Genomic DNA, 51,842 nt, shown 5'->3' on the forward strand with positions numbered 1-51,842 from the left:
GCAGATTTCGCAATCCACACCGAACCCAGAAGGCCCTCACCTGTTCAAGCACCCAGCACGCGTGTCACCAACGTCCCGGGACAGCACACCTAGGCGGTCTGCCCGGGCTGCGGTGGCCGCGCGCTCGTCGCGGCACCGAGGACCCCTTCTTCCGCGGGGCGCCGCGTCCGGCGACGGCGGCGTCCGCCCGGCCGCCCCGGTGGAGTCCGGCCACCGCGCGCCGAGGTGCCGGCCGGCCTGGACCGGCTGCGGGACCTGGCCCGGCGCTCCGCGCCCGCCGACCGCTCCGACGCCGCCCGTGAACGCGTAAACCGTCCCCGGCACTTCGGGACCCTGTACTTCCGGGGCGGCCCGTACGAGGACGGCGTCCGGGACAGGCGGCGGCCACCTCACACCAGGTGCCGTGGCAGCACCGCCCGTACCAGCTCCGCCATCCCGCCCTCCCCCGGCGGCGCCGCCACGCAGGACAGGGCGAGGCGTACGACCAGCTCACAGGAGCGGAGCAGTTCGGCGCTGTCGGCCGGGTCGGCGCCGGGACCCGCCAGCGCGGTCGCCGCACGGTCCCGGACGATCCGTACGAAGTCGCGGGGTGCCGGCAGCGGCCCGTCCGCCCGGCGCTGTGCCGGTACCGCGGTGGCGGAGGGTACGGCGGTGAGCGGCGGGCTCGGCAGCCGCTCGGTCCAGCAGCCGGTGAGCATGGCCCGGACCAGCGCGTTGTCCCGGGCCGCGGTGGCCGTCCACTCGGCGGTGGCGGTGAGCCGGTCCCGCGCCTCGGCGGAGCCGGCGAGGGCCCGCTCGACGCCGGCGAGGTATCCGTCGGCCTCCCGCCGCACCAGCGCCCGGGCCAGGCCGTCCTTGCTGCCGAACTCGTTGTACAGGGTCTGCCGGGACACCCCGGCCGACGCGGCCACGTCGACCATCCGCACAGCGGACCACGGCCGGCGCGCGAGCGCCGTGTACGCGGCGTCCAACAGCGATTCGCGGGCAGCAGGCATCCTCGCCTCCCTGGACCACACCGACTCTGCGCCCAGATTTGACGCGCTTGTATGCACTGTCAAGGGTTTGCGAGGGAGCGGGGGGTGCGTTCGGTCGTCCGCCGGCCGCGGGTCCGCCGTGGCGGATCGCGCGGTTCCCCACGCCCCTTCGGGGCACTCCCGCCGCCCCCGGTAGCCCCGTACGGACCCCGCCGGATACCGTTCCTCACATGCCCGACTACCTCGACGACCTCCGCCTCGCCCACGTCCTCGCGGACGCGGCCGACGCCGCCACCACGGCCCGCTTCAAGGCCCTCGACCTCAAGGTGGAGACGAAGCCGGACATGACCCCGGTGAGCGAAGCGGACAAGGCCGCGGAGGAACTCGTCCGCGGCCGGCTCCAGCGTGCCCGCCCGAGGGACGCCGTCCTCGGCGAGGAGTACGGCATCGAGGGCACGGGCCCCCGCCGCTGGGTGATCGACCCGATCGACGGCACGAAGAACTACGTGCGGGGCGTCCCGGTCTGGGCCACCCTGATCTCCCTGATGGAGGCGGGGGAGGGTGGGTACGAGCCCGTCGTCGGCGTCGTCTCCGCCCCCGCGCTCGGCCGCCGCTGGTGGGCCGCGAAGGGCCACGGCGCCTTCACCGGCCGCAGCCTCACCTCCGCGGCCCGCATCCACGTCTCGCGCGTCGGCAAGCTCGCGGACGCCTCCTTCGCGTACTCCTCGCTCTCCGGCTGGGAGGAGCAGAACCGCCTGGACGGCTTCCTGGATCTGTCCCGCCAGGTGTGGCGTACGCGCGCGTACGGCGACTTCTGGCCGTACATGATGGTCGCCGAGGGCTCCGTGGACATCTGCGCCGAGCCGGAGCTGTCCCTGTGGGACATGGCCGCCAACGCGATCATCGTGACGGAGGCGGGCGGCACCTTCACCGGCCTCGACGGCCGCCCGGGCCCGCACAGCGGCAACGCGGCGGCGTCCAACGGCCTCCTCCACGACGAGCTGCTGGGGTACCTCAACCCGCGCCCGTGAGGACCGGGGAGAGGAACGGGAGTACTCCCGCTACGCCCTCAACTGGCGCCGCGCGCCCCCTTGTTGACCCTCCCTTTACCTGGCACTCTGGGGCCACCCCCACTTGTGAACTTGTGAATCCCTGAACTGTTCCCAGGGATTCCTAGGAGGTGGTTCCGTCCATGCTCGTCCGTGACGCCATGAGCACGGTGATACTCACCCTCGGCCCCGCCCACACCCTCCGCCAGGCAGCCGCCCTGATGTCCGCCCGCCGCGTCGGCGCCGCCGTGGTCCTCGACCCGGACGCCGGCGGCATCGGCATCCTGACCGAACGCGACATCCTCAACTCCGTCGGCCTCGGGCAGAACCCGGACGCGGAGCGCACCCACGCCCACACCACCACCGACGTCGTCTTCGCCGCCCCGACCTGGACCCTGGAGGAAGCGGCCCGCGCCATGGCGCACGGCGGCTTCCGGCACCTCGTCGTCCTCGACCGCGGCGACGTGGCCGGGATCGTCTCGGTCCGCGACATCGTCCGCCGCTGGCTACCGGCCCGCGAGCCCACGCCCGCGCTGTGACACGCGAAGCGGGCCGGACCCCGAGCACCGTGGGGTCCGGCCCGCCCAGCCGCGAGGGCGGCCGGCTCAGCCGCGCAGCTCCCGCACCGCCGCTTCCAGCCGCTTGCCGAAGTCGGCGTCGGCGCTGGCGAAGTTGCCGATCGCGCGCTCGACGATGTCCTCGCGGGAGACCTGGGAGATGGCGCCCGCCAGGTTGGCGATCAGCCGCTCCTTCTCGGCCTCCGACATCAGCCGGTAGAGGTTGCCCGCCTGGACGAAGTCGTCGTCCTCGGCGTGCACGGGCGTCGGGTGGTTGCCGGTGCCGCCCGTGAAGCCGTCGAACGGCTGCCAGAGCGGACGGCCGGTCTGCTGCGGTCCGCCGAAGCTGTTCGGCTCGTAGTTCTTCGCACCGCCGTGCCGGCCGTCGTAGAGGAAGCCGTCACGGGAGTTGGTGCGCGCCTCGGTGGCGTGCGGGCGGTTCACCGGCAGGTGGTCGGCGTTGATGCCGACGCGGTAGCGGTGGGCGTCGCCGTACGCGAAGAGGCGGCCCTGGAGCATCTTGTCGGGCGAGGGGCCGATGCCGGGCACGAAGTGCGCCGGGGAGAAGATCGACTGCTCGACCTCGGCGAAGATGTTCCGCGGGTTGCGGTTCAGCTCCAGCTTGCCGATCTCGATGACCGGGTAGTCCGCGTGCGGCCAGACCTTGGTCAGGTCGAACGGGTTGAAGCGGTACGTCGCCGCGTCCGCCGCCGGCATGATCTGCACGCCCACGGTCCAGCTCGGGAACTCGCCGCGCTCGATCGCCTCGCGCAGGTCGCGCTGGTGGGAGTCGGGGTCCTTGCCCGCGAGGACCTCGGCCTCCTCGGCGGTGAGGTTCTTGATCCCCTGGTCGGTCTTGAAGTGGTACTTGACCCAGAAGACCTCGCCGGCGGCGTTGTTCCACTGATAGGTGTGCGAGCCGAAGCCGTCCATGTGACGGTACGACGCCGGGATGCCGCGGTCGCCGAAGAGCCAGGTCACCTGGTGGGTCGACTCGGGCGACAGCGACCAGAAGTCCCACACGTTGTCGGCCTCGGTGCTGCCGGTGTACGGGTCGCGCTTCTGGGTGTGGATGAAGTCCGGGAACTTGATCGCGTCCCGGATGAAGAAGACCGGGGTGTTGTTGCCGACGAGGTCGTAGTTGCCCTCCTCGGTGTAGAACTTCAGCGCGAACCCGCGCGGGTCACGGACGGCGTCCGCCGCGCCGAGGTTGCCGGCCACGGTCGAGAAGCGCAGGAAGACCTCGGTCTGCTTGCCGGCCTCGGAGAGGAAGGCGGCGCGGATGTACGGCGTGACGTCGGCGGTCACGGTGAAGGTGCCGTACGCGCCGGCACCACGGGCGTGCACCACGCGCTCCGGGATGCGCTCGCGGTTGAAGTGCGCCAGCTTCTCCAGCAGCAGCTGGTCCTGGACGAGGACCGGCCCGCCGACGCCCGCCGTCTCGCTGTTCTGGTTGTCGGCGACCGGGGCACCGGCCTCCGTGGTGAGCGGTCCCTGCGTCACGTACGCCTCCTGCGTCATCACTGACTGTCCTGTCCTGTGGCCAAAGCCGGTTCCGATCCTACAATGGACATTGTCTAAGTCAAATGACGATCCAAAGTCACACCTATTCCCGACCTGGGGACTCTTGCTGTTAGGCTGGTGGCCATGAGCGACCTTCTGGAACGGCTCCGTGGACGCGGATGGCGGATGACCGCGCAGCGACGCGTGGTGGCCGAGGTCCTGAACGGCGAGCACGTCCATCTGACGGCCGACGAGGTCCACGCACGGGCTGTCGCGAAGCTGCCCGAGATCTCCCGGGCGACCGTCTACAACACGCTCGGCGAGCTGGTCTCGCTCGGCGAGGTGCTGGAAGTCACCACGGACAAGCGCGCCAAGCGGTACGACCCGAACGCGCACCAGCCGCACCATCACCTGGTCTGCGCCCGGTGCGGCGCGATCCGCGACGTGCACCCGACCGGCAACCCCCTCGCCGACCTCCCCGACACCGAGCGCTTCGGCTTCACGGTGTCGGACGTCGAGGTGACGTACCGGGGGCTGTGCCCGAACTGCGCGGGCGCGTAGTACACCCGCTTCCCTGGAGCCCCGGCATCCGCCGGGGCTCTTCGCGTACGCGCCTCACGCACGAAAACACCGAGGGCCGGAACCCATCTCTGGATTCCGGCCCTCGGCCTTCAGTAGCGGGGACAGGATTTGAACCTGCGACCTCTGGGTTATGAGCCCAGCGAGCTACCGAGCTGCTCCACCCCGCGTCGATGAATACGACACTACGTGAGGGAAGCATCGAGAAGCAAATCAGTGGGGGCCGGGGTGTCCGGCGTCACGCCGAGAGCTCCTCCCGCAGCGCGTCCCGCAGCCGTCCCGCCCGCTCGGACACCTCCGCCGGCCCCAGTGCCACCGCTCTGTCGGCCCACCGCTGCCCCTCCGCCAGCTCGCCACGACGCGCGTAGACGAGGGCCAGCCGCAGCGCCGCCCGCCCGTGCCCGGCGTCGGCGGCCCGGGTCCACCACACCGCCGCCTCCGGTTCGCTCCCCTCGCGGGCGAGCAGCAGCCCCAGGTTGAAGGCGCCGTTGCGCGACCCGGCCTCGGCCGCCGCCCGGTACCACCGCGCCGCCTCCACCACGTCACCCCGGGCCGCCGCGAGCATGCCGACCCGCACCTGCGCCCGCCGGTGCCCCTGCGAGGCGGCACGCTCGTACCACTCCTCGCACTCGGTCTTCTCCTGGACGGTCTCCCCCAGCTCGTGCGCGGGCTCCGGCGGCCGGCGCGCGTCGAGCAGGGTGGCCAGCCGGTATGCGCCCTCCGCGCTGCCGCCGCCCGCCGCACAGCGCAGGTGCCGTTCGGCCTGCTGCTCGTCGCCCTCGCGCAGCCGGGCGATCCCGACCTGGAGCGCGGCCTCGGTGTGCCCGGCGGCCGCCGCCCGCTCGTACCAGCGCAGCGCCATCGCGTCCTCCCCGCGCCCGGCGTAGAGGATGCCGAGGTTGAACGCGGCGTCCACGCTGCCGGCCTCGGCGGCCTTGGAGAACCACGGCTCGGCCCCGGTCGTGTCGCCGTTCTGGAGCAGCAGGATGGCCAGCGCGTTCGCGGCCTCGCGGTGCCCGGCGTACGCGGCCCGCCGGTACCACTGCTCGGCCTGTGCGGTCCGGCCCTGCTCGGCGCAGAGCAGCCCGAGGTTGTAGGCGCCGTTGTCGTCGCCGGCGTCCAGCGCGGCCCGGTACCACCGCTCGGCGGTCTGGGTCTCGCCGCGCTCGGCGTGCAGCGCGCCCAGCGCGTTGGCCGCGTTGCCGTCCCCGTCCTGGGCGGCACGCAGCCACCACACGGCGGCACTCTCGGTGTCGCCGGCGTCGCGCAGCAGGAAGCCGAGCGCGCAGGCGGCCCGCGGCTCGCCGTCCTTGGCGGAGGTCAGGTACCAGCGCCCGGCCTCCTTCAGTTCGCCGCGCTTCTCCAGGATCGCCCCGAGCTGCAGCGCGGCCCGCCGGTGCCCGCGCGCGGCGGCCTGCCGGTACCACTGCTCGGCCTCGGCGACAGCGTTGTCGCCCCCGTTCTCGTCCCCGTGTCCGGCCGCGCGGTCGAGGGCGCGCGCCAGCCGGTAGGCGGCCTCCCGGTGCCCGCGCTCGGCAGCGGCACGCATCCAGTGTTCGGCGCCGACGTCCCCGCGGTGCTCCAGCAGGTCGGCGAGCGCGTAGGCACCGAGGACATGGCCCTGCTCGGCGGACTGGCGCAGCCAGTACTCGGCGGCGGGTTCGTCCCCGCGCTCCCGGTGGTGGCGGCCGAGCGCGTGCGCGGCGGCGGCGGAACCCGCGACGGCGGCGATCCGCCACCAGCCGGCCGCCTCCTCCGGGTAGCCGCGCTGGTGCAGCAGGACGCCCAGGTTGTTGGCCGCGGCCCGGTCACCGGCCGCGGTGGCCGCGCGCAGGTGGGGTTCGGCTCCGTCGAGGTCGCCGCGGCGCAGCAGCATGGCTCCGAGGACGCTGGCCGCCTCGGCGTCACCGCTCTGCGCGGCGAGCGCGAGGCGTGTCTCCTCGGCGGCTTCCCCCATGTCCGCGATCTCGTCGCGGGCCGGCCCCGCGTCGGACGGCTGCACAAATCGCCCTGACTCGAACAGAGTTGCCTTGTCCCCCATAACGTCCATCGTCGCACCACCTGCAACCTGGGTACACCCGGTATACCGCAGCCCGTGAGGTCACTTGAGCGTTTTGTCGACATGCCCACAGAGAGACAAGTCAAACACAAACCGGCCAACTCCCCACGGCGGCGCGGCCGTCCCTCCCCTCAGTACATGAGTTCGCACACCACGAAGGCCCGGATCCGTGTTGGATCCGGGCCTTCGACTTCAGTAGCGGGGACAGGATTTGAACCTGCGACCTCTGGGTTATGAGCCCAGCGAGCTACCGAGCTGCTCCACCCCGCGCCGTTGTGTGTCAACCGTACCACGGCGCGAGGAGGTCTTGATCAACTCCGGTTCTTGTCGCTGTCCTTGTCAGCGCTCTTGTCGCTGCTCTTGTCGTTGCTTTTGCCGCTGCTCCTGTCGCCGTTCTTGCCGGCGCTGCCCGTCTCGGACTGGGCCTCCTCTGCGCGCTTCAGCGCGTCCTGAAGGTCCTTCTGCGCCTTGGCGTACGCGTCCCAGTCCGGCCCGTTCTTCAGGGCCTGCTGCCCGGCGTCGAACGCCTTCTGCGCGTCTTCCAGCGCCTGCTTGACCGTCGGATTGCCGGTGTTGGGCGGGGTGGTGGTGCCGGTCTCCGGCGGTCTGGTCGAACCCTTCACCCCGAACACCTCGTCGAGGGCCTCGTCCAGGGTGTTCTCGAAGGCGGTCTTGCCCTCGTAGGTGACCAGAACCTTCCTCAGCAACGGGTACTTGAGGGAGCCACCGCGGACGTAGACGGGCTCCGCGTACAGCAGGCCCCCGTCCAGCGGCACGGTCAGCAGATTGCCGTACTCGACCTTCGAATGCCCGCGGCTGAGGAGGCTGATGGTCTCGGCGATGGCCGACTCGGAGTTGAACTGGCTCTGGACCTGTTTGGGGCCGTCGACGGTGGTGTTCGTCGGCAGCTTCAGGACTCTGATCCTGCCGTAGTCGCTGGTGCGCGGATCGGAGTCGACGGCCATGAAAGCGCTGAGGTTGTCGCGCCCGTTGGGCGTGAACGTCGTCGTCAGGGAGAACGCCTGCTCGCTCTGGCCCGGCATCTTCATGCTCAGGTAGTACGGCGGCACCGCGCTGCCCGAGTCGTTCGTCGGGTCGTCCGGGACCTGCCACACCTCGCTGCCGGTCAGGAACGTCTGCGCGTCCGTCACGTGGTAGCGGGTGAGCAGCTCGCGCTGCACCTTGAACAGGTCCTGCGGATAGCGCAGATGGTCCATCAGGTCCGCGGAGATGGCGCTGCGCGGCTCCACCGTGTCGGGGAAGGCCTTCATCCAGGTCTTCAGCACCGGGTCCCGGGTGTCCCACTGGTACAGCTTGACCTCGCCCGTGTAGGCGTCGACGGTCGCCTTCACCGAGTTGCGGATGTAGTTGACCTGGTTCTGCTGGGCCACCACCGCGCGCGAGTTGTTCGTCGCGGTCAGCGAGTCGGCCGTCGTGTCACCGAGGGTCGTACGGGAGGAGTACGGGTAGCCGTTCGACGTCGTGTACGCGTCGACGATCCACTGGATGCGGTGGTTCACGACCGCCGGGTACGCGTCGCCGTCGATGGTCAGCCAGGGGGCGACCGCCTCCACACGCTCCTTGGGCGTACGGTTGTACAGGATCCGCGAGCCCTTGCCGATCGCGCCCGAGTAGAGGATCTGCGGCTCGTTGAACGCCACCGCGTACGCGGCGCGGTTGACCGGGTTGTCGAGGTTGACCCCGCTCCTGCCCTGGTAGCTGGTGGTCATCTCACGCTCGTTGTCGGAGTAGTCGACCTCCTTCTGGGGGCCTCCGACGATCGAGTACGTGGTGGTCTTCTCGCCGTAGTAGATCCGCTGTTCGTACGTCCCGAGGTCGCCCTGGGACGGCAGGTTCTTCTCGGTGAAGACCGGCCGGCCCTCGGAGTCGGCCTCGGTGCCCTTGGCGGCCACCACACCGAAGCCGTGCGTGTAGCGGAAGTGGTCGTTGATCCAGTTGTTCTTCGGGATGCCGTCCAGGTTCAGTTCGCGCAGACCGATGACGGTGTCCTGCTCCTTGCCGTCCTTGGCGTACCGGTCGACGTCGAGGTTGGTCGGGAACCCGTAGTAGGCCTTGATCTGCTGGAGCTGCTGGAACGTCGGCGAGACCACGTTCGGGTCCATGATGCGGATGCTGGCCGTGGCGTCGACCTGGTCGCGCAACTCGGTCTTGTCCGAGGTCGTCGACTTGCCCGCGTACTCGGTGACCTTGGCGTCGTCGATGCCGTACGCCTCGCGGGTCGCCTTCAGGTTCTTCTGGACGTACGGCGCCTCCTTGGCCTGCTCGTTCGGCTGGACCTGGAACTTCTGCACGATGGCCGGGTACAGGCCGCCGATCAGGATCGCCGACAGGACCATCAGGCCGAAGCCGATGACCGGAAGCTGCCAGGTGCGCCGCCACAGGGTGGCGAAGAACAGCAGCGCGCAGATGACGGCGATGCAGAACAGGATCGTCTTGGCCGGCAGATAGGCGTTGGCGTCGACGTAGCGCAGGCCGGTCCAGTTGCCCGTCGCCTTGAAGTCGCTGGACTTGACGGCGAGGCCGTACCGGTCGAGCCAGTAGGCGACCGCCTTGAGGGCGACGAAGATCCCGAGCAGCACCGACAGGTGTCCGGTCGCGGCGGCGGTGGCGCGCGCCCCCGGGCTGGTGACACGGAGCCCGCCGTACAGGTAGTGGGTGAGCGCGGCGGCGATCAGGCACAGGATGGCGGCGGCGAAGCCGAAGCCCAGCAGGAAGCGGTACCAGGGCAGGTCGAAGGCGTAGAAGGAGACGTCGAGGTGGAACTGCGGGTCCTTCTGGTGGAAGGGCACGCCGTTCACCCACATCAGCCAGGTCCGCCACTGGCCCGACGCGGAGGCGCCCGCGATCAGCCCGACCAGGGCGGTCACGGCGAGCAGCAGCCACTTCTTGTACGGCGCGATGGCCATGCGGTAGCGGTCGAGGCTCTGCTGCTCCATGGACATGGCACTGAGCGGGGGCCGCAGCCGGTGCGCGAGCCAGATGTTGAGGCCGACCGCCGCCGCCATCAGCAGGCCGAAGACGAAGAAGAGCCCGATCTTGGTCGACAGGGTGGTGGTGAACACGGACGAGTAGTGCACCGACCGGTACCACAGCCAGTCCGTCCAGAAGCCCGCGAACATGGTGAACGCCATGCCGAGCACGGCGAGGACGCCCAGTGTCACGAGGAGGGCTCGGACCCTCCGGGACGGGCGGCCCGCTTTGATCCGTGGCCCCGTCGGGCCTCCGCCGCGGTCCGGCATCTGGAAAGCCAAGGTGCGCACCTCGAAGTTCGCTGTCGATCCGTCAGGCCCTCGGGTTCGCGGGCCCGCCGTGGCCCCCCGTGATCGCGGGCCCACACCTATGCAACTTACTCACGGTTTACTCGGTTCCCGATTCCGGCCGGGAACGAGGCAGGATTGTGACCATGTCCAACACTCCCATGGCAGCGAGCCCGCTCACCCGGGCCGTACTCGAGATCGACGAGTACGTCTCCGGCCTCGGCTGGGACCAGCCCGCTCGCCTCTTCGCCCTCGTAGACACCGCACAGCTGCGGGCTCAGGAACCTTCGCTCGCGGCCCAGCTGGGCCTGGAGGACGAGTCCAAGACCGGTCTCACCCCGATCGAGCAGGACGAGCTCCCGTCCGGCAAGCCTCTCGACGAGTTCCTCGGCACCATCGCCTGGCCCGACGCGGTGACCGGGTGCGCGCTCGCGGTGGAGCGCCTGATGCTGCCGCCGTCCGCAGAGGCCCAGGTCCCCTCCGGTCTCGACGAGGCCGGGCTGGCCAGGTGGGTGGCCGAGCATCCCGAGCGCCAGGAGGTCCGGATGACGGTGGCCGTGCTGCGCGACGGCAGCCGCGAGTCGGCGCTGCGGCTGCGGGAGAAGGACTCCCCGACGGAGGTCCTGACCGGCCCCGACCTGGTCCCGGGCCTGGCGGACGCGCTGGCGGCGACGTTCGCGGACTGATCCCGTTCGCGGACGGACCCCGTCCCGCCCGGGGTACGGCGCTGGGGGCGCCCCTGATGGTCAGGGAGCGCCCCCAGCCGTGTCAGGGCCCGCTCAGCCCTTGGTGGTGCACTTCGGCAGGGCGGCGGTGTCCCCGCTGCGGATGTCCTTCAGCGCGTCGAGCGCGTCGCCGATGGTCTTGACCCTGACCAGGGTGAGCCCGCCCGGGGTGTCCTTGGCGGCCGCCGCGCAGTTGTCGGCGGGGGTCAGGAAGTACCGGGCGCCGCGGTCGCGCGCGCCGACGGTCTTCATCTCGACGCCGCCGATCGGGCCGACCGTGCCGTTGTCGTCGATGGTGCCGGTGCCGGCGACGAACTTGCCGCCGGTGAGGCTGCCCGGGGTGAGCTTGTCGTAGATGCCGAGGGCGAACATCAGACCGGCGCTGGGCCCGCCGACGTCGGCCAGCTTGATGTCGATGGTGAACGGGAAGGTGTGGTCGGTCCCGGCGGAGATGCCGACGATGGCGCGCTTGGCCCCGGTGTCGTGGGAGGTCGTCGTCGTGATCGTGACGTCCTGCGTCCTGGTCGCCGTCCTGTTCGCCTTCTCGGCGGCGGCCTGCTCCTTGGCGGGCACGACGGTGAAGACGACCTTCTGTCCCGGCTTGTGCTTGGTGACCAGCTTGGCGACGTCGGACGGCTGCTTGACCGCCGTGCCGTCGACGGCCTTGATCACGTCACCGGCGTGCAGCTTGCCCTCGGCCGGGGAACCCTTGACGACCGTGGAGACGATCACCCAGGACTTCACCGGGACGCCCAGCTCCTTCAGGGCGGCGACCTTGGCGCTCTCCTGGGACTGGCTGAACTCCTCGGCGTTCTCCTGGCTGGACTGCTCCTCCGTCTTGCCGTCCGGGTACAGCGTGTCGTGCGGGACGATCTTGCTGTCGTGGGCGAGCCAGCCGTAGACGGCCTCCACGAGGTTCATCCGGTAGTCGGCGCCGGTGACCCGGACGGTGGTCATGTTCAGATGGCCGTCCGCCGGATAGCTCTTGTGCCCCGAGATCTGCAGCACCGGCTCGCCGTCGTGCTCCCCGAGCGTGTTCACGGTCGGGCCGGGAGACATCTCCGCGTACGGCACGCGGATGAGGACACCCGCGCACAGGAGCGCGATCAGCATCAGGGTCGAGGCGAGCATCGTCGCGGTGCGGCGTGGCATGTCACGACAGTACGGGACGCCTCTGTCAGCGCACCGTCAGGGCACCCCCGTCAGACGCCGCGCGCACCGGTGTGGGACTTCTCCATGGCCTCGCGGAACCGGGCGTATCCGGCCAGCTCAGGGCCGTCGCTCCGCGCCTTGCGAGTCCGATTGGCCCACGTTCCCCACAGCCCACCGCCGATCGCAGCCACAAGCGGAATCAGCAGCCAGACAAGCACCCCCATGCCGACCTCCCATACGCCATGAGCGTCCGCAAATGACTGATCAGCAGATTAACCATCCGCACGGACAACGCTCACGCTAGGGTGCCGGTTACGCAACCGGGGGGACGTGTGCCCCGTGTGACGCCTTCGGGGGATCACCCGAAGACCAGACGGATCAGCGACACCGGGCGGGAACGGCGGCCGGGAGCAGCGGGCACGCCGGGCGGGAGCAGCGGGCGCTGGGCGGGAGCAGCGGGCGCTGGGCGGGGTTGGCGGGCGCCGGGCCTGGAGCTGCGGGCGTTGGGCGGGGGCCTGCGGGCGCTGGGCGGGGGCCTGCGGGCGCTGGGCCGGGGTTGGCGGGCGCCGGGCTGGGGTCAGAAAGCGCAGGCCGTGGATCAGCGGGAGCACTGGGCTGGACCAGCGGGCGGCGGCCGGGAGTCAGCTCGCGCCTGTCCGGAGCCGGGAGGCGCCAAGGCGCGCCGGCTGGGAGTCAGCGGGCGTCGAGCCAGGATCAGCAGGCAGCCGTCCGGAATCAGCGGGCTGTGGCCGGATCAGCAGGCGGCCGGACCAGGATCAGCGGGCGGTCGGCCCGGGATCGGCACGCGTCGGCCAGGAGTCAGCAGGCGCCGCGCCAAGATCAGCAGGCAACCGTCCGGAATCAGCAAGCTCTGGCCGGATCAGCACGCGGCCGGGCCAGCATCAGCGGGCGGTCGGCCCGGGATCGGCACGCGTCGGCCAGGAGTCAGCAGGCGCCGCGCCAAGATCAGCAGGCGGCCGTCCGGAATCAGCAGGCGCCGACCCACTCCTCCGTGCCGTCCGAGAACTTCTGGTGCTTCCAGATGGGCACCTCGTGCTTGAGGTCGTCGATCAGCTTGCGGCAGGCGTCGAAGGCCTCCGCGCGGTGCGGGCAGGCCACGGCGACGACGACGGCGAGATCGCCGACCCGGAGGTCACCCACCCGGTGGACGGCGGCCAGCGCCCGCACGGGGTGGTCCGCGACGACCTTCTCGGCGATCCGCCGCATCTCGGCCTCGGCACTGGGGTGGCAGGAGTACCCGAGCGCGTCCACGTCAGCACCCCCGTCGTGGTTCCGCACGGTTCCCACGAACAGCGCGACGCCCCCGGCCGCGTCGTCCCCGACGGCCCGGAACACCTCGTCCACGGAGAGCGGGGTCTCCCGGATGCCGATCAGCTTGATGGGGTTCTGAGCCGGCTGCTCACCGGGGTGATCGTTCGTATGCGCCATGCCCCCCATCGTGCCCCACGGGTGTGACAACGGGGAATACGAGTTTCCGCAGGCACGCGCGCGGGACGCTGTGGAGGCTCCTACAGCGGAGCTTCCGCATCGGCTGCTCCCCGCACCTCAGACGCGTCGCCGGGCCTTCCGGGCCCGCCGTACGACAGCCGCCGCGCCCAGCAGAGCGACCGTCGCCCCCGCCGCACCGGCGGCCGTCGCGTCCTTCCGCCCCAGCCGCCGCCCGGCCACCGTGTGCCGCCCGGAGACCTCCTCCAGCAGTTCGGCGAGCACGTCCTCGTTGGTCCACTTCGGCCGCCACCCGGCGTCGTGCAGCCGGCTCCCGCTGACCACCCAGGGGTACATCGTGTAGGCGAGGTCGCCCGCCGGGGACGGGGTGAGCCCGATCCGGTGCAGGCGGGCCGCCGCGCCGAGCGCGACCGTCGAGGGGAGCTCCATCCGCCGGATGCCGCTCAGTTCCTCGACCTCTTCCTGCTCCAGCCATCCGTCGCAGCCGACGGCCAGTTCCCCGTCGACCTTCTCCAGTACGGCGTACTCCAGGGCGCTGCACAGATCCTCGACATGGCAGAACTGCCACGCGGGCCGGGACCCGGCCACGACCAGCAGCCGCGGCGACTCGAAGTACCTGGTCAGGGCGGTGTCCGTGCCACCGACCAGGACGGCCGGCCGCACCACGGTGACGTTCAGGCCCGGGTGCGCGCGCGGAGCCCGCCGGGCGAGGCGTTCGATCTCCAGCAGGTCCCCGACGCCGGTCGCCTCGGCGGTGGCGCGCAGCTCCGCGTCCTCGGACAGCGGCAGCTCGTTGTCGGGCAGCGCGCCGTAGACCATCGCCGAGGTGCACAGCACCACCCGGTGCACGCCGGCCGCCGCGGCGGCGGTCAGGACGGTCTGTGTCCCCCGGACGTTGTAAGCGGTGCGCGCCGCCGGATCGGTCTCCAGGTCGAGGTCGAGCGCGAGGTGGACGACGACGTCGGCGCCCCGCAGCTTGTCCGCGATGGCGGGGTCGCGGACGTCGAGGATGTGCCACTGCGCGTCGGCGCACTCGCCGCGCCGTTCGTCGATGGCGAGGACCTGTCTGATCTCCTCCGATGCGGCGAGTCGCTCGGTGAGCAGGGCGCCGACCCCGGTGGCGGCGCCGGTCACCGCGACGACGGGCCCGCGCACGGCGGGGGAGGTTGAGGGGTTTCGCGCTGCGCGAACCTGTGGATCTGGGGAACTCACCGGGCGTCTCCAGCGGTTGTCTTCAGTACGGGCGCGAGTGACGCGTACGTACCAGGTGCATCCATCCTGCCGCAGGCGTTCCGTGGGCGAAGCACCGAGGCCCGATCGGGTCGGGGTGTCTACGCTGGGTGGTGTTGTCGGGCAGCCGCGCCGCCGGAGCGAAACCGGTGGCCTTACCAGCCGAGGAATCCCGTGAGTGACACCCCATTCGGTTTCGGCCTTCCGCCGGAGGAGCCGGAAGACGGCGACGAGGGCAAGAAGAAGGACCAGCAGAGCGGTGGTGGGCAGGGACCGGCCAATCCGTTCGGTTTCGGCGGCCTGCCCGGAGCCGGCGGCTTTGGCGGCCCCGGCGCCGACAACCCGCTCGCAGCCATGTTCGGTTCCCTGAACCCCACCGACCTGGGCGCCGCGTTCCAGCAGCTGGGCCAGATGCTCTCGTACGAGGGCGGCCCGGTGAACTGGGACATGGCCAAGCAGATCGCCCGCCAGACGGTCGCCCAGGGCACTTCGGACGGCACGAAGGACGCGAGCGTCGGCCCGGCCGAGCGCAAGGCGGTGGAGGAGGCCGTCCGCCTGGCCGACCTGTGGCTGGACGACGCGACGTCCCTGCCGTCGGGCGCCGCCTCGGCGGTGGCCTGGTCGCGCGCGGAGTGGGTCGAGGCGACCCTGCCCGCGTGGCAGGAGCTGGTCGACCCGGTCGCCGAGCGGGTCGGCGCGGCCATGGGCGACGTGCTGCCGGAGGAGATGCAGGCCATGGCGGGCCCGCTGATCGGCATGATGCGCTCGATGGGCGGCGCCATGTTCGGCACGCAGATCGGGCAGGCCGTGGGCGTGCTCGCGGGCGAGGTCGTCGGCTCGACCGACATCGGCCTGCCGCTGGGCCCGGCCGGCAAGGCCGCGCTGCTCCCGGCCAACGTGGAGGCGTTCGGCAAGGACCTGGGCGTGCCGCAGGAGGAGGTGCGGCTGTACCTGGCGCTGCGCGAGGCCGCGCACCAGCGGCTGTTCGCGCACGTGCCGTGGCTGCGCTCACACCTGTTCGGCGCGGTCGACGGCTACGCGCGCGGCATCAAGGTCGACACCGCCAAGCTGGAGGACGTGGTCGGCCAGTTCGACCCGCAGAATCCGGAGCAGCTGCAGGACGCGCTCCAGCAGGGCATGTTCCAGCCGGAGGACACGCCCGAGCAGAAGGCCGCTCTGGCCCGTCTGGAGACCGCTCTGGCGCTCGTGGAGGGCTGGGTGGACGCGGTGGTCCACGCCGCCGCGAAGCCGCGCCTGTCGTCCGCCGACGCCCTGCGCGAGACGCTGCGCCGCCGCCGCGCGACCGGTGGCCCGGCGGAGCAGACGTTCGCCACGCTGATCGGCCTGGAGCTGCGTCCGCGCCGGCTGCGCGACGCCTCCCGTCTGTGGGCCTCGCTCACGGACGCGCGCGGGGTCGACGGCCGGGACGGCCTGTGGGCTCACCCGGACATGCTGCCGACCGCGACCGACCTGGACGACCCGGACGGCTTCGTCCACCGCGAGCAGCTGGACTTCTCCGAGCTGGACAAGATGCTCGGCGAGGCGGCGGGCGGCTCGGCGGGCAAGCCGGACCTGCGCAAGAAGGACGACGGCGAGCAGGCCGGGGCCGAGGGCGACGACAGCAAGGGCGACGACGCCGAGTGAGCCTGTACGACGACGCGGTCCTCGTCCTGAAGGAGTACGAGGGCCAGGAGGAGCTGCGCCAGGCCTACCTGGACCATCTGGCGGCCCACCCGGACGGCCTGTGGAAGGCCTGCCACGCGGGTCATCTGACGGCCAGCGCCCTGGTGATCGACCCCGAGCGCGGCCGGGTGCTGCTCACGCTGCACCGGAAGCTGCGCATGTGGCTGCAGATGGGCGGCCACTGTGAGCCGGGCGATCCGACGCTCCGGGCGGCGGCCCTGCGGGAGGCAGCGGAGGAGTCCGGCATCACCGGACTGACGCTGCTTCCCGGTGGCCCGGTGCGGCTGGACCGGCATCCCATCCCGGCTCCGTGCCACTGGCACTTCGACGTGCAGTACGCGGTCCTGGCGCCGCCCGGCGCGGTGCACGAGATCAGCGACGAGTCGCTCGACCTGCGCTGGTACGCCTACGACGAGGTGGCCGGCGTGGCCGACGAGTCGGTCGTACGCCTGCTGGACGGCACGCGCGCCCGGCTCTGACCGTGCGAGGGGTGACCGCGCAGGCGGTCACCCCTCGTCTCGCGGCTCAGCTCCAGACGTTCCCCTGGTTCTGCCCGCGCGCGCCCTGCTGCCCCATGCCGAACTGGGCGGCGAGGCCCTGCCCGATCACCGCGTTCTGCGGCGGCAGCAGCTCGCTGGGCTGCACCAGCGCGAAGCCGGTGCCCATGAAGCTCAGCTCCCAGCCCTCACCGGTGTTGCCGCGCCGGCGCCACACGCCGGAGGAGTGCGTCTGGGCCTGCATCTGCACGCGCAGCCCGGTGGACCAGGCCACGATCGCGTCGGCGTCGCAGTTGACGTACCTGTCGGGCGTGACTTGCATCAGCAGCGGCGCCCCGGAGGTCATGAGGGCGACCCGGCCACGCCCGGTGATGTTGAGCTGGTACTTCCCGGAGCCGGAGATGCCGTACAGGCTGTCGACGGCGATGACCTCGTGGTGCAGCGAGGAGTCCATGGCGAGGACGTAGGAGCTGTCGACGGTCAGCCCGTCCTGCTCGACGTCCATGATGTGCACGTGCTGGGCGAGGTTCGCGAGGTAGACGGTGCCCTGTCCGTGACAGCGCATCAGGTCCAGGCCCTCGCCGGTGTGCGCACGCGCGCGTGCCTGGCCGTTGCTGCGGTACTCGGCGTCGAACTCGACCAGGCCCTGGTAGGCGACCATGGTGCCCTTGCGGGCGAGCAGGTCGTCGTGGCCCTCCAGGGTGACCCGGAGCATCTGCGGGTTCTGCAGGCTCCAGCGCTCCTGCGTCTGGACGTCGTTGTGCGCGAAAAGCGGGCTCTGCATGGTGTTCTGGCTCCCCCTCAGCCCCGGATCCGGAGGCGGTCGGTGCTGTCCTCGCTGGGCTGGACGACGACGATGCCCTGGCCGGAGAAGGCCATCTGGTAGGCCTCGCCGCTGCCCCGGCCGATCAGCGACTGGGCCTTGAAGCTCCGCTTGCCCTTCACCTTCAGGTTCGGTGACCAGGCGACGAGCGCGTCGGGGTCGACGTACGTCTCGTCCTCGCCGCCGCCGCAGTCCACGACGATCGGTTTGCCCCGGGAGGTGAGGGCCACCCAGCCCTGCCCGGAGATCTTCGTGTTCCACAGGCCCTGGCCGGCGAACTTCGCGAGCCCCTTCACGCGCTCCACGCCCCAGGTGAGGTGCGCGTCGAAGGCGAGGAGGTTGGTGGCGTTGACGGAGATGCCGTCGCCGTTGAGGTTGATCACGACGACGTCGGCGCCGTAGTCGGCGAGGTAGAGCAGGCCGTCGCCGGAGCACTTCATCAGCGGCGCGCCCTCGCCGGTGACCCAGTCGCGGGCGATCTGACGGACGGCCGGCGGGTTGGGCTCGTACTGGATGAAGCCCTCGTAGGCGACCATCGACCCCACGCGCGCGAGGAGGTCGTTCCCGGTCTGCAGGGCGACCTTCAGCATGTGGTTGCCGTGGTTCTCCATGCGGGCGGTGACGGGTGCGGGGGCGAAGCCCGCGAGCGGCTGGTTCATGACGGGCTCCCTCTAGACCTCGTACGGCTGGACGACGATGAAGTTGCCGGGCGCGCCCCGGAACTGGAGGTTGACGCTCTCGCCCGTGTCACCCGGATAGGCGTTGCGGCGCATGCGGACCTGGCTGGAGACGATCACCTGGGACGCGGCCGACCAGGCGACGACGGCGTTGCAGTCGGCGAAGGTGGTCGGCGTGACCGGCAGCACCACGGGCGTGCCGTGCGTCTTGACGACGATCGTGCCGGTGCCCTGGAACTGCATGGTGAACAGCGCGCCGCCGGGGATGCCGTGGCCCTCGATCCGGCGCACCTCGTACTGGAGGCTCTCGTCGAAGGCGAGGACGTTCTCGGCGGACACGCAGATGGCGTCGCCCTGGAGCTCGACGGGGTGCAGATGCGTGGAGTTCTCGGCGAGGAACACCTGGCCCTGGCCGGTGCAGCGCATCAGCTGCATCTCCTGGCCGGTGGCGTTGCCGACGATCCGCCCGGCGAACCCGGCACCCTTGTAACTGAAGTCGACCTTGCCCTGGTAGAGCACCATGCTGCCCTGCTTGGCCAGCACCGGCTGGCCGCCGATGCCGAGGTCGACGCGGATGAGCTTCTTGTTCTGCTGGGTCCAGCGCTGCCCGGTCGGCGTCTCCTTGAACGCCTGGAGCGCGGCCGTCACACCGGCACCGCCCTGCGGTGCGCCCTGCGGCACTGAGTAGGGGGCGGGCTGCTGGCCGGGGACCTGCCCGTAGCCCGGGGGCATGGGCGGGGCCGGCTGACCGCCGTGGGGGGCGGGCTGCTGGCCGTATCCGGGGGGCATCGGCGCGCCGGGCTGACCGCCGTACGACGGCTGCTGCTGCGGCTGGCCGTAGGGCGCGGGTGCGGGGGCCGGCGGCGCGGCGGGCGGCGGGACGGTGCCGCCTCCGGGCGGGGTCAGGGGTGCGACGACCGTCGGCGCGGCGTGCACGTTCGGGCCGGGCGCCGGAGCCGGGGGCGGGGTGGGGCCGGGGGGCGGGGCGGGCGCCGGAGCGGGTGCGGGGGCCGGGGCGCCGAACGCGGGTGGGGGCGTGGTCTGGGCGGGCGGAGCGAAGCCCGGGGCCGCGCCGGGCTGGGGCTGCTGCGGCGCGGCGGGCGCCTCCTCCTCCAGCACCTCGCCGCCGAAGTTCTTCAGCAGCGCCTCCAGACCGCCGTCGAAGCCCTGTCCGACGGCGGCGAACCGCCACCCGTCCTTGAAGTAGAAGTCACCGAGCATCACGGCCCGCTCGGTGGAGAACTCCGCGCCGCTGAAGGAGTACCGCGCGACCTCCTCGCCGCCCGCCACGATGCGCAGGTATCCGGGAGCGATCTGGGACATCTGTCCGGCGCCGTCGATGGTCGCCGTGAAGGACAGCTTGCGGATCTGCGAGGGGATCCGGTCGAGCATCACCCGGAACGACTCCGTGTCACCCGCCTGCGCACCCAGCAGCTGGACGGACTCCTCCGGGGACTTCGGCTGGTTGAAGAAGACGAAGTACCGGTCGTCCGAGAGACGCTCGTCGGCGTCCAGACCGAAGCAGCTGATGTCGAAGGTCAGTCCGGGGCCGGAGATCTGCACGCCTACGTACAGATCCGTGCCCGCGGTGAGGTCACTGATCCTGGCCTTGTGGCCGCGTTGGAATTCCCTGGCCATGCGTTACGACCGTCCCCCATCCCGAATGTGAGTGCGTCGCGCCAGGCTAACGGCAAAGACCGACAGCGACCCCCGAGGGCGCTGGTCGGTACAGACCCGGTACACAACCGCACCCGGCCGCTCACACGGAAGGCCGCCCGGAGCGCGCTCGGTCCTGCGGGAGTGCGCTCAGGTGTCCTGCTCGTCGCCCACGCCCGGCACATGCGGCAGCCGGGCGGCGGCGACCACCCCTTCGAGGTAGCCGCGGGCCCGCTCGGTGCGCGGGTAGGCATCCAGCAGCCGCCAGAAGTCGGGGCCGTGGCCGGGGACGAGCAGATGCGCCAGCTCGTGACAGAGCACGTAGTCGACGACGTACTCCGGCATCCCCTGCAACCGGTGCGACAGCCTGATGCTGCCCTCGGCGGGGGTGCACGAACCCCAGCGGGTGTTCTGGTTGGTGACCCAGCGCACGGAGGCGGGCCGGGCCCGGCCGTCGAAGTACTGGGCGGACAGCCGCTCGGCACGCTCGGCCAGCTCGGCGTCGCCCAGCACCCGCTTGCTCTCCTGGGCGGCGAGCTTGTCGAGCATGACGGTGACCCAGCGCTGCTCCTCCGCCTTCGACATCCGGGCGGGGATCAGCACGACGGTGCGGTCGCCCTCGCGGTACGCGGAGACCGTCCGGCGGCGCCGGGCGCTCCTGCGGACCTCGATCGCGCTCGTCCCGGAGCCGCGGGGCGGCTGGCTCGTCGTGCTGCGCTGTGGTTCACCGGCGCGGTGCAGTGGGTCGGCGGGCACGCCCCGACGTTACCCGCTGAGCAGGGGCAAAGTCCCGGCCCGGGGACGGTTCACTCTGGATCCCCCACCATGTGTTTGATTCGTACGACCGATCCGTCCATCCCTTTTGCATCACTTCACCCCGTCTGATTGATATGAAGAACACCCCCAACCTGTGGATAACCCCCGACGCCCGGTGCACGGCACGGGCATGCTGGCGCAGACACGCATTCACGGACACGGGGGGCCAGTCATGCATCCGGTGGTGAAGCCCGCGCTGCGGCGCGGCTGGCGCGATCGCAACACCGTGCAGTTCGGGATGACCCCGGCGCACGCCCTGACCCTGGGCCCGGTCGCCACGGCGACCGGCAGCTTCCTGGACCTGCTCGACGGCACCCGCGGGCTGCCGCTGCTGCGCGAGGAGGGCCGCCGGGCGGACGTGCCGGCCGACCACGTCGACGCGCTGGTGGAGCGGCTGGCCCGCGCGGGCCTCGTCGATGACGCGCGCGGCGGCGGACCGGCCGCGGACGCCCTGCGGGAGAAGACGGACGTCCTCGAACGGCTGCGCCCCGACCTCGCCTCACTGTCCCTCATCACACCCGAGCCGGGCGGCGCGCTGGCGCGGCTCGCGGCCCGGCGCGCGCTGCGCGTCCGGGTGCGGGGTGCGGGCCGGGTCGGCGCCCTGCTCGCGTCCGTGCTGTCGGGCGCCGGCGTCGGCGAGGTCGACGTGTGCGACGTGGGCCGGGTGGAGCCGTGGGACGTGGCGCCGGGCGGGCTGACCACCGAGTCACTGGGCGACCGCCGGGACGCGGCGGCCCGGGCCGCCGTCCGCCGCGCCGCACCGGACCGTCCACCGCGCCACGCCCACTCCCCGGGCTCCGGCGCCGAGGAGCCCGGCCTCTCCCTGGTGATCTTCGCGCCCCGCGACGACGTCGCCGTGCACGCCCCGGACCCGTTCACCGCCGAACCGCTCATGACGACCGGCACCCCTCATCTCTATGCCGGGGTCGTGGAGGGCACGGGTGTCGTCGGCCCGCTCGTCCTGCCCGGCGAGTCGGGCTGCGCCGGCTGCCTGGACCGGGACCGCACGGACCGGGACCCGGCCTGGCCCCGTCTGGTCGCCCAGTGGCGGTCCGGAAGGGCCCGCCGGGTCGGGGCCTGCGACCTCGCCCTGGCCACGGCGGTGGCCGGTCTCGCCGCGGCGCACGCCCTGGCCTTCCTCGACGGAGGGTCACCGTCAGCCGCGGGCACTCGCTGGGAAGCGTCCCTGCCCGGTCTCGACTGGCGCGCCCGGCCGGTCCGGCCGCATCCGGAATGCGCCTGTGGGGCAGCCGACAGAGATAAACGGGAGCACTCCGCAACCGACGGCGAGACGCGCGCGACAATGGCGGTGCAACGGCCGTCGACGAAGCGGCGACGCGAAGCAGGCGCGGCACGGCCGACTGGGACCTGGAGGGCGCATGTCTGATCTTCCCCGGAAGGCGGTCACCCGAACCGCCAAGCTCGCCGCGCTCCCGCTCGGCTTCGCCGGCCGGGCGACCTGGGGGCTGGGCAAGCGGATCGTGGGCGAGTCCGCGGAGATCGTCGGCCGCGAACTGCAACAGCGCACGGCGGAGCAACTGTTCAAGGTGCTCGGCGAGCTGAAGGGCGGCGCGATGAAGTTCGGGCAGGCACTGTCCGTCTTCGAGTCGGCGCTGCCGGAGGAGATCGCCGGCCCCTACCGGGCGGCCCTGACCAAGCTCCAGGAGGCCGCCCCGCCGATGCCGACCCGCACCGTGCACGCCGCGCTCCAGGAACGGCTCGGGCCGGACTGGCGCGACCTCTTCGAGGAGTTCGAGGACAAGCCGGCCGCCGCGGCCTCGATCGGCCAGGTGCACCGGGCGGTGTGGCACGACGGCCGTGAGGTGGCGGTCAAGGTGCAGTACCCGGGCGCCGGTGAGGCACTGCTCTCCGATCTCGGCCAACTGAGCCGGTTCGCCCGGCTGTTGGGTCCGCTCATCCCGGGCATGGACATCAAGCCGCTGATCGCGGAGCTGAGGGACCGCGTCTCGGAGGAGCTGGACTACGGACTGGAGGCCCAGGCGCAGAGCGCCCACGCGGAAGAGTTCGCGGACGACCCGGACGTGGTCGTCCCGGCGGTGGTGCACCAGTGCGAGCAGGTGCTGGTGACCGAGTGGATCGACGGCATCCCGCTGTCCGAGGTGATCGCGGACGGCACCCAGGAGCAGCGCGACCGGGCCGGCCAGCTCCTCGCCCGCTTCCTCTTCTCCGGCCCGGCCCGCACCGGCCTGCTGCACGCCGACCCCCATCCGGGCAACTTCCGTCTGCTGCCCGGCGGCCCGGACGGTCCGGACGACTGGCGCCTGGGAGTCCTGGACTTCGGCACCGTCGACCGGCTCCCCGGCGGCCTGCCGGCCCCGATCGGCATCTCGCTGCGGATGACGCTGGACGGGGAAGCCGAGACGGTCTACGAGCTGCTGTGCGCCGAGGGCTTCGTGAAGGAGGCCATCGAGCTGGACCCGGACGCGGTCCTCGACTACCTGCTGCCGATCATCGAGCCGGCCCGTGTGGAGGCGTTCACCTTCACCCGTTCGTGGATGCGCAGCCAGGCCGCCCGCATCGCCGACCCCCGCTCCCCCGCCTACCAGCTCGGCAAGCAGCTCAACCTGCCGCCGGCCTATCTGCTGATACACCGGGTGACCCTCAGCACGATCGGGGTCCTGTGCCAACTGGGCGCCACGGTACGGCTGCGCGAGGAACTGCAGGAGTGGCTACCGGGCTTCGTGCCCGACCTGCCCGAGGACGACACCGACGAGGAGGAGTCGGCGGCGGGGGCGTGATCGGCGTGCCTTGAGGGGCGGGGGGGGAGGGGCGGGGGGAGGGGGAGGGGGAGGGCCCCGGAGAAGGGTTGCTCACCACCAGGCCGAGTCCAGCCGTCCCTCGATCGCCCGGAGGTTCTCCCGGGAGCAGGCGTCGCAGAAGTACTGGCGGACGCCGTTCTCCACGGAGCAGGTCCAGGTGGCCGGCTGGGGCCCGTCGGCGGGTGTGCCGCAGCGGGCGCACACGAGGCGGCGGCGCTCCGCGGTAGAGCCGCCCTGATCACTTCGGCCGGGAAGACTCGTCACCCGGTGACGATAACCCCGTGACCGGTGGATCGGCGTGCGCAACGCACCGCGGGGGCCGGTCCGTTCGGCCGGACCGGCCCCCGCGGGGAGGCTTCGCCTCCCCGCTTCGGGAGGCCACCGCTGCTCAGGTGTGTCGTTACTGCATGACGGCCATGGCGAGCGCGCGGCGGGCGCGCAGCGAGGCGCGCTCGGCTCGCCGCTGCATCCGCTGGGCGACCGCCAGGCGCACGGCCCGGCGTTCGCGCGCGGCGTCATGGAGGCGCTCGTGCATATGCGCACGAGCCAGGGCTTCTTGCATGAGTTGCATCTCACGGTTCCTGTTCTGGCGCGCTTCGGTCGCGCCGGTGGTGGTGAAGTCTGTGGTCGCGGAGCCGGCGGGCTCGCTGGTGGACGGCTTCATCGGGGCCTGCTTCTTGGGGTCGTGCGTGAGGGGGCGGTCGATCGTTCCTGCGGTGTTCATGCCGTGACCGGGTTCTTCCGCGGGCGGCCACGGGGCCGCTTCCGGGCAACGACGACGCCCTGGACGAACAGCTCGCCACCCCAGACGCCCCAGGGCTCACGCCGCTCCTTGGCGCCGGCGAGGCAGGCCTCGATCAGCGGGCAGGTGCGGCAGAGGGACTTGGCGTACTCGACGTCCGCCGGCGACTCGGCGAAGAAGACCTCCGGGTCGTAGGAGCGGCAGGGGACGGGTACGCCGAGGTTCTCGATGGCGTCGTCGAGCGCGGTGAGCGCGGTGAGGGGGGTCAAGGTGGAGTCCTCCGTGAGGCCGGGCGGGGGGATCGTTTGCGAAGGCGGTACGGACGGGGCGTGCGCTTCGAGTTGCACGGGTGGTTTTCCTCGTCTGGTCGGTCCGGCCGGTTGACCGGGTGTCGGCTGGGTACCGGGTTCTTTTCCTGTCCCGAGGCCCCTTCGCTCCGTCGTCCCCGTTCGGGGAAAACAGAAGGGCCGCGGATCCCGGATGGGGTTCCGCGGCCCTGAAGGCGCCGGCCTGATCGGCGATCAGGCTGGATCACTCCAGGGTTCTGGCCCACGGAAGGCCCACATCAGGTGGTGCTGCGTCGTCTGCTTCCGGAATCCGGCACCGGCCGCCGCAAAGGCATAGGCGTGCGCCTGTGCCGCTACCGCTTCCAGTGCCTTGGTCGGTCGCTCGTTGCGCTCACGGATGGGAAGACCCGTGAGGGCAGGGGAGGACGCCGGACGCACGGCACGGATGCCGGACAGACCGGTGCCCTGGTTCGAGGCGCCGAGCATGCACGTGGAGACGGCCGAGCGATCGGTCAGTTTGGCCGTGCTGACGGTGGTGCTGAAGTTGATGCTGATCACTGGACTCGCCTCCTCTCGGCGTCTCAAGGGACCGGGGTGAACCAGTCCCGTTCGGATATGCAAGTACAACACGGAATCCGGGCCTTGGAGAAGGCCGCTGCTTCCGTGCCTAGAACCTATGGGGATTCGCGGGGCATGCGCAAACTATTTTTTCGACGAGTTGGCATCAGTCGCTGCCGTCGTCTTCACCGGGTTCCTGACCTGCGCAGATGGCCAGAACGTCGGCTCCGTAGCTGCGCAGCTTGCGGTTCAGGACGCCGGGGATGCGGGCCAGTTCGGCGGGGCTCTCCGGGCACGCCTCCGCGATGGCCATCAGCGTCCGGTCGGTGAAGACGCAGAAGTCCGGCTGCCCGCTGCGCTCTGCCTGCACCCCGCGCCACTCCCGGAGCCGCTCGTAGAGCCCTTCGTCCATGTCCGAGGGGCAGTCCTCGCAGCGCATCAGCTTCATCTCGCCCGCGTCGGTGAGCGTGCGGCCGCAGACCCGGCAGCGGGCGGGGGTCCGCTGGGTGCGCCGGGGGGTGACGGCGGTGCTCGCGACGGTCCCGCGTTCGACGCCCGCGCCCGTGCCGGCGCCGGCGTGGCCGACGGTGGGGGTGGTGCCGGGGCGCAGCCCGTCGAGGAAGCGGCTGGGCCGGCGGTTGGGACGGCCGCCGGGTGAGCGGGACAGGGCCCAGGACAGATGGAGGCGTTCCCGGGCGCGGGTCACGCCGACGTAGAGCAGTCGGCGTTCCTCCTCGATCTGCTCGTCGGTGCGGGCGTAGGTGATGGGCAGCATGCCTTCGGCGATGCCGACCAGGAAGACGACGTCCCACTCCAGGCCCTTGGCGGCGTGCAGGGAGGCCAGGGTGACGCCCTGGACGGTGGGGGCGTGCTGTGCGTTGGCGCGTTCGTCCAGTTCCGCCACGAAGTCGGCGAGGGTGACTCCGGGTCTGGCCGCGGCGAGGTCGTGGGCGAGGTTGACCAGGGCGGCCAGGGATTCCCAGCGCTCTCTGACGGCGCCGGAGCCGGCCGGGGGTTCGCTGGTCCAGCCCTCGCCGGAGAGGACGGCGCGCACCTGGGAGGGCAGGTCCACGACGTCGTCGAGGAGGGAGTCGTTGCCGCCGAAGCGGGCGGCGCCGCGCAGGGCGATGCCGGCCTTGCGGACCTCGGGCCGGTCGAAGAAGCGCTCGGCGCCGCGCAGCTGGTAGGGCACCCCGGCGTCGGCGAGCGCCTGTTCGTAGGTCTCGGACTGGGAGTTGGTGCGGAACAGGACGGCGATCTCGGCGGCCGGGACGCCCGCGTCGATCAGCTCGCGGATACGGCGGGCGGCGCCTTCGGCCTCGGCGGGTTCGTCGGTGTACTCGGTGTAGACGGGTTCGGGTCCCGCGGGGCGCTGGGAGACGAGTTCCAGCCGGTGGCCCGCGGCGCGGCCCCGGGCCTGGGCGAGCAGGCCGTTGGCGAGGTGGACGATCTGGGGGCTGGAGCGGTAGTCGCGGACCAGTTTGACGACGGTGGCGCCGGGGTGGCGGACGCGGAAGTCGAGCAGGTGGTCGGGCGTTGCTCCCGTGAACGAGTAGATGGTCTGGCTGGCGTCACCGACGACGCACAGGTTGTCGCGGTCGCCGAGCCACAGGTCCAGCAGCCGCTGCTGGAGGGGGCTGACGTCCTGGTATTCGTCCACGACGAAGTGCTGGTACTGCGCGCGGACCTGTTCGGCGATGTCGTGCCGGTCCTGGAGGACGGCGACGGTGAGCAGCAGGACGTCCTCGAAGTCGATGACCGCGCGGTCGCGCTTGAGGTCCTCGTAGGCGGCGTAGAGGTGGGCGATCTCGGCCGGGTCGCGGGGGGCCTCGCGGCCGGCCTTCGCAGCCGCGTACGGGTAGTCGGCGGGGACGGTCTGGGTGACCTTGGACCATTCGATCTCGGCGGTCACGTCCCGCAGCTCGTTGCGGTCGAGCCGGGTGCCGAGGGCAGCGGCGGCGTCGGCGACGAGCTGGATCTTGCGGTCGACGAGCCGGGGCATGGAGCCACCGATCGCTTTCGGCCAGAAGTACTGGAGCTGGCGCAGGGCGGCGGAGTGGAAGGTGCGGGCCTGGACCCCCTGGGCGCCGAGCTGGCGCAGCCGGCCGCGCATCTCTCCGGCGGCGCGGTTGGTGAAGGTGACGGCGAGCACGCTGGACGGCTGGAGGATGCCGGCGCGCACCCCGTAGGCGATGCGGTGGGTGATCGCCCGGGTCTTGCCGGTTCCCGCTCCGGCCAGCACGCACACCGGACCGTGCAGGGAGGTGGCCACCTCGCGCTGCTCGGGGTCGAGCCCTTCGAGCACCGCGTCGGCCCCGCTCGGCGGAGCCGCGTAGGGAGAGCCACCGGTGCCCTGCGGGAAAAGGGTGGAATGCGTTGCTGCTGTCACACCGCCATGCTGCCAGGTCGCCCGGGACGGCTGTGCCGGTTGTCCACAGGCTGGGGCTCGCAGTCGTACTAATGCGTCAGGCGTCACAGCCGGGAGCGCCTACCGGGACTGGCGGGCCGGTCGCCCGGGAATGGCGGGCCGGTCCCTTACGTTTCCCCCGTGGACGACCTTTTCCGAGCTGCCTGAGGAGCGCGAGAGACATGCAGGGCACTGTGACGATGTACAGCACGACTTGGTGCGGCTACTGCCGGCGGCTGAAGAGCCAGCTGGATCGGGAGGGCATCGCCTACACCGAGATCAACATCGAGCAGGACCCCGAGTCCGCGGCCTTCGTGGAGAAGGCGAACGGCGGAAACCAGACCGTCCCGACCGTGCTCTTCGCGGACGGCTCCACTCTGACGAACCCGTCGCTGGCCCAGGTCAAGCAGAAGCTCGCCGTCTGAGCCCGAGCCGCGCCGAACGGCGGCTCCCGAGTCCGAACCGGCTCGGGGGCCGCCGTTCGCCGTCTCAGACGAAGCTGCGGGTCGGCAGGGGCTTGCCGTACCACATCTCGATCAGGCGGGCCGCGATGGAGATGCCGTAGGGCGGCAGCACCTCGCCGGACTCGAAGGCCGCGTGCAGCTCCTCGCGGGAGAACCAGCGGGCCTCGTGGATCTCGTCCCCGTCGACGTCGATCTCGGTGGAGGTGGCGCGGGCCATGAACCCGAGCATCAGGCTGGACGGGAAGGGCCAGGGCTGGCTGGCGACGTACTCGACCGGGCCGACGGTGACGCCGACCTCCTCGGACACCTCGCGGCGCACCGCCTGCTCGATGGACTCGCCGGGCTCCACGAACCCGGCGAGCGTGGAGAAGCGGCCCTCGGGCCAGTGGACCTGGCGGCCGAGCAGGATGCGGTCGTCCTCGTCGGTGACGGCCATGATCACGGCGGGGTCGGTGCGCGGGTAGTGCTCGGCGCCGCAGGCCGGGCAGCGGCGGATGTGGCCGGCCGCCGCGATGACCGTGCGCTCGCCGCAGCGGGAGCAGAAGCGGTGGGTGCGCTGCCAGTTCTCCAGCCCGACCGCGTGCACCATGAGCCCGACGTCGCGCGGCGACAGCAGCAGGCCGGCCTCTCGCAGCCCCGCCGGGCGCGCGGACTGGTCGATACGGCCGGGCAGCGCGTCCTTCTGGAGTGCGAAGTAGCTGACACCGTCCTCGTCGATGCCGAGGAAGTAGCGGTGCGCCTCGGTGAGCGGGGCCTCGAAGGACGGTGTCATGACGAGTTCGGTCCGGCCGTCCGGGGTCTCGTCGATGAGCACCTGGCCGCCGGAGACCACGAAACAGCGGGTCGTGGGGTGGCTCCACGCCGCCGCGAGCCAGGCCTCGTCCAGCCGGTGGTGGGCGGCGCGGTCGATGCCGCTCGGGGCGGTCAGCGAGATGGGTCGGTCGGCTGTGTGGTCGGTCCAGGTGGTCACGGGTGCTTCCAACTCCCCCAAGGCAGCGGTTCTTTCGGCGGGCGGTTCGGCGGGACGTAGGGCGGGAGGGCACCGGGCCGGGCGCGGCCGGGGCGATGGGACGGTCGGGGCGGTCCCTCCAGTGTGCCCCGCGCGCGGTGCCCTGCCGTACGGCGCCGGCCGGTCAGGGCGCGGTACGCCAGTTCAGGGCCAGGTCACCCCACAGGTAGGCGCTGGTCTCGACGCCCTTGAGGAGGAGGTCCAGCTCCACCTTCTCGTTGGGTGCGTGCCAGCCGTCGGACGGGACGGAGATGCCCAGGAAGAGCACAGGGGCGCCGAGGACTTCCTGGAGGTCGGCGGCGGGTCCGGAGCCGCCCTCCCGGGTGAAGCGGACCGGCCCCTGGAAGGCGCGGCCCATGGCGCGGGCCACGGACTGCAGCGCGGGGTGGTCGAGCGGGGTCAGGCACGGGCGCGTGGCCGAGCCGAAGTCGATCTCGTACCGGATCCCGGCGGGCACCTGCTCGGCGGCCCAGGAGCGGACGGCCTTCTCGATGTGGTCGGGGTCCTGGCCGGCGACCAGCCGGAACGACAGCTTCACCATGGCCGTGGCGGGGATGATCGTCTTGCTGCCGGGGCCCTGGTAGCCGCCGCCTATCCCGTTGACCTCGGCGGTCGGGCGGGCCCAGATGCGCTCCAGGGTCGAGTATCCGGCCTCGCCGTGGAGGGCGGAGGACCTGGCGGTGCGCAGCCAGCGCTCCTCGTCGAAGGGCAGCTCGGCGAACAGCTCGCGCTCGCGGTCGGTCAGCTCGACGATGCCGTCGTAGAAGCCGGGGACCGCCACGCGCGCGTGCTCGTCGTGGAGGGCGGCGACCAGGCGGGCGGCGGCGGTGGCCGGGTTGGGTACGGCGCCGCCGAAGGAACCGGAGTGGATGTCCTGGCCGGGGCCGTACAGCCGGATCTCGCACTCGGCGAGGCCGCGCATGCCGGTGCACACGGTCGGGGTGTCCTCGGACCACATGCCGGTGTCGGAGACGATCACGGCGTCGGCGGCGAGGCGCCCCGCGCGCTCTTCCACCAGGGCCCGGAAGTGCGGGGAGCCGGACTCCTCCTCGCCTTCGATCAGCAGCTTGAGGTTGACGGCCGGCGCGGTGCGGCCGGTCGCGGCGAGGTGGGCGCGGACGCCGAGTGTGTGGAAGAACACCTGGCCCTTGTCGTCGGCCGCCCCGCGCGCGTAGAGGCGGTTCTCGCGGACGACCGGTTCGAAGGGGTCGCTGTCCCAGCCGTCCTCGCGGGCGGCGGGCTGCACGTCGTGGTGACCGTAGACCAGGACCGTGGGCGCCTGCGGGTCGCCGGACGGCCACTCGGCGAAGACGGCGGGGGCACCGGGGGTCTGCCAGACCTCGGCGGTCGGGAAGCCGGTCTCCTTCAGCTTGGCGGCGAGCCAGTCCGCGCTGCGCCGTACGTCGGGAGCGTGGTCGGGCTGGGCCGACACGGACGGGATGCGCAGCCATGCGGCGAGGTCGTCGAGGAAGGCGGCGCGGTGCTGCTCGATGTACGTGCGGACGGCGCTGTCCGGGGTCTGGCTCATGCTCCCGAGCCTATCCGCCCGCGCCGGCATCCTCGGCGGGCGGTTCGTCACACTCAGCTTGCCTCCGGTGTGCGCTCCGTCTCTCCCGTGAGCAGCCGCTCCAGCGCGGCCCGGTCCGGCAGGCCCTCGGGGCGTACGACCTCGCCGCTGCGCACGTACAGGAACGCGGCGGTGACCGACTCGGGCGGTATGCCCTGCTGCTCGGCCCAGGCCAGCCGGTACACGGCGAGCTGGAGCGGGTCGGCGGTGCGGGTGCGGCCCGTCTTCCAGTCGACGATCTCGTACGTCGCCCCGTCGCCGTCGCCGTGCCGGTAGACGGCGTCGATGCGGCCGCGGACTACGCGGCCGGCCAGGGTGAGCTGGAAGGGGGCCTCGACCCGGTACGGGGTGCGCCGGGCGTACTCGGTGCGTTCGAAGGCCTCCTTCAGGGCTTCCAGGTCGCGTTCGTCGGCGATCTCGGCTTCGCCGCCGGGCAGCTCGTCCGGTTCCAGCAGGGGCAGGGTCAGCTCCTCGAAGCGGGTTTCCACCCAGGCGTGGAAACGGGTGCCCCGGCGTGCGGCCGGTTGCGGGGGGCGCGGCATGGGGCGCGCGAGTTCCTGCGCGAGCCCGTCCGGGTCCTCGGCGAGCCGCAGCAGCTGGGTCGCGGTGAGCGTGGTGGGCAGGGGGACCTCGGTGACGGTCTGCCGGGCGCGCAGGAGTTCTCCGGTGAGCGCGGCCAGGTCGCGGTCCCAGGAGGCTGTGGTGCGGGCCTCCTCCGGGGTGAGGGCGGCGGCGGGCTGCGGTTCGACGGCACGGGGACGGTCCTGCGGGGCGGGCGCCTGGTGCGGGACCGTGGGCCGTTCGGCATTCCAGACGTCCTGGTCGACGGGCCGGCCGTCGAAGGGCTCGCCGTCGAACGGGTCGAGGGGCTCGGCGTGGAAGGGGTCGTCGCCGAACGGATCGTCGTGCGGAAGATTGTCCTCATGGGGGAGGTCGGCGTACCGCTCCTCGTCATACGGCCCGCCGCCGTACGGGTCGTCACCGTACGGCGCGTCACCGTACGGCTCGTCGTCCGGTGGCGCGGGCCAGTCCGGGTCTTCGGCCCCGGCGGGGTCGTGCAGGGCCGGCCGGCGCCCGTCGGCCGGCCCGGCGGCGAGGGTGTCCAGGTGGGCGAGGACGGTCTCGGCCGCGGCGCGGCGGCGGGCCAGGGCGGCGGCGTCCAGCGGGAGCGGCCACACCTGGTCGGCGGTGGCCGTGTGCAGGGCCGGGTTCTCCTCGTCCTCGGCGGGCGGGTCCGCCCACACCTCGATCTCGCCGTACCCGGCGGCGCAGTGGTCGTACAGGGCCGTGAGGAAGTCGGACGGACCGCGCGGCTTCTTCTGGCTGGGGCCCCACCAGTGGCCGGAGCCGAGCAGGAGCGAGCGGGGGCGGGTGAAGGTGACGTAGCCGAGGCGGAGTTCCTCGGTGTGCTGGTGCTCCTTCATGGCCTCGTGGAAGGCCTTCATGCCGCGCGAGTCCCAGGAGTGCACGTCGGGCAGGGTGTCGGTGTCGCCGCGCAGGGCGTGCGGCAGCACCTTGGCCTGGGCGGTCCACTTCTCGCGGCCCTGGGCGCTGGGGAAGGTGCCGGTCACGAGTCCGGGGACGGCCACGACGTCCCACTCCAAACCCTTGGACTTGTGCGCGGTGAGCACCTTGACGGTGTTCTCGCCGCCGGGCAGGGCGTTGTCGAGGCCCTTCTCGTACTGGGCGGCGGTGCGCAGGAAGCCGAGGAAGGCCAGCAGGGTGGCCTCGCTGTCGCTCGCGGCGAAGGAGGCGGCGATGTCCAGGAAGTTGGACAGGGTTTCGCGGCGGCGGGCGGCGAGCGCGTGCGGGGACGCCGACAGCTCCACCTCCAGGCCGGTGACGGCGAGGACGCGGTGCAGGACGTCCATCAGCGGGTCGGACAGCGCGCGGCGCAGGTCGCGCAGCTCGGCGGCGAGCCGGGCGAAGCGCACGCGCGCGTCCGGGGAGAACGGCAGCCCGTCGTCGTCGCCCTCCTCCATGGGTGCTTCCAGGAAGGTGTCGAGGGCGTCCGCGAGCGAGATCACCTCGGACGGGTCGACGCCCTCCACGGCCTCGGCGAGCCGGCGGTCCGGGTCGTCGGTGCCGTCCACGCGCGCGTGGGCGACCAGCAGCCGGGCGCGGCGGCCCAGCAGGGCGAGGTCGCGGGGGCCGATGCGCCAGCGCGGTCCGGTCAGCAGGCGGACCAGGGCGGCGTTGGCGCCGGGGTCCTGGAGAACCTCGCAGACGGCGACGAGGTCGGCGATCTCGGGCAGGTGCAGCAGGCCGGAGAGGCCGACGACCTCCACGGGGATGTCGCGGGCGACGAGGGCGCCCTGGATCTCGGCGAAGTCGGTCGCGGTCCGGCACAGTACGGCGATCTCGCCGGGTGGCGTGCCCGTGTGCACGAGGTGGGCGAGGGAGTCGACGATCCAGTCGATCTCCTCGGCGTGGGTGGACAGCAGGGCGCAGCGGACCGTGCCGTCGTACTCGGCGCCCGGGGCCGGGCGCAGGGCCTCCACGCCCGCGTGCAGGGCACGCAGGGGGGCGGCGAGGCCGTTGGCGAGGTCGAGCAGGCGCCCGCCGCTGCGGCGGTTCTCGCTGAGCGCCTGCCGGGTGGCGGGCCTGCCGTCGGCGTGCGCGAAGTGGTCGGGGAAGTCGTCCAGGTTGGCGACGGAGGCGCCGCGCCAGCCGTAGATGGCCTGGCAGGGGTCGCCGACGGCGGTCACCGGGTGGCCGGTGCCGCCGCCGAACAGGCCGGCGAGCAGGACGCGCTGGGCCACGGAGGTGTCCTGGTACTCGTCAAGGAGCACCACGCGGAACTCCTCGCGCAGCAGGCGGCCCACCTCGGGGATGCGGGCGAGGCGGGCCGACAGGGCGATCTGGTCGCCGAAGTCGAGCAGGTCCCGCGCGCGTTTGGCGGCCCGGTAGCGCTGGACGAGTTCGGCGAGTTCCCGGCGGGCCGCGGCGGTCTCCGGGACCTTGCGCAGGTCGGCGTTGGTGAGCTTGGCCCCTTCCAGGGTGCGCAGCAGGCCGGTGTCCCAGGCGCGCAGTTCCTCCGGGTCGACGAGGTGTTCGGCGAGTTCGGAGTCGAGCGCGAGCAGGTCGCTGACGAGGTCGGCGAAGGAGCGGGTCAGTGCCGGGTACGGGCCCGGGGCCTCGCGCAGCACGCGCGCGGCCAGCTGGTAGCGGGTGGCGTCGGCCAGGAGGCGTGAGCTGGGCTCCAGGCCGAGCCGCAGGCCGTGGTCGGTGAGCAGGCGGCCGGCGAAGGAGTGGTACGTCGAGATGACCGGCTCGCCCGGAGGGTTGTCGGGGTCGATGACGTCGGGGTCGGTGACGCCGGCCTTGACCAGCGCCTTGCGGACGCGTTCGGCCAGCTCGCCGGCGGCCTTGTTGGTGAAGGTCAGGCCGAGGACCTGTTCGGGGGCGACCTGTCCGGTGCCCACCAGCCAGACCACGCGGGCCGCCATCACGGTGGTCTTGCCCGACCCGGCGCCGGCCACGATCACCTGCGGGGCGGGCGGCGCGGTGATGCAGGCCGTCTGCTCCGGGGTGAACGGGATGCCGAGGAGCTCCTTGAGCTGCTCGGGGTCGGTGATACGGGCGGGCATGTCGAAAGAGGCTAGCGGTGGGGACTGACAATCGAGACCGGATCGGTCGCTCGGGGCGGAAGAAGCGCAGGTCAGCCCCTGTGGTGCCGTACGTCACCCGCGCCGGGGCACGTCACTCGACCACGTGCCGTCCCTCCGGGCGCGCGCTGCACGATGCCCGGAACGCGCAGTGCGCGCAGTGCTGGCCGGCGCTCGGCGTGAACCGCTCGTCGAGGACCTTTCCGGCGGCGGTGGCCAGCAGCTCGCCGACCCACTCCCCCGTCGGCGGCTCCTGGGTCTGCACCTTGGGCAGGCTGTCGCCCCCGTCACGCTTGGCGGCGCCCTGTCTGAGGTGGACCAGTTCCGCGCCGCCCGGCTCGGGGCGTACACCGTCGAAGGCCGGGTCGACGGCGCCTTCGCGGACGGCGAGCTGGTAGACGGCGAGCTGGGGGTGCCGCTCCACCTCGCCCGCGGTGGGCGCCTGTTTGCCGGTCTTGAAGTCGACCACGTAGGCGCGGCCCTCGGCGTCCGTCTCCACGCGGTCCATCTGGCCGCGGATGCGGACCTGGTAGTCGCCCGCTTCGAGGGTGACGTCGAAGTCGTGCTCGCTCGCCACCGGGGTGCGGCCCGTCCGGTCCAGCACGTGCCAGTTCAGGAAGCGTTCGAGCGCCACGCGCGCGTTCTCCTTCTCCTGCCGCGACTTCCACGGCGCGTCGAAGGCCAGCGCGTTCCACACGGAGTCCAGGCGTTCCATGAGGACGTCGAGGTCGGCGGGGGTGCGGCCGGAGGCGACCTCGTCGGCGAGGACATGGACGACGTTGCCGAAGCCCTGCGCGGTGGTGGCGGGGGCGTCGGCCTTCACCTCGCGGCCCAGGAACCACTGCAGCGCGCAGGTGTTGGCGAGCTGGTCCAGGGCGCTGCCGGAGAGCACCACGGGCTGGTCCCGTTGGCGCAGCGGCACCTTGCTCTCGGTCGGCTCGAACATGCCCCACCAGCGGTAGGGGTGTGCGGACGGCACCAGCGGGCGGCCGTCCTCGTCGGCGAGCGCGGCGAGCCGGGCGAGCCGGCGGGCGGCGGCCTCCCGCAGCGCGGCCGACGCGCGCGGGTCGACCGTGGTCGCGCGCAGCTCGGCGACGAGCGCGGCGACGGACAGCGGCCGGCGGGGGCGGCCGGTGACGTCCCTGGGCTCGACGCCCAGCTCGGTCAGGAACCGGGACGGCTGGTCACCGTCGTCGGCCGGTGCCTTCACCGCGGTGACGACGAGGCGGTCACACGCGCGCGTGGCGGCGACGTAGAACAGGCGGCGCTCCTCGGCGAGCAGCGCGCCCGGGGTGAGCGGCTCGGCGAGTCCGTCACGGCCGATGCGGTCGGCCTCCAGCAGCGAGCCGCGGCGGCGCAGGTCGGGCCAGAGTCCCTCCTGGACGCCGGCGACGACGACCAGCCGCCACTCCAGGCCCTTGGCGCGGTGCGCGGTCATCACGCGGACGGCGTCGGGGCGCACCGCGCGGCGGGCGAGCGTGTCGGCGGCTATGTCCTCGGCCTCGATCTGCTCCAGGAAGTTCAGGGCGCCGCGGCCTCCGAAGCGCTCCTCCGCGCGCGCGGCGGTGGCGAACAGCGCGCACACGGCGTCCAGGTCCCGGTCGGCGTTGCGGCCGGCCGCGCCACCACGCCGGGCGGCCCGTTCCAGGCGTCCGGGCCACGGTGTGCCCTGCCACAGGTCCCACAGCGCCTCCTCGGCCGTACCGCCGCCGGCGAGGCGTTCGCGGGCCTTGCGGAGCAGCGCGCCGAGGCGCTGCGCTCCGCGCGCGTACGCCGGGTCGTGCACGGCCAGGCGCTCGGGCTCGGCGAGCGCCCGCGCGAGCAGCTCGTCGGACGGGGGCGGCAGCGGGTTCCCCGCGGCCCGTTCCTCCTCGCGCAGGGCGCGCCCGAGGCGGCGCAGGTCGGCGGCGTCCATGCCGGCGAGCGGGGAGGTGAGCAGGGTGAGAGCGGTTTCGGTGTCCAGCCAGGAGGAGTCCTGGGCCGGTTCCGCGGGGGCTTCGGTGCGTTCTTCGGCAGCGTCGGTGCCTTCTCCGGCGCCCTTGGCGCGTTCTCCGGCGCCTTCGGTGCGTTCTCCGGTGCCTTCGGTGCCTTCTCCGGCGGCATCGGTGTCGTCTCCGGCGGCTTCGGCGCCTTCTCCGACGGCATCGGTGTCGTCTCCGGCGGTTTCTTCACCAGCCGGTTCGCCCTCCTGCGAGCCCCCGGCCGACTCCTCGTCCCGGTGTCGCGCCTCGGCCGTGGCCACCGCGCGGAGGGCCGTGAGCAGCGGTGCGACCGCGGGCTCGTGCCGCAGGGGCAGCTCGTCGCCGTCGATGTCCAGGGGGACGCCGGCCGCGGTGAGGGACCGGCGGAGGGTCGGGAGGCGGGAGCCCGCACGTACCAGGACGGCCATGTCGCTCCAGGGGACGCCGTCCTCCAGGTGCGCGCGGCGCAGGATGTCCGCGATGTTGTCCACTTCCGCGCCGGGCGTCGGATACGTGTGGACCTCGACCCGGCCGCCGTCCCGTACGGCGGCCGGCTCCCGGTGGGCGCGAACCGTGTCGGCGGGCAGCCGGGACAGCGGCATGCGCTGGGTGATCAGGCGGGTCGCGGCCAGCAGCGCGGCGCCGGAGCGGCGCGAGGTGCGCAGTACCGCCACGGGGGCGGGACGGCCGTCCGCGCGCCGGAAGGCGGCCGGGAAGTCGAGGATGCCGTTCACGTCGGCACCCCGGAAGGCGTAGATCGACTGGTCGGGGTCGCCGAAGGCGACCAGGGTGCGTCCTCCGCCGGCCAGGGCGCGCAGCAGCCGGACCTGGGCGGGGTCGGTGTCCTGGTACTCGTCGACGTACACGGCGTCGTACTGGGCCGCGAGCCGTGCGGCGGTCTCCGGGCGGCGGGCGATGAGGACCGCGCGGTGGACCAGTTCCGCGTAGTCGATCACGCCCTGGAGGTCGAGGGTGTCGAGGTACTCGGCGAGGAACGCGGCCGCCGCCTGCCAGTCGGGGCGCCCGATGCGGCGCGCGAAGGCGTCCAGGGCGGCCGGACCGAGGCCCAGTTCGCGGCTGCGGGCGAGGACGGCGCGGACCTCGTCGGCGAAGCCGCGCGTGGTCAGGCAGGCGCGCAGTTCGTCCGGCCAGCGCACATGGGTCAGGCCGAGCCGCTCCAGCTCGGGCTGGCCGGCGAGCAGCTCGCGGACGGCGACGTCCTGCTCGGGGCCGGAGAGCAGGCGCAGCGGCTCGGTGAACCGGTCGCTGTCCTGGTGGGCGCGGACCAGGGCGTAGCAGTAGGAATGGAATGTGGTCGCCCTGGGGGCGCGGGCGGCGCCCATGCGCAGGGCCATGCGGTCGCGCAGGTCGACGGCGGCCTTGCGGCTGAACGTGAGCACCAGGATCCGCTCGGGGTCGCCGCCCCGGGCGATCCGGGCGGCCACGGACTCGACCAGCGTGGTGGTCTTGCCGGTGCCGGGACCGGCGAGGACGAGGAGCGGTCCGGTCCGGTGGTCAACCACGGCACGCTGCGCCGCGTCCGGATGAGGGGGGTTCACGACGGCCGGAGGGGTACGGACCAGTCGGTAAGCGCCACGGCTCCCCTGCCGCACCGGTGGGTGCGGCGGGCGCCTGGTGGAGGAAGAGGAGCTCACGTGATGTGCCGGTCCTGGTGGTCGTACTGGCGGGCAGGCGGTCACGCGCGAGGCGGTGGCCGCGGGACGGGGGGACACGTGCTGCCGACGCTACGCCGCCGCTCCGGACGGAAGCAGGGCTTCTGCTTCTTCCCTCGCGGCGCCGGTCACGCCTGTCCCACATCTCACGAACGTACGGCATGCCACGGACGTCCCCCATGTCACCCGAACGGGCCACAGGCCCTCCGCGGCGGCATCCGATGGCGGAAGCTGTCAGGTGTGACCCTCCGCACCCGCGCCGCCGTCCCATCGGGCCCGTCGCATGTCGAGCCGCGGCAGATGGCCCTCGGTGCTGCTGCCCGCCTGCTTCAGCGGCGTGCCCTCCGCGCGGTAGTGGTCGAGCGCGCGCAGTTCGTGTCCGGGCAGCAGCACGCCGTCGGCGCGTACGACCCGCCACCACGGGACCGTGCCGCCGTAGAGGGCCATCACCCGGCCGACCTGGCGCGGCCCGCCCTCCTCCAGCCACTCCGCGACATCGCCGTAGGTCATGACCCGGCCCGGCGGAATCCGCTCGGCGACCTCCAGGACCCGCTCGGCGTAGTCCGGCAGGGCGTCCGCGTACCCCGGCAGGGCGTCCGCGCACTCCGCGCGGGCGTCTTCGGGAGGGCTCTGCTCGCTCATCCACCCCATCCTGCCGCACCCCGCCGACGTTCCGGCGGGGGCCGTGAGGAACGGTCCTCTCGCCCCCGCGCGGTCCTTGGGGCAGACTGTGCGCCCGCGCATCCGCACCCTGATGCCCGTGAGTGTCGGTGGGGCATGCCACCATCGTGCGGGCGGTGACTGGTGATACGAGACCAAGAAGAGACCATGAAGGAGCAGGGCGTGCACCCCGAAGGAGCGGCGGGCACCCCTGACGCCTCCGCGCGCCCCGGTCCCACCCGCGCGGACGACGGCGGCACCGGCGCGCAGCAGGAAGACACCGGTCCGCAGGCCCAGAAGGGCACCGGTCCGCGCGCGCAGGACGACGCTGGTCAGCGCGAGCAGGAAGACACCGGTCCGCACCAGGACGGCGGGACGCGCGCGCGGGAAGACGCCCCCGATACGGACGAAAGCGAGCGCACGCGCGCGCGTGGCGACGGCGGAGCTGATGCTGCCGCCGAGGGGCCGCCCGTCCCCGAGGTGACGCACGTCCCCGGGACCACGCCCCCGGACCACCGTCCGTGCGCCGACGACGACCCCCACGCCGAGCAGGTCGAACGCGACGAACCACTGCTTCCCGCGCGCGTGCACCGCCCCTCCGACCTGATGCGGCTCCTGGTGGGCCTGCTGGGCATCGTGGTGCTGCTCGCCATCGCCGCGTTCGCGCACGGCACCACCTCGGGTCTCGAACAGGACATCAACAAGGGCACCGGGCAGGCCCCGGACCTGCTGATCAAGATCGCGGGGCTGGCGTCCAGCATCGCGATCCTGCTGGTGCCGGTCGCGTTCGCGATCGAACGGCTGATCAAACGGGACGGGCTGCGCATCGCCGACGGCGTCCTCGCGGCCGTCCTGGCGCACGGAGTGACGCTCGCCACCGACCTGTGGGTCGCCCGGGCCGCCCCGGACTCGATCCAGGAGGCGCTCACCCAGCCGTCACCGGGCGACATCCACGCCCTGACCGACCCGGTGCACGGCTATCTGGCGCCCGTCATCGCCTACATGACGGCCGTCGGCATGTCCCGCAGACCAAGATGGCGCGCGGTGCTGTGGATCGTGCTGCTGCTCGACGCGTTCTCGATGCTGGTCACCGGCTACACGACCCCCTTCTCGATCATCCTGACGGTACTGATCGGCTGGACCATCGCCTACGGCACCCTGTACGCGGTCGGCTCCCCCAATGTCCGCCCGACCGGCCAGACCCTGATGGCGGGCCTGAGGCACGTGGGCTTCCATCCCGTCAGCGCGGCCCGTGAGGAGGCCGTGGAGACGGAGAACGGCGACCGGGGCCGGCGCTACTTCGTCACCCTGGAGGACGGCCCGCCGCTGGACGTCACGGTCGTCGACCGGGAGCAGCAGGCGCAGGGCTTCTTCTACCGCGCCTGGCGCAATCTCACCCTGCGCGGCTTCGCCACCCGCTCCAGCCTCCAGTCGCTGCGCCAGGCACTGGAGCAGGAGGCGCTGCTGGCGTACGCGGCGATCGCGGCGGGCGCCAACGCGCCCAAGCTGATCGCCACCTCCGAACTCGGCCCGGACGCGGTCATGCTCGTCTACGAGCACACCGGCGGGAGCACCCTGGACTCGCTGGCCGACGAGGACATCACCGACGAGCTGCTGCGCAACACCTGGCACCAGGTGCGGGCGCTGCAGTCCCGGCGCATCGCGCACCGGAGGCTGGCCGGAGACGCGATTCTGGTGGATCGTTCCGGCAGGGTCATCCTCACCGAACTGCGCGGCGGCGAGATCGCGGCGGGCGATCTGCTGCTGCGCATGGACGTCGCCCAGCTGGTCACCACGCTCGGCCTGCGGGTCGGTGCCGAGCGGGCGGTGGCCTCGGCGGTCGGGGTGCTCGGCCCGGACGCGGTCGCCGACTGTCTGCCGATGCTCCAGCCGATCGCGCTGACGCGCTCCACGCGCGCGACGCTGCGCCGACTGGCCCGGGAGCGGGCCCAGCGCGAGCGGGAAGCGGTGCTCGAAGCCTCCCGGCAGGCGAAGCTGGCCCGTCTGGAGGAGGCGTCCGAGACGGCCCCGCCCGGGCTCGAAAAGCCCGACAAGAAGGCGGTCCGCGCCGAGCAGCGCGCGGAGAAGCGGGCCATCGACGAAGCCCTCGAAGAGGCCCGCGAGGAGGATCTGCTCACCCAGATCCGGCACCAGGTACTGCGGATCAGGCCCCAGGCGCCCGTGGAACCGGCCCGCCTGGAGCGAATCCGGCCGCGCACCCTGATCAGCTTCATCGCCGGTGCGATCGGCGCGTACTACCTGCTGACGCAGCTCACCCACATCGAGTTCGGCACGCTGTTCGCGCAGGCCCAGTGGGGCTGGGTGGCCGCCGCGGTGCTGTTCTCCGCGCTCAGCTACGTCGCCGCCGCGATGGCCCTGCTGGGCTTCGTACCGGAACGGGTGCCGTTCCCGCGGACCGTGGCGGCGCAGGTCGCCGGGTCGTTCGTGAAGATCGTGGCGCCGGCCGCCGTCGGCGGTGTGGCCCTCAACACGCGCTTCCTGCAACGCGCCGGCGTACGCCCGGGCCTCGCGGTGGCGAGCGTCGGCGCCTCGCAGCTGTTCGGGCTCGGCTGCCACATCCTGATGCTGCTGTCCTTCGGCTATCTCACCGGCACCGAGAAGACACCGTCGCTGTCGCCGTCCCGCACGGTCATCGCCGGTCTGCTGACCGTGGCCGTCCTGGTCCTCGTGGTCACCTCGGTGCCGTTCCTGCGGAAGTTCGTCGTCACGCGCGTGAGGTCGCTGTTCGCCGGTGTCGTACCGCGGATGCTCGACGTGCTGCAGCGGCCCCAGAAACTCATCACCGGCATCGGCGGCATGCTGCTGCTGACCGCCTGCTTCGTGATGTGCCTGGACGCCTCCATCCGGGCCTTCGGCGACGGATCGGTGTCGCTGAGCATCGCCAGCGTCGCCGTCGTCTTCCTCGCCGGCAACGCGCTCGGCTCCGCGGCGCCCACCCCCGGCGGCGTGGGCGCGGTCGAGGCGACCCTCACCGTCGGCCTCATCGCCGTAGGCCTGCCCAAGGAGGTCGCCGCGCCGGCCGTCCTGCTGTTCCGGCTGCTGACCCTGTGGCTGCCGGTGCTGCCGGGCTGGCTGGCCTTCAACCACCTCACCCGCAAGGGAGCGCTCTGAGGGAGCCTGACCAGGGGCGGTCCCGGCCCCACAGGTGATGTACCTCGTACGGCCCGCGTCCCGCGCGCCCCGGAGTGCGCGCCCCCACGATGGGAGTATGGCGAACCCGTTCCGGCTGCGCGCCGCCGCGCTGACGACCACCGCTGTGCTGCTCTCCGCTGTGCTGGCCGGATGCGGCGACAGCGGCAAGGACGGGGATCTCACGGCGCAGAAGCTGGACTGGAAGGACTGCCCAGCCCCCTCCGAGGCGGAGGGCGGCGGCAGTCCTCCCTCGCCGCTGCCGAACGGCGGGGAGTGGCAGTGCGCGACCATGAAAGCGCCACTGGACTGGAGCAAGCCGAAGGGCGACACCATCGGCATCGCCCTGATCCGCGCCCAGGCCAGTGGGCCCGCGAGCAGGCGGATCGGCTCGCTCGTGTTCAACTTCGGCGGCCCGGGCGGCAGCGGCGTGACCACGCTGCCCGCGTTCGGCGCGGACTACGCGGACCTGCGCACCCGCTACGACCTGGTCAGCTTCGATCCGCGCGGGGTCGGCCGCAGCGCCCCGGTGGAATGCGAAAGCGACGCCCAGCTGGACGAGTACTTCCAGCAGGACGCGACCCCGGACGACCGCACCGAACAGGTCCAGCTCCTGAAACGCACCAAGCAGTTCAACGCGGCCTGCGAGAAGAACTCCAAGACGATCCTGCCGCATGTGCGCACCACGGACGCGGCCCGCGACATGGACCTGATGCGCCAGGTCCTCGGCGACGGCAAACTGCACTACTTCGGCATCTCCTACGGCACCGAACTCGGCGGTGTCTACGCCCACCTGTTCCCGAAGCGGGTGGGCAGGCTGGTCCTCGACGCGGTCGTCGACCCCACGCAGACCCCGGAGCAGAGCGCGCTCGGACAGGCCAGGGGCTTCCAGCTGGCGCTCGACAACTTCGCGAAGGACTGCACCTCGAAGACCGAGGAGTGCCCGATCGGCAGCACCGAGCAGGAGGTGAAGGACCGCATCGCGAAACTCCTCGCCGACCTGGAGAAGAAGCCGATCCCGGGCATCTTCCCGCGTCAGCTGACGCAGACCGCCGCCACCAACGGCATCGCGCAGTCGCTGTACTCGAAGGACTTCTGGGAGTACCTCACCGAGGGGCTGGAGCAGGCGTACGACGGCGACGGCAAGGTCCTCATGCTGCTCTCCGACTCGATGAACGGCCGCAGCGAGAACGGCGAGTACAGCAACCTCACCGCGGCGAACACCGCCATCAACTGCTCCGACGAGAAGCCCCGTTACACCCCGGACGACGTCCAGCGGAAGCTGCCCGAGTTCCGCGCCGCCTCCCCGCTGTTCGGGGACTACCTGGCCTGGGGCATGGTCAGCTGCACGAACTGGGCGGTGCCGGGCGCCGCCGACCATCCCGACGTCAGCGCACCGGGGGCGGCACCCATCCTGGTCGTCGGCAACACCGGCGACCCGGCCACCCCCTACGAGGGCGCGCGGAAGATGGTGGAAGCGCTCGGCAAGGGCGTCGGCATCGAGCTGACGTACAAGGGCCAGGGGCACGGCGCCTACGACAGCAAGAACAAGTGCGTGCAGAGCGCGGTGAACGGCTACCTGCTGGACGGGAAGACACCGAAGGCCAACACGGTCTGCTCCTGACAGACCCCCGACGACAGCAGACCCTCACAGCAGGCGAAACAGCAGGTCAGAGAGTTATCCACAGGCTCCAGCAGGCCGAGCCCCGGGCGCCTACCATGGCCTGAACGCCCGGCGCGGCACGATGCGGCGGGCCTGTCAGGGGGGTGCGCATGGTGCGATTCCTGCGGTGGACGGCCGCGCTGGCGGCAGGGCTGCTGCTGGCCGGGTGCGGCGGTTCGTCGGGCGGGGGCGGGAACAAGGACGAGGGCAAGGGAGCCGGTTCGGCTCCGCGCTCCACGGCCGCGCCGGCGCCGACCGCCCTTCCGGCTTCCCTCACCTCCCAGCGCCTCGACTGGCGCCGCTGCAAGGCCACCGGGACCTCGTCCGCGCCGAGCGACGCCTGGCGGTGCGCGACGCTCAAGGTGCCGCTGGACTGGACCCGGCCGGACGGCAGGACGATCGGGCTCGCCCTCGTCCGCGCGCGGGCGACCGGCGGTGACCGCATCGGCTCGCTGCTGTTCAACTTCGGCGGCCCGGGCGGCTCGGGCGTGTCGACGATGCCGTACTTCGAGGCCTCCGTCTCCGCCCTCCACGAGCGCTACGACCTGGTCAGCTGGGACCCCCGAGGGGTCGGCGCGAGCGGCGGCGTCCGCTGCCGCGGCGACCGGGAGATCCAGGCCGCCGAGTCCGTGGACGCCACACCGGACACCCCGGCCGAGGAGAAGGCGTACCTCCAGGACGCCACCGACTTCGGCAAAGGCTGCCAGAAGGCCGCCGGCCCGCTGCTGGCGCATGTGTCCACCACCGACACCGCCCGCGACATGGATCTGATGCGCCAGGTCCTCGGCGACGGCAAACTGCACTACTTCGGCATCTCCTACGGCACCGAACTCGGCGGTGTCTACGCCCACCTGTTCCCGAAGCGGGTGGGCAGGCTGGTCCTCGACGCGGTGGTCGACCCGACCGCGGACACGGTGGGCCACGCCGAGAACCAGGCACGCGGCTTCCAGCGGGCCTTGGACGCCTATCTCAAGTCCACCGGCCAGGACCCCGAACAGGGCTCCCGGAGGGTGGCCGGCCTGCTGGCACGGATCGACGCCGAGCCGCTGCCGACGCCGTCCGGCCGGAAGCTCACCCAGACGCTCGCGGTCACCGGGATCGTCCTGCCGCTGTACAGCGAGTCGATGTGGCCGAGGCTGACCGACGCCCTGAAGTCGGCGGAGCGGGGCGACGGTTCGGGGCTTCTGCAGCTCGCCGACGAGTACAACGACCGGGACGCCTCGGGCCGCTACGGCACCACGACCCACTCCCAGCGAGTCATATCGTGCTTGGACGACAAACAGCGGCCCACGCTCGCCGAGACCAAGCGGCGATTGGCGGAGTTCGAGCGGATCTCACCGGTGTTCGGGGACTTCCTGGGCTGGGACACGGCGGGCTGGTGCCACGACTGGCCGGTGCCGGGCCAGTACGACACTCCGGAGGTCAGCGCGCCGGGCGCGGCACCGATCCTGCTGGTCGGCAACACCGGGGACCCGGCCACCCCGTACGAGGGCGCCCGAAGAATGGCCGACGAACTGGGCCGGGGCGTGGGCGTCGAACTCACCTGGAAGGGCGAGGGACATGGGGCGTACGGCAACGGGAGCGACTGCGTCGACTCGACGGTGGACGCCTACCTGCTGAACGGGACGGTGCCGAAGGACGGCAAGGTCTGCTCCTGACGCGGACGGGGGCTCCGGGCGCCGTACGCACCCGAAGCCCCCGCCACGCACACCGGGGAACCGGCTCAGTAGACCGGCTTCTCCGGCTCGATCTGGTTGACCCAGCCGATGACGCCGCCGCCGACGTGGACGGCGTCGGAGAAGCCCGCGGACTTCAGGACCGCGAGGACTTCCGCACTGCGGACACCCGTCTTGCAGTGCAGGACGATCTTCTTGTCCTGCGGGAGGCCTTCCAGGGCGGTGCCCATGAGGAACTCGTTCTTCGGGATCAGCTTGGCGCCCGGGATGGAGACGATCTCGTACTCGTTCGGCTCGCGGACGTCGATGATCTCGATGTTCTCGCCGTCGTCGATCCACTCCTTGAGCTGCTTCGGAGTGATCGTGGAGTCGGCCGCCGCGGCCTGGGCCTCCTCGGAGACGACGCCGCAGAACGCCTCGTAGTCGATGAGCTCGGTGACGGTCGGGTTCTCGCCGCAGACCGCGCAGTTGGGGTCCTTGCGGACCTTGACCTGGCGGTACTGCATCTCCAGGGCGTCGTAGATCATCAGCCGGCCGACCAGCGGCTCACCGGTGCCGGTGAGGACCTTGATCGCCTCGGTGACCTGGATGGAGCCGATGGACGCGCACAGCACGCCCAGGACGCCGCCCTCGGCGCAGGAGGGGACCATGCCGGGGGGCGGAGGCTCCGGGTAGAGGCAGCGGTAGCAGGGGCCGTGCTCGGACCAGAACACCGAGGCCTGGCCGTCGAAGCGGTAGATGGAACCCCACACGTACGGCTTGTTGAGCAGCACGCACGCGTCGTTGACCAGGTAGCGGGTCGCGAAGTTGTCGGTGCCGTCGACGATCAGGTCGTACTGGCTGAAGATGTCCATCACGTTGTCGGCTTCGAGCCGCTCCTCGTGAAGGATCACGTTCACGTACGGGTTGATGCCCTTGACGCTGTCGCGCGCGGACTCGGCCTTGGAACGGCCGATGTCGGACTGGCTGTGAATGATCTGACGCTGCAGGTTCGACTCGTCGACCTCGTCGAACTCCACGATGCCGAGGGTGCCGACGCCCGCGGCGGCCAGGTACATCAGCGCCGGCGAGCCCAGGCCGCCGGCGCCCACACAGAGCACCTTGGCGTTCTTCAGCCGCTTCTGCCCGTCCATGCCCACGTCGGGGATGATCAGGTGGCGGGAGTACCTGCGGACCTCGTCTACGGTGAGCTCAGGAGCTGGCTCGACCAGGGGTGGCAGCGACACGGGGACTCCGTTGGTCGGTCAATCACTACAGTTGTTCTCCTCGTAACACTGCCACGGCCTTCTTCATTCCGAGACACCCGTTCCGACACGCGAGACGATGTCGTCCCAGTAGCCGGGCATGGTCTCCCAGGGGTCCACGCGACCGTCCCTGTCCGTGCGGTCCGTGAAGTAGATCGTGGCCGCCCCCTGCCAGCGGGCTATCCGCAGCGCCTCGTCCAGGTGACCGCGGGGCACACCGTGCACGAAGTGGCAGAAGCGGTCCGCCGGGTAGTCGGCGGTCCACTCGGCCGCCTGCGACCAGCGGTAGTCGGACCAGGGGCCGCAGAAGGTCACCAGCTGGTCGGCGTTCTCGGCGTAGCCGGGGTGCGGGTGGCGGCCGTGGCCGAGCACGATGTGGGCGGTATCACTGATCGCCCGGAGCGTGGTGATCGCGCGACGGACCTCGGGGAGCGCGGTGCGCTCGGTGGGGCAGCGGTCCAGCAGGAAGCCGTCGACGTCGTACCAGTCGAGGTGGCGGTGGGCGTCGGAGAGCAGGTCGCCGAAGGCGCGGGCGCCGTAGGTGACGTCCAGGTGGCCCAGAACTCGGACGCCCGCGGTGCGCAGCCGGCCCACGGCTTCCAGGCAGTGCGGGTCGGGACGGGTGCCGGGGCCGGCGGTGAAGTCGAGGACCACCCAGTCCAGCGGGGTGCCGGGGCGGGCGAGTTCCGCCCACTGGGCCGGGGCGACGAGCGGGTGGGCGAAGCCGGGGATGCCGAGGGTGGTGCGCACGCCGGTGCCGGTGGCGCCCGCTGTGGTGCTCGTCAGATGCGGCATGCCGCCTCCATCCAGATGTCGGCCAGGGATTCTTCGAGGTTGATGCGGGGCCGCCAGCCGAGCCGGTCGCGCGCGGTGCGCACATCGGCCTGCTGCCAGCTGCCGCAGCCGTCCGGGTACGGGTACGCCACCGGGACCGCGTGCTCGGAGTCGGAGCGGGGGTGCCCGATGACACTGCGCAGCGGCCCGGGCGGGGAGTCGAGCTCATGGAGAGCGCCGCCGTATCCGGCCACGCGCGCGAGGACGGCGGCGGCGTCTCTGAGGCGGACGGCGCGGCCGGAGCCGATGTTGATCACGCCCTGCGCGGCGGAGAGCGAGGCGGCGTGCACGGCCCGGGCGACATCGCGGACGTCGACGAAGTCGCGCTGGACGCCGAGGCCGCCGAGCTTGAGTTCGCCGTCGCCGGACTGCATGGCGCGGCGCATGGCTTCCGCGAGCCGGCCCAGCGGGGAGCCGGCCGGGGTGCCGGGGCCGGCCGGTGAGAAGACCCGCAGCACGACGGCGTCCAGTCCGGAGCCGAGGACCAGTTCGGTCGCGGCGAGCTTGCTGACGCCGTACGGGCCGCCGGGGCGCGGTACGGCGTCCTCGGCCGTGGAGGAACCGGGCTGGCTGGGGCCGTACTCGGAACCGCAGCCGATCTGCACCAGGCGGGCACCGCAGCCGCTGCGGCGCAGGGCCTCGCAGACGGTGGCCACGGCGACCGTGTTGTGCCGGGTGAGGTCGCGGGCGCCCCCGCGCGTGGCGCCGGCGCAGTTGATGACGACTCCGGGGTGGACCGCGTCGAGGAAGCGGGTGAGCGCGCCCGGGCTGCCGGTGGCGAGATCGAAGCGGACGTCGGCGTCGTCGCCGCGGCCGAGCGCGGTGAGCTGGACGGCCGGGTCGGCGAGCAGACGGTCGGCGACGAAGCGGCCGATGTATCCGTTGGCTCCGATCAGCAGGACCCTCATCGGACGGCTCCCGGGGTGTGCGCGCCGGTGGTACCGGCCGTCTCGACGGCTCCTTCGGCTGCGCCGGGCGCTCCGGCGGTTCCGGACGCTCCGGGTCGGGAGGTGGTCATCTGGTGTTCTCCTTCAGTGGGGTCGTGCGGTTGCCTCCGGCGGTGCGTCGGGCCGGGGCGGAAGGTTCAGTCGGGTGCTCCCGTCGGCGCGTGGGCCGAGGCCTGGGTGAGGGTGCGGCCGGCGTGCCAGAGCAGGGCCAGGGCCGCGGTGCCGCAGGCGAGGGCCGGTACGACGGCCTCGCCCCAGGCGCCGACGAGGGTCTCGACGGGGGTCGCGAGGAAGGCGCAGCCGGGCAGCCGGCCGGCCAGCGGCAGCGCCAGGGCCGCCGTCTCCGTGGCCACGGCGGCGCCCAGCGCCAGGGCGGCGGCGTGCCGGTGGCGGTGCACGGTGAGCAGGCGGGCGAGCAGGAGCAGGGCGCCCAGGGTGAGCGCCTGCGGGTAGGCCGCGGGCGCGTGCAGGAGGGCGCCGCAGAGCGCGACCAGTGCGGCGAGGGCGCCCAGGAACAGGGCGAGCACGCCGAGCAGCAGGGGTCTCGCGGCTGCCGTGAAGTCCTCCAGGTCCCGGCTGCGGGCGAGCCTGCGGCGGGCGCCGGCGGCGAGGAGGTGGGCGGACCAGGCCGCCGGGGCGCAGGCCAGCAGGAGGGCCAGGACGGGCGCGGTGGCCGTGGGCCAGGGGCCGTCCGGAGCCGCGGTGGGCGGGCCGTCGGGGCCGCCCGTCAGGACGGCGTGGAGGAGGCCGTCGCCGGCGAGGGCGTACCCGAGCAGCCAGAGCGTCCACGCGCGCGTGCCGGCCGTCGTGCCGCCCCCCGCGCGCGTGCCGGGCGGGCCGGCGAGCGGGCCGTGACGCAGTGCCGCGCGCGTGGCGAGGAGGACGGCGAGGAGGCCGCCGAGTGCGACCAGTTGGCGGGGGTGTCCCTGGGCGAGGCGCAGTCCGGTCACCGTGGCCGCGCCGAGCACTCCGGGCAGGAGGCCGAGCAGGACCCAGCCGACGCGGACGCGGGGCACCGACAGGGGCTCGGGCCCCGGGGGTGGCGCGGCGGTGCGCGGTACGCGCGCGTACAGCTCTTCGGCGAGCGAGAAGACGTCACGGTGCCGGAAGCGGGCGGCGGTGCGGTCGGTGACGCCGTGCGCCTCCAGCCCCGCGGCGATCTCCAACGGATCCACGGCCCGCTCGCACAGTTCCCGGTGCCGGTGCAGCAGGGCTTTCACCGGGTCGACGGACCCACGGCGGGGCGCGGGGGCCCGCCGCCGTCGGGCGCTCGCGCCTGCCTTCGCATCCGGTGCGGGGCGGGGGTCCTGCGGCGTGGGGGTGGGATGGGGGGCGTGTGGGGTCAGTACGGGCGGGGTGCTGGCAGTTTGCGCGGGGGACAGTCCCAGGAGGTCGGCCGACGGTCTCGACTCGCGCCCGGACACCTCCCCAGCGGTACCGGCCGACGGGCGGGAGTCGTGCGGGGCGGGCTCTTCACCGGGACCGGTCGCGGAGTTGAGCGCGCGTCGACCCCTCTGGTCAGTCGCGTCGGATGTGTCGTGCGCGGCGGCCGAAGGCACCCCGGCGGCGGCCGTCCCGGCGGCCTGCGTCAAAGGCACCCCGGCAGCGGTCGTCCCGACGTCCTCTGCCAAAGGCACCCCGACAGCGGCCATCCCGGCGACCTCTGCCAAAGGCACCCCGCCTACGACGTCGTCGGGCACGCCCGCCAGCCACTCCCCCGGTCGCGCGCCCCACGGATCGGCTCCGCTCGGCATCCCCGGCCGGTCCGCTTCGGTCGGCTCGCTCCAGCCCAGCGTGTCGCCGCCCCTGACGGAGTCGCCATCACCCGGCTCACCCGCCGGGCCAGTGACCAGCCCATCCGTCGGACGAGCATCCAGCTCGCTCATCGGGCTCCCTTCGTCGCCGGCGGGGTGGCTCGGACCGGGGTGTTCGTGGCCCAGGCGGGGATGCCGCGGGGGAGGAAGCGGGGTGTGGGGCCGGTCCAGTGGCCGGGGACGTGGGACTCGGCGGGGGCGGCGAACGGCAAGGGCTCGCCGGACTCGTCCAGGACCACCCGGCGGACCGGGCAGTGGGAGACGATCTCCAGGTAAATGCCGTGAAATGCCGCGATGTTCTGCTCGACGGTGAACAGTTCGAGCGCCCGGGCGCGCGCGGCGGCACCGAGGCGCTCACGGCGCTCGGGGTCGCGCAGCAGCGCCAGGCACGCCTCGGCGAGCGCCCTGGGGTTGCGCGGGGGCACGACCAGTCCCGTGCCGCCGATGACCTCCACCACCGCGCCCACGTCCGTGGACACGGTGGCCCGGCCGCAGAACATGGCCTCGACGAGGCTGATCGGGAAGCCCTCCACGACGCTGGACAGGACGACGACCGCGCCGGCGGCGTACGCGTCGGGCAGCGTCGGGACGTCAGGGGCGCCGATCTCATCGAAGGAGACGGGGTTGTCGCCGACGGCGTGCGCGCCCTCCGCCTCGTCCGGGAACAGCTGCGCGGCGAGCACCCGGCAGTGGCCCAGGTACGCCTCGCCCTCGGAGCCGGAGGGCGCGCCGACGATGCGCAGACGCGCCCCGGGCTCCTCCTTGCGCACCTGCGTGAAGGCGTGCAGCAGCGACACCAGGTCCTTGGCGGGGTCCACGCGCCCCACCCAGACCAGGGTGTGCGGGTCGGCGCGGTCCGGGGACTCGCCGACCTCCGTGAACCGGTCGGCCGCCATGCCGGGGTACACCGTGCGGATCCGGGCGCGGTCGGCGCCGCACCGTTCCTGCCAGCGGCGGGCGTGGGCGTTGCCCGGGGTGAGGATCTCGGCCCCCCGGTAGACCTCGGCGGCGAGCCGGCCGTGGAAGGCGCCGAGCAGGGCGCGTACGGCGGGTGCTGCGGCCTCGGGGCCGAGGGCCAGGTAGTGCGAGCGGAGCTGCACGCCGTATTCGGTGACCAGCAGCGGTACGCCGGAGAAGTGCCGGGCGAGGAGTCCGCAGAGGGCGGCGGGGCCGCCCGAGGTGGCGTGGCAGACGTCGCCCGCGCCGAGGCCGTCGTCGCCGTACCAGTCGAGGGAGAGGGGGCGCAGGGCGCGTTCGATGTGGGCGGCGACGGTGAGCAGATCGGATACGCGCGCCTCGCGCGCCGTGCGCAGCGCGCGAGGGGCGCGACAGGCGCGTTCCAGCGCGCGCACGGCCGCGTCGGAGCGCAGGGCGCCGACGAGGCCGCCCTCCTCGCGGGCGAGTTCGGCGAGCGCGTACAGGGCACTGCCGAAACGGTCCGCCAGATCGGCGGAGGCGTCCTGCGACCGAGGGTCCGACGCCCGCCCAGATCCGACCCCGGGTCCGATGCTTCCTTGGTCCTCAGCCCCGGCCCCGGCGCCCCCGACGCGCACAACCCCGGCCCCGTCACCCCCTGCGCCCTCGGCCCAGCCCCCGTCGGGCCCGGCGCACACCGCCGCCACCAGCTCGCCGTAGCACTCGGCGAAGCGTCGGCGTGCGCGTCGCCCGTACGCGATCCCGTCGTCCTCGGCCGTCCACAGCGGTGCTGTGCGCACCCGGCTGACCTGCGGTGGGAGCGGGACGCAGCCCTCGGCTTCCTGGTGCCGGCCGCGGCTGAGCGCGTAGACGTCGAACTCGTGCTGGTCGAGTCCGCGCACGAGCCGGTCGCACCAGAGCATGGCGTCACCGCTCACATAGGGGTAGCCACCCTCGGTAAGCAGTCCCACGCGCACGTGTGCACCCCCGATCTCCCGTCTGGGGAGCCGCCGTTGTTCTGGCGGCTCGCAGCGGGACGAACGTAAGGGGACAAGGCGGTGGTGGGGGGGGGGGGGGGGGGGGGGGCCGACAACCAGGGGGGGGGTAGGTGTGTTTTTGGGGGGGGGGGGGGGGGTGGGCGGGGGGGGAGGAGGAGAG

The 51,842-nt window shown here is 72.6% G+C and carries 39 protein-coding genes and 2 tRNA genes; 12 read left to right on the forward strand and 29 right to left on the reverse strand.

Annotation, left to right across the window (positions count from 1 at the left end; all coding sequences use genetic code 11):
- Nucleotides 1-389: 389 nt before the first annotated feature.
- Nucleotides 390-995 (reverse strand): helix-turn-helix domain-containing protein, encoded by a 606-nt coding sequence (locus AB0L21_RS32285; protein WP_365710353.1) that lies wholly within the window; start codon nt 993-995, stop codon nt 390-392.
- Between the two features lie 209 nt (nt 996-1,204).
- On the opposite strand from AB0L21_RS32285, the gene hisN reads away from it, so the two are divergent.
- Together hisN and AB0L21_RS32295 are read left to right on the forward strand one after the other, a co-directional pair.
- On the forward strand, nt 1,205-2,005 hold the full coding sequence (hisN, locus tag AB0L21_RS32290; RefSeq protein WP_365710355.1) for a histidinol-phosphatase: 801 nt from the start codon (nt 1,205-1,207) through the stop codon (nt 2,003-2,005).
- Nucleotides 2,006-2,166: 161 nt separating this feature from the next.
- Nucleotides 2,167-2,562, forward strand: coding sequence for a CBS domain-containing protein (locus tag AB0L21_RS32295; RefSeq protein ID WP_189890598.1), 396 nt, complete (start codon nt 2,167-2,169; stop codon nt 2,560-2,562).
- 66 nt (nt 2,563-2,628) lie between these two features.
- Here the strand turns inward: AB0L21_RS32295 and AB0L21_RS32300 are convergent, their stop codons facing one another.
- Nucleotides 2,629-4,083 (reverse strand): catalase, encoded by a 1,455-nt coding sequence (locus tag AB0L21_RS32300; RefSeq protein ID WP_365787988.1) that lies wholly within the window; start codon nt 4,081-4,083, stop codon nt 2,629-2,631.
- Nucleotides 4,084-4,227: 144 nt separating this feature from the next.
- Between AB0L21_RS32300 and AB0L21_RS32305 the strand changes: the two genes are divergently transcribed.
- A complete protein-coding gene (locus tag AB0L21_RS32305) occupies nt 4,228-4,644 on the forward strand; it encodes a Fur family transcriptional regulator (RefSeq protein ID WP_365710360.1) in 417 nt (138 codons plus the stop codon).
- A 114-nt stretch (nt 4,645-4,758) separates the two neighbouring features.
- On the opposite strand, the gene AB0L21_RS32310 is transcribed toward AB0L21_RS32305, so the two are convergent.
- From AB0L21_RS32310 to AB0L21_RS32325, 4 genes are all read right to left on the reverse strand, one after another.
- A tRNA-Met gene (locus tag AB0L21_RS32310) sits at nt 4,759-4,832 on the reverse strand.
- 68 nt (nt 4,833-4,900) lie between these two features.
- The gene (locus AB0L21_RS32315; protein ID WP_365710362.1) at nt 4,901-6,712 is read right to left on the reverse strand and encodes a tetratricopeptide repeat protein; all 1,812 of its coding nucleotides are present in this window, start codon (nt 6,710-6,712) and stop codon (nt 4,901-4,903) included.
- Between the two features lie 205 nt (nt 6,713-6,917).
- Nucleotides 6,918-6,991: transfer RNA gene (locus AB0L21_RS32320), tRNA-Met, on the reverse strand.
- Between the two features lie 41 nt (nt 6,992-7,032).
- On the reverse strand, nt 7,033-9,981 hold the full coding sequence (locus AB0L21_RS32325) for a UPF0182 family protein (RefSeq protein WP_365788010.1): 2,949 nt from the start codon (nt 9,979-9,981) through the stop codon (nt 7,033-7,035).
- Nucleotides 9,982-10,145: 164 nt separating this feature from the next.
- Between AB0L21_RS32325 and AB0L21_RS32330 the strand changes: the two genes are divergently transcribed.
- Nucleotides 10,146-10,685 carry a PPA1309 family protein gene (locus AB0L21_RS32330; RefSeq protein WP_365787989.1) on the forward strand — a complete coding sequence of 180 codons (540 nt, stop codon included), beginning with the start codon at nt 10,146-10,148 and terminating at the stop codon, nt 10,683-10,685.
- A 93-nt stretch (nt 10,686-10,778) separates the two neighbouring features.
- Here AB0L21_RS32330 and AB0L21_RS32335 read toward each other — a convergent pair whose 3' ends face one another.
- The 4 genes from AB0L21_RS32335 to AB0L21_RS32350 form a co-directional block, all read right to left on the reverse strand.
- Entirely contained in the window at nt 10,779-11,876 is a 1,098-nt protein-coding gene (locus AB0L21_RS32335) for a PDZ domain-containing protein (protein ID WP_365710366.1), read from the reverse strand.
- A gap of 50 nt (nt 11,877-11,926) precedes the next feature.
- Nucleotides 11,927-12,100 (reverse strand): hypothetical protein, encoded by a 174-nt coding sequence (locus AB0L21_RS32340; RefSeq protein ID WP_365710367.1) that lies wholly within the window; start codon nt 12,098-12,100, stop codon nt 11,927-11,929.
- A 763-nt stretch (nt 12,101-12,863) separates the two neighbouring features.
- A complete protein-coding gene (locus AB0L21_RS32345) occupies nt 12,864-13,325 on the reverse strand; it encodes a molybdenum cofactor biosynthesis protein MoaE (RefSeq protein ID WP_365787990.1) in 462 nt (153 codons plus the stop codon).
- 117 nt (nt 13,326-13,442) lie between these two features.
- Nucleotides 13,443-14,555 carry an SDR family oxidoreductase gene (locus AB0L21_RS32350; RefSeq protein ID WP_365710371.1) on the reverse strand — a complete coding sequence of 371 codons (1,113 nt, stop codon included), beginning with the start codon at nt 14,553-14,555 and terminating at the stop codon, nt 13,443-13,445.
- A 192-nt stretch (nt 14,556-14,747) separates the two neighbouring features.
- Between AB0L21_RS32350 and AB0L21_RS32355 the strand changes: the two genes are divergently transcribed.
- Nucleotides 14,748-16,217: a zinc-dependent metalloprotease gene (locus AB0L21_RS32355; RefSeq protein ID WP_365710373.1), complete on the forward strand. Its 1,470-nt coding sequence runs from the start codon at nt 14,748-14,750 to the stop codon at nt 16,215-16,217.
- Nucleotides 16,214-16,735: an NUDIX hydrolase gene (locus tag AB0L21_RS32360; RefSeq protein WP_365710375.1), complete on the forward strand. Its 522-nt coding sequence runs from the start codon at nt 16,214-16,216 to the stop codon at nt 16,733-16,735. Before AB0L21_RS32355 ends, AB0L21_RS32360 begins: the two co-directional genes overlap by 4 nt.
- A gap of 46 nt (nt 16,736-16,781) precedes the next feature.
- On the opposite strand, the gene AB0L21_RS32365 is transcribed toward AB0L21_RS32360, so the two are convergent.
- The 4 genes from AB0L21_RS32365 to AB0L21_RS32380 all read right to left on the reverse strand — a co-directional run bounded on the left by AB0L21_RS32365 (nt 16,782) and on the right by AB0L21_RS32380 (nt 20,665).
- On the reverse strand, nt 16,782-17,537 hold the full coding sequence (locus tag AB0L21_RS32365; RefSeq protein ID WP_365710377.1) for an AIM24 family protein: 756 nt from the start codon (nt 17,535-17,537) through the stop codon (nt 16,782-16,784).
- Between the two features lie 17 nt (nt 17,538-17,554).
- The gene (locus AB0L21_RS32370; protein ID WP_365710379.1) at nt 17,555-18,235 is read right to left on the reverse strand and encodes an AIM24 family protein; all 681 of its coding nucleotides are present in this window, start codon (nt 18,233-18,235) and stop codon (nt 17,555-17,557) included.
- 12 nt (nt 18,236-18,247) lie between these two features.
- Nucleotides 18,248-19,891: a TerD family protein gene (locus AB0L21_RS32375; protein ID WP_365787991.1), complete on the reverse strand. Its 1,644-nt coding sequence runs from the start codon at nt 19,889-19,891 to the stop codon at nt 18,248-18,250.
- A 168-nt stretch (nt 19,892-20,059) separates the two neighbouring features.
- The gene (locus AB0L21_RS32380) at nt 20,060-20,665 is read right to left on the reverse strand and encodes a M48 family metallopeptidase (RefSeq protein WP_365787992.1); all 606 of its coding nucleotides are present in this window, start codon (nt 20,663-20,665) and stop codon (nt 20,060-20,062) included.
- Between the two features lie 232 nt (nt 20,666-20,897).
- Between AB0L21_RS32380 and AB0L21_RS32385 the strand changes: the two genes are divergently transcribed.
- Together AB0L21_RS32385 and AB0L21_RS32390 are read left to right on the forward strand one after the other, a co-directional pair.
- Entirely contained in the window at nt 20,898-22,112 is a 1,215-nt protein-coding gene (locus tag AB0L21_RS32385) for a TOMM precursor leader peptide-binding protein (RefSeq protein WP_365787993.1), read from the forward strand.
- On the forward strand, nt 22,105-23,484 hold the full coding sequence (locus tag AB0L21_RS32390) for an AarF/ABC1/UbiB kinase family protein (RefSeq protein WP_365787994.1): 1,380 nt from the start codon (nt 22,105-22,107) through the stop codon (nt 23,482-23,484). The genes AB0L21_RS32385 and AB0L21_RS32390 overlap by 8 nt, the downstream gene beginning before the upstream one ends.
- 72 nt (nt 23,485-23,556) lie before the next feature.
- On the opposite strand, the gene AB0L21_RS32395 is transcribed toward AB0L21_RS32390, so the two are convergent.
- The 5 genes from AB0L21_RS32395 to AB0L21_RS32415 all read right to left on the reverse strand — a co-directional run bounded on the left by AB0L21_RS32395 (nt 23,557) and on the right by AB0L21_RS32415 (nt 27,568).
- Complete coding sequence (locus AB0L21_RS32395; protein ID WP_365706852.1) at nt 23,557-23,769, reverse strand: hypothetical protein; 213 nt, start codon at nt 23,767-23,769, stop codon at nt 23,557-23,559.
- A 136-nt stretch (nt 23,770-23,905) separates the two neighbouring features.
- Nucleotides 23,906-24,229 (reverse strand): hypothetical protein, encoded by a 324-nt coding sequence (locus AB0L21_RS32400; RefSeq protein ID WP_014674859.1) that lies wholly within the window; start codon nt 24,227-24,229, stop codon nt 23,906-23,908.
- A complete protein-coding gene (locus tag AB0L21_RS32405) occupies nt 24,226-24,594 on the reverse strand; it encodes a WhiB family transcriptional regulator (RefSeq protein ID WP_023546912.1) in 369 nt (122 codons plus the stop codon). Before AB0L21_RS32405 ends, AB0L21_RS32400 begins: the two co-directional genes overlap by 4 nt.
- Nucleotides 24,595-24,768: 174 nt before the next feature.
- Nucleotides 24,769-25,092 (reverse strand): hypothetical protein, encoded by a 324-nt coding sequence (locus AB0L21_RS32410; protein ID WP_365787995.1) that lies wholly within the window; start codon nt 25,090-25,092, stop codon nt 24,769-24,771.
- Nucleotides 25,093-25,258: 166 nt separating this feature from the next.
- A complete protein-coding gene (locus tag AB0L21_RS32415; RefSeq protein WP_365706847.1) occupies nt 25,259-27,568 on the reverse strand; it encodes an ATP-dependent DNA helicase UvrD2 in 2,310 nt (769 codons plus the stop codon).
- 113 nt (nt 27,569-27,681) lie between these two features.
- Here AB0L21_RS32415 and AB0L21_RS32420 point away from each other — a divergent pair, with 113 nt between their 5' ends.
- A complete protein-coding gene (locus tag AB0L21_RS32420) occupies nt 27,682-27,924 on the forward strand; it encodes a mycoredoxin (protein ID WP_365706845.1) in 243 nt (80 codons plus the stop codon).
- A gap of 64 nt (nt 27,925-27,988) precedes the next feature.
- On the opposite strand, the gene nudC is transcribed toward AB0L21_RS32420, so the two are convergent.
- From nudC to AB0L21_RS32445, 5 genes are all read right to left on the reverse strand, one after another.
- Nucleotides 27,989-28,933 carry an NAD(+) diphosphatase gene (gene nudC / locus AB0L21_RS32425; protein WP_364865969.1) on the reverse strand — a complete coding sequence of 315 codons (945 nt, stop codon included), beginning with the start codon at nt 28,931-28,933 and terminating at the stop codon, nt 27,989-27,991.
- A gap of 163 nt (nt 28,934-29,096) precedes the next feature.
- The gene (locus tag AB0L21_RS32430) at nt 29,097-30,500 is read right to left on the reverse strand and encodes a dipeptidase (protein ID WP_365706843.1); all 1,404 of its coding nucleotides are present in this window, start codon (nt 30,498-30,500) and stop codon (nt 29,097-29,099) included.
- A 53-nt stretch (nt 30,501-30,553) separates the two neighbouring features.
- Nucleotides 30,554-34,129, reverse strand: a complete 3,576-nt coding sequence (locus AB0L21_RS32435; protein ID WP_365787996.1) for a UvrD-helicase domain-containing protein — start codon at nt 34,127-34,129, stop codon at nt 30,554-30,556.
- A gap of 112 nt (nt 34,130-34,241) precedes the next feature.
- Nucleotides 34,242-37,763 carry a UvrD-helicase domain-containing protein gene (locus AB0L21_RS32440; protein ID WP_365787997.1) on the reverse strand — a complete coding sequence of 1,174 codons (3,522 nt, stop codon included), beginning with the start codon at nt 37,761-37,763 and terminating at the stop codon, nt 34,242-34,244.
- 252 nt (nt 37,764-38,015) lie between these two features.
- A complete protein-coding gene (locus tag AB0L21_RS32445; RefSeq protein WP_365706837.1) occupies nt 38,016-38,423 on the reverse strand; it encodes an MGMT family protein in 408 nt (135 codons plus the stop codon).
- 186 nt (nt 38,424-38,609) lie between these two features.
- Between AB0L21_RS32445 and AB0L21_RS32450 the strand changes: the two genes are divergently transcribed.
- The 3 genes from AB0L21_RS32450 to AB0L21_RS32460 all read left to right on the forward strand — a co-directional run bounded on the left by AB0L21_RS32450 (nt 38,610) and on the right by AB0L21_RS32460 (nt 44,912).
- Complete coding sequence (locus AB0L21_RS32450) at nt 38,610-41,573, forward strand: lysylphosphatidylglycerol synthase domain-containing protein (protein WP_365787998.1); 2,964 nt, start codon at nt 38,610-38,612, stop codon at nt 41,571-41,573.
- Nucleotides 41,574-41,670: 97 nt separating this feature from the next.
- Complete coding sequence (locus AB0L21_RS32455; protein ID WP_365787999.1) at nt 41,671-43,215, forward strand: alpha/beta hydrolase; 1,545 nt, start codon at nt 41,671-41,673, stop codon at nt 43,213-43,215.
- A gap of 149 nt (nt 43,216-43,364) precedes the next feature.
- Nucleotides 43,365-44,912 carry an alpha/beta hydrolase gene (locus tag AB0L21_RS32460; protein ID WP_365788000.1) on the forward strand — a complete coding sequence of 516 codons (1,548 nt, stop codon included), beginning with the start codon at nt 43,365-43,367 and terminating at the stop codon, nt 44,910-44,912.
- 65 nt (nt 44,913-44,977) lie between these two features.
- Here AB0L21_RS32460 and moeZ read toward each other — a convergent pair whose 3' ends face one another.
- The 5 genes from moeZ to AB0L21_RS32485 form a co-directional block, all read right to left on the reverse strand.
- Nucleotides 44,978-46,156 (reverse strand): adenylyltransferase/sulfurtransferase MoeZ, encoded by a 1,179-nt coding sequence (gene moeZ / locus AB0L21_RS32465; protein WP_356344913.1) that lies wholly within the window; start codon nt 46,154-46,156, stop codon nt 44,978-44,980.
- A 63-nt stretch (nt 46,157-46,219) separates the two neighbouring features.
- Nucleotides 46,220-46,969, reverse strand: a complete 750-nt coding sequence (locus AB0L21_RS32470; RefSeq protein WP_365788001.1) for a spherulation-specific family 4 protein — start codon at nt 46,967-46,969, stop codon at nt 46,220-46,222.
- The gene (locus AB0L21_RS32475; RefSeq protein WP_365706827.1) at nt 46,957-47,916 is read right to left on the reverse strand and encodes an NAD-dependent epimerase/dehydratase family protein; all 960 of its coding nucleotides are present in this window, start codon (nt 47,914-47,916) and stop codon (nt 46,957-46,959) included. Before AB0L21_RS32475 ends, AB0L21_RS32470 begins: the two co-directional genes overlap by 13 nt.
- A 176-nt stretch (nt 47,917-48,092) precedes the next feature.
- Nucleotides 48,093-49,607 (reverse strand): hypothetical protein, encoded by a 1,515-nt coding sequence (locus tag AB0L21_RS32480; protein WP_365788011.1) that lies wholly within the window; start codon nt 49,605-49,607, stop codon nt 48,093-48,095.
- Nucleotides 49,608-49,837: 230 nt separating this feature from the next.
- On the reverse strand, nt 49,838-51,661 hold the full coding sequence (locus AB0L21_RS32485; RefSeq protein WP_365788002.1) for a DUF3492 domain-containing protein: 1,824 nt from the start codon (nt 51,659-51,661) through the stop codon (nt 49,838-49,840).
- Between the last annotated feature and the right edge of the window lie 181 nt (nt 51,662-51,842).

Origin of the sequence: Streptomyces sp. NPDC052721, assembly GCF_040678315.1 — a bacterium.
Taxonomy (GTDB): domain Bacteria; phylum Actinomycetota; class Actinomycetes; order Streptomycetales; family Streptomycetaceae; genus Streptomyces.

What these genes read in the sequence shown, in the direction of transcription:
- AB0L21_RS32285 (WP_365710353.1), bottom strand. Translation starts at nt 995, where the DNA reads ATGCCTGCTGCCCGCGAATCGCTGTTGGACGCCGCGTACACGGCGCTC.
- hisN (WP_365710355.1), top strand. Translation starts at nt 1,205, where the DNA reads ATGCCCGACTACCTCGACGACCTCCGCCTCGCCCACGTCCTCGCGGAC.
- AB0L21_RS32295 (WP_189890598.1), top strand. Translation starts at nt 2,167, where the DNA reads ATGCTCGTCCGTGACGCCATGAGCACGGTGATACTCACCCTCGGCCCC.
- AB0L21_RS32305 (WP_365710360.1), top strand. Translation starts at nt 4,228, where the DNA reads ATGAGCGACCTTCTGGAACGGCTCCGTGGACGCGGATGGCGGATGACC.
- AB0L21_RS32315 (WP_365710362.1), bottom strand. Translation starts at nt 6,712, where the DNA reads ATGGACGTTATGGGGGACAAGGCAACTCTGTTCGAGTCAGGGCGATTT.
- AB0L21_RS32325 (WP_365788010.1), bottom strand. Translation starts at nt 9,981, where the DNA reads ATGCCGGACCGCGGCGGAGGCCCGACGGGGCCACGGATCAAAGCGGGC.
- AB0L21_RS32330 (WP_365787989.1), top strand. Translation starts at nt 10,146, where the DNA reads ATGTCCAACACTCCCATGGCAGCGAGCCCGCTCACCCGGGCCGTACTC.
- AB0L21_RS32335 (WP_365710366.1), bottom strand. Translation starts at nt 11,876, where the DNA reads ATGCCACGCCGCACCGCGACGATGCTCGCCTCGACCCTGATGCTGATC.
- AB0L21_RS32340 (WP_365710367.1), bottom strand. Translation starts at nt 12,100, where the DNA reads ATGGGGGTGCTTGTCTGGCTGCTGATTCCGCTTGTGGCTGCGATCGGC.
- AB0L21_RS32345 (WP_365787990.1), bottom strand. Translation starts at nt 13,325, where the DNA reads ATGGCGCATACGAACGATCACCCCGGTGAGCAGCCGGCTCAGAACCCC.
- AB0L21_RS32365 (WP_365710377.1), bottom strand. Translation starts at nt 17,537, where the DNA reads ATGCAGAGCCCGCTTTTCGCGCACAACGACGTCCAGACGCAGGAGCGC.
- AB0L21_RS32370 (WP_365710379.1), bottom strand. Translation starts at nt 18,235, where the DNA reads ATGAACCAGCCGCTCGCGGGCTTCGCCCCCGCACCCGTCACCGCCCGC.
- AB0L21_RS32375 (WP_365787991.1), bottom strand. Translation starts at nt 19,891, where the DNA reads ATGGCCAGGGAATTCCAACGCGGCCACAAGGCCAGGATCAGTGACCTC.
- AB0L21_RS32385 (WP_365787993.1), top strand. Translation starts at nt 20,898, where the DNA reads ATGCATCCGGTGGTGAAGCCCGCGCTGCGGCGCGGCTGGCGCGATCGC.
- AB0L21_RS32390 (WP_365787994.1), top strand. Translation starts at nt 22,105, where the DNA reads ATGTCTGATCTTCCCCGGAAGGCGGTCACCCGAACCGCCAAGCTCGCC.
- AB0L21_RS32400 (WP_014674859.1), bottom strand. Translation starts at nt 24,229, where the DNA reads ATGAACACCGCAGGAACGATCGACCGCCCCCTCACGCACGACCCCAAG.
- AB0L21_RS32420 (WP_365706845.1), top strand. Translation starts at nt 27,682, where the DNA reads ATGCAGGGCACTGTGACGATGTACAGCACGACTTGGTGCGGCTACTGC.
- AB0L21_RS32430 (WP_365706843.1), bottom strand. Translation starts at nt 30,500, where the DNA reads ATGAGCCAGACCCCGGACAGCGCCGTCCGCACGTACATCGAGCAGCAC.
- AB0L21_RS32435 (WP_365787996.1), bottom strand. Translation starts at nt 34,129, where the DNA reads ATGCCCGCCCGTATCACCGACCCCGAGCAGCTCAAGGAGCTCCTCGGC.
- AB0L21_RS32445 (WP_365706837.1), bottom strand. Translation starts at nt 38,423, where the DNA reads ATGAGCGAGCAGAGCCCTCCCGAAGACGCCCGCGCGGAGTGCGCGGAC.
- AB0L21_RS32450 (WP_365787998.1), top strand. Translation starts at nt 38,610, where the DNA reads ATGAAGGAGCAGGGCGTGCACCCCGAAGGAGCGGCGGGCACCCCTGAC.
- AB0L21_RS32455 (WP_365787999.1), top strand. Translation starts at nt 41,671, where the DNA reads ATGGCGAACCCGTTCCGGCTGCGCGCCGCCGCGCTGACGACCACCGCT.
- AB0L21_RS32460 (WP_365788000.1), top strand. Translation starts at nt 43,365, where the DNA reads ATGGTGCGATTCCTGCGGTGGACGGCCGCGCTGGCGGCAGGGCTGCTG.
- AB0L21_RS32470 (WP_365788001.1), bottom strand. Translation starts at nt 46,969, where the DNA reads ATGCCGCATCTGACGAGCACCACAGCGGGCGCCACCGGCACCGGCGTG.
- AB0L21_RS32475 (WP_365706827.1), bottom strand. Translation starts at nt 47,916, where the DNA reads ATGAGGGTCCTGCTGATCGGAGCCAACGGATACATCGGCCGCTTCGTC.
- AB0L21_RS32480 (WP_365788011.1), bottom strand. Translation starts at nt 49,607, where the DNA reads ATGGCCGCTGTCGGGGTGCCTTTGGCAGAGGACGTCGGGACGACCGCT.